This window comes from Shimia sp. R10_1 (genome assembly GCF_017744095.1).
Lineage (GTDB): Bacteria > Pseudomonadota > Alphaproteobacteria > Rhodobacterales > Rhodobacteraceae > Shimia.
Genome location: NZ_JAGHQX010000015.1, coordinates 1 through 44,934, shown reverse-complemented (window position 1 = coordinate 44,934; position 44,934 = coordinate 1). Strand labels below are relative to the sequence as shown.

Below are 44,934 nucleotides of genomic sequence, written 5' to 3'. Positions count from 1 at the left end.
GTCATCTCAACAGGAACACCACCAGGCGTCGGCATGGGACAAAACCCGCAAACATACCTCAAACCTGGCGATAAAATGAAACTCAGCATCCAGGGACTGGGAACGCAAACACAAAACGTTGTAGCAGCGAAATGACAAAGATTACCAGAATTCGAACACACGATCTGAGATTCCCCACGTCTGAAAGCCTTGATGGTTCAGATGCAATGAACCCAGACCCCGACTATTCAGCCGCATACATCGTGCTGGAAACAGACGGAGCACATGAAGGGCATGGTCTGACGTTCACAATCGGACGCGGCAATGAAATTTGTGTGACGGCTCTTAATTCGTTGGCACCTCTGGTCGAAGGACTGGAGTTAAACTGGATTATTGAAGATATGGGGCGTTTCTGGCGCCACATTACCGGCGACAGCCAGCTCAGATGGATCGGTCCAGACAAAGGCGCCATCCATATGGCCGCGGGCGCGGTTATCAATGCGGCATGGGATCTTTGGGCAAAGAACGCAGGCAAACCAGTTTGGCAACTCGTTTCAGAAATGAGCCCAGAAGAGATCGTACGGCTGATCGATTTTAGGTATCTCACGGACGCGCTCTCCCCAGAGGAAGCTCTCGATATCCTGCGCAAGGCTGAAGCAGGGAAACAGGACCGCATCGATAAGCTGCTTTCCGAGGGATACCCTTGCTATACGACGTCTGCAGGGTGGCTGGGCTATCCTGATGATAAACTGCGTCGCCTCTGCAGAGAAGCGAAAAACGCTGGATTTACCCATACCAAGTTTAAAGTTGGCCGGGATCTGGAAGACGATATTCGTCGCTTAAAAATCGCACGCGAAGAGCTGGGCGAAGAGATGAATATCATGATCGACGCCAATCAGGTATGGGATGTTGACCAAGCGATCGATTGGGTCAACACATTGGCCTTCGCTAAACCTCTGTTTATCGAAGAACCCACCAGCCCAGACGATGTTTTGGGGCATAAAGCGATCCGCGAAGGCGTTGCCCCCATCAAAGTAGCAACCGGCGAAATGTGCCAAAACCGCATCATGTTCAAGCAGCTGATTGTCTCTGGCGCAATCGACGTGGTGCAAATTGACAGCTGCCGCATGGGTGGACTGAACGAAGTGCTGGCTGTGATGTTGATCGCCCATAAGTATGGCCTGCCCGTGTGGCCGCATGCAGGTGGTGTTGGCCTTTGCGAATACGTGCAACATATGTCTATGATCGACTACGTCGCGATTTGCGGAGAGAAAGACGATCGGCGGATCGAATTCGTCGACCATCTTCACGAGCATTTCGTCGACCCTTGTGTTGTCAAAAACGGGGCCTACCTTGCCCCCTCATTGCCGGGCTTCTCGATTGAGATGAAACAAGACAGCATCAACTCATATGAGTTCCAGCCTGCATAAGGCGATGCAAGAATACAACTGGGAAGGCAGATCCATGCCTTCTCAGGGCCGGCAAGGCAACTTTGACCACCCTCACGAATCAGAAAAACGCGATTTTTGGTAGAGCAATTATGTGCCAGCCCAGAGACTGCACACGACCCCGAAACAATAAAGCCTCCCCGTTCTCCGAACCGACGCATATGGTCAAAAAACGACATCATCATGTCTGAAATTTGCGTGACTAATCTTTTATTTACAAATGTTTAGTTTGACGATAGCCGCACTAAGATGACGGATTTGGCACAAGAGGAACCGAAAACGACCTCACTCCTCACGGCCCAAATTCAAACAAACGCGGAATTCGACCTTTGAACGGCCAAAAATAGGGGAATAGCTATGTCTGGAGGAAGTGGCAGCGGAAGTGGCAGCGGAAGTGGCAGCGGTGGCGGTGGCGGTGGCAATTCGCTAGGCCCCTTAAAGCTTGGTCCAGACGGTGTCGTACGCGGCGGCAATGGCAACGACAATATTTTCCCCGGCTACAGAGATGGCGACGGAGATCGCGTTGATTCAAACGATGCACGCCTTCCAACCGAAGGTGGCAATGACGACATCATCTACGCCAATGGTGGCAATGACACCGTGAATGCCGGATCTGGCAACGACTACGTAGATGCTGGCAGCGGGAACGACGTCGTACAAGGTGGCTCTGGTCACGATGTTATTGCAGGCAACACAGGCAATGACACAGTTGATGCCGGAATAGGCAACGACACTGTATTCGGCGGCGGTGGCAATGACAGTATCCACGCTGGCGATGGCAATGACCGCATTTATGGCGACAATGATACCGGAAACACCGGCAACCTGCTCACCAATGGTAATTTCAACCAGGGTGGCGCAGGCTGGCAACGTATCGACGGCAACGGCGACGGCGTTGCTCCGCATATTGGTGGCGACGTAAGTTTCAACAACGGCGGTCGTGCTGCGGGCAATGATGCCATTCAGCAGACCTTTGCGACCAACATTGGCGCAGAGCATACAGTCTCGCTAGATCTCTATGAAAACAATACTGGCGCGGCCCATCACGGTTTCCGGATTGATGTACTAGACGCTGATGGCAATGTCATTTCCTCTGAGTCCGTTGCAGTTCAGAACAACACCACACAGAAGGTTAGCTTCACCTTCACCGCCACCACCTCCAACGCCACGCTGCGGATTGTAAACACCACAGCCAAAGGAGAACATCACAGCAGTGATGGGAAAATCGACAACGTTTCTGTTGTGGAAACGCCCGATGTGGCAGGCAATGACACCATTGATGCAGGGTCAGGTAATGACTTTGTCGATGGCGGCGCAGGCAACGACTCGATCTTAGGCGGCGACGGCAACGATGTACTCTATGGCGGCCAAAACAATGACACCGTAGATGGGGGTGTTGGCCACGACTACATTCAAGGTGACGAAGGCAACGATAGTCTATATGGTCATTGGGGCGCTGACACACTTAAAGGTGGCAGCGGTAGCGACACTGTGGATGGGGGTATGTCCACAGACCATATGGACGGTGGTGAAGGCATCGACACGGTCAGCTTCCAACGCGCCTTTGGATCAGCCAATGAAAACGTCAACCTTGATCTACAGGCCGGCACAGCGCGCCTAAGCGATGGTACCACAGAGACCGCGACGAACTTCGAAAATGCAATAGGCAGCGCCGGCAACGATACAATTGCGGGCACAGAAGGGAATAACCGGCTCGAAGGCGCAAGCGGCAACGATGTCGTATATGGCAGAGGAGGCCACGACACCTTATCCGGAGGTGGAGGCAACGACTCCATTGTCGCCGGCCTCGGCAACGACTCAGTGGAAGCTGGTGCCGACAACGACACCGTCTTTGGCAACGAAGGCAATGATACGGTGATGGCCGGGGACGGAGACGACTTCGTTGCTGGTGGCTTCGGCACGGATTCAATGGACGGGGGCGCCGGCAATGACACCGTTTCCTACGTGGATTCCTTTGGAACGGCATCAGAATTTGTAGAGCTGGATCTACAAGCTGGCACTGGTCGCCTGAATGGCGGCCCACTCGTCGAAACGGTACGTAATTTTGAGAACGCAATTGGCGCCCGGGGGAATGACAAGATTTCCGGCACCGAGGGTGGAAACGAACTCAAGGGTGAGGGTGGCAATGACACACTAGATGGACGTGGCGGCAACGACACCTTATTGGGTGGAGACGGAAATGACCTGGTCATCGGCGGTCAGGGCATTGACCATCAAGATGGCGGCGCAGGTAACGACACCGTCTCTTTTGACGGCGCGAACGGCAACGGTATTTCGCACGTACGTTTCGACATGAACACCAACTACGCGAAGTTGGTCAATCATAACAATGTCGTAGTCAACCACGAGTCTGTGACCAATTTCGAAAACGTTATCGGGTCAAGCGGCAATGACTGGATCACGGGCGATGGCGGGAACAACCGGATCGAAGGCCGCGATGGCAACGATCTGCTGCAAGGGGACGGTGGCAATGACACGCTCGAAGGGGATTATGGCAACGACTTTCTGATTGGTGGCAGCGGCGAGGACGTGATCGACGGCGGCGTGGGGCACGATCGGCTTTTTGGTCAAAGCGGTCAGGACACCTTTGTCAGCAGCGATGGCAATGACCAGATCGATGGCGGCACTGAGCGCGACACTTATGTCAGCGACGATCCCACCGACGAACATGTCCATGCCTTCATCGACAATGGCGGCAACGGTCATGTTGACAAGCTGGGCTCTGGGTATCGAGATTCCGTCAAATCTGTCGAACATTATGTAGCTGACGAAACCGCAAATGATGACAAGATCACTCTGACCACAAATATAACAGATGTGTCTACCATCACCGGTTTGGACAGCAGCGCCACGGGTGTATTCACATCTTCGAAAGGCCAAACGATCCAGTTCGGCGGACAGGGGCAACCAACTCTGCGCGACATCCTTGATGGAAATGTTCAAGGCGTTTTCCCCCGCGGCACTTATCAAATCACCTCCGGAGACGAGAGTGGTCAAATCGGAAACATCTCCTTTGAGAATTTTGAGGAGATCAATTTCACGGTTGTCTGTTTCACCGCAGGAACGCGCATACTGACACCAAATGGCGACGTCGAGATCGACGCACTAAGTGCTGGAGACCTGGTCTCAACCAAAGACAGAGGCGCTCAAGAAATTCGCTGGATCGGGTGCAGACATATTTCTGCTGAAGAGCTGGATATGCGCCCGCACCTAAAGCCTGTGCGTATTTGTACCGGAGCGCTTGGGGCAGGCCTGCCAAAACGAGATCTGATTGTTAGCCCACAACACAGAGTGTTCCTTTCTTCAAAAGTCGCAGAGCGCATGTTTGGGCAAAAGGAAGTTTTGGTTGCCGCCAAAAAACTAACCAAGTTTGATGGAATTGAAGTTCTCGAAGACAATCCTGATGGCGTGTCCTACTATCACTTCCTGTGCGAAAATCACGAACTCGTTTGGTCCGAAGGCGCGATTACCGAAACCCTCTTCACAGGCGCTGAAGCACTCAAATCGCTTTCCCCGGTCGCGCGTGATGAAATCTTCGAAATCTTCCCGGAACTTAAAACTGGGGACGAGAGCGGTATACCAACTCTTGCGCGCGCAACACCAAGAGGCGCCAAGCTGCGTTCGCTATTAGACCGCCTACAGCGTAACAAACAGCACTTGGTCAGCTCATCGCCGGATGCGCTCAAACCAAATGCTTCAGCAAGACAGATGCATTAATGGCCAATGCATTGCCAAAATTACAGGACTTAGAAACCGTTGCCGGGGTGAGTGTGTCAGAACTCATCACGGCGACGGAAACACACTTTGGTGTTCCTGTGATCCGAGCAAGCTGTCCAGGAGGGCGGGATCGCGCGATTTTTCGAGTACATCTAGAAGATCGAACACTCATCGCCTCCCGTCGGCGCAACACCAAAGGAGCGGCGCGAGAAAAGCGTATATTGGAATACGTCGCCCCTTGCACCGACCACTTTCCACAGCTGATTGGCGAGCAAAACGGATTCCTATTTCAGACCGATATGGGGTCTATAAGTTTAGCCAGTAAACTCAGCGCACTGAAACCTTCCGAAGCGCTGAAGATTTTTGATCAGGCAATCGTCTCTGTATTCAACTACCAATTGGAGATTGGTCGACCACTCCCAGAAGCTAAAGTCCCGGTCTTGTTCGCCAAGCCGGAAAAACGAAAGTACTTCTGCGATGGACCTATAAGAACGGCCGAAGTTTTTGGTGTGCCACTCTCTGGCTTCGAACCAGATAGCGTATCAAAAGAATTCAATCCAACGGACGCCAGCTTTCTAAAGTGGGACAACAGAGTCGCGAATGCTTCTGTAGCCACCGAGGGCACAATCGGGTGGTTTGACTTTGAAGACAGTTTTGTCGGCGCTGGCTTTGAAGACTTGGCATGGATTGCCGCCGACGAGTTTCATGCATTCGCTTTTTCCGATATTTATCCATTGTTTGCAAAACGCATCGAAGAATTTCATGGCCTTGCGGCGTCCGTGGTTCTCCGCCGTTTCAACCTTATGACGACACTTCTGATTGCCCTAAGAACCCGACGCATTGGTCGGCACCTTTTGAAACGCGGTAGATGGTATACGCGTCAGGAAATTGAACACTCCGACCGTGTGGGCGCACATCCAACTATGCTGAAAGCTCTGCTGTTACGTGGAATGCACTTTGCAGAACTGGAAAAAGAAACACTGCCCTTGGTGCAAATGTTTGACCGCATTCTAGATCAGCTTTCGGAAGCGCGCCTGAAAGACTAGAGGCCTACCGCCAAGTAGAATCGCTCCGCTAACGACGGTCCTCAAACAAGACTGCGTCAAACAGATAAAGCTTCTCTGTCAAAAGATGACAGCTAAATATCAACTTCAAACAGCAGAGCGCCCAAGCCACAGACCAAAGTCGGTAAATCGACGGCTGCACGTTAATGAACATGTCCACGTTGTGGAAAATATCGGCGCTTGGTGACCATGTCACCAAAGTCTCCGCGCGCCGCATGCGAATGTGGCTACGCAACGATTCGACCTGGAGACGAAAATGATGAAGAACATGGGAATGATCGACCGCGGCGGCCGTCTGATCATCGCGGCGGCGTTGGTGTATATGGCACTGGTTGCAGGCGTTATAGGCGGTGTCCTTTTCTGGATCGCCTTGGCTGTTGCCGCTGTGTTCACCCTGACGGCGTTTGTCGGGAATTGCCCGCTTTACCGCATCGTCGGTCTCAAAACCTGCCGCGACTGCTAATCCATACGCAGGCCAAGGGCGTTAGGGGCATCCCTTTTGAGACTGCCTTAAGTGCTCTGCACCGCACCAAGAGGCGTTTGGCTTTGGCAGGGAACTTGCCAGGGCTGCACGCCAGCGGTGCGGCGCCGAGGCGCGCCTTCAGTCAATACGCAATCACAGATGCGGTCACTGATTTGGAAGACCAAGGGCGCAGGCAGCGTCCTGAGGAGGAGAAAACTATGACTGATTATCCCGTCAACATCACTGTGAAACCTGAGGTTCAGGCGTTCTTTGACGAAGCGACCAACACCATCAGCTACATTGTCAAAGACCCGTCTTCAAAGAGCTGTGCGATCGTGGATTCGGTGATGGACATCGACTATGCCGCCGGGCGTATCACCTTTGATCACGCAGATGAGCTGATCCGCCAGATCGAGACACAGGGCCTTAAACTGGAGTGGATCATTGAGACCCACGTGCATGCCGACCACCTGAGCGCGGCGCCTTATCTGCAAGAGCGGTTGGGCGGGAAGATCGGGGTCGGCTCCAAGATCACCGTGGTGCAGAATGTGTTTGGCAAGGTGTTCAACGAGGGCACCGAATTTCAGCGCGACGGGTCGCAGTTTGATGCGCTGTTTGAGGATGGCGACATCTATATGGTCGGAAATATGCAGTGCTTTGCGATGTATACACCGGGGCACACACCTGCCTGCATGGTGCATGTGATGGGCGATGCGGCCTTTGTCGGGGATACGCTTTTTATGCCTGATGGCGGCTCTGCCCGCTGTGACTTTCCCGGCGGCTCGGCAGAAGAGCTTTATGAGAGCATTATGAAAGTGCTGGCGCTGCCGGACCAGACGCGGCTGTTTATGTGCCACGATTATGGCCCCGGCGGCCGTGCCATCGCCTGGGAAACCTCGGTGGCGGAGCAGAAAGCGGCCAATATTCACGTTGGCCAAGGCAAAACCAAGGAAGAGTTTGTCAGGTTCCGCACAGAGCGGGATGCGCAGCTCTCGATGCCAAAACTCATCATTCCATCGCTGCAGGTGAACATGCGCGCGGGCGAAGTGCCGACTGATAAAGACGGCAACCCGATGCTCAAGGTGCCGGTCAACGGCCTGTAAGCGGCGCTGCGCGCAGAGGCGTGCGATCCGCCAAAACCGCCCGGAGGAGGAGTTCACATGAACATCAAACGACTAACCGATCAGGTTTCGGTCAGCCCGCAGATTGTGGCCGACGATATTGCCGAGATTGCCGCGCAGGGCTTTCGCACCATTCTGTGCAATCGGCCCGATGGCGAGGGAGGCGATCAGCCCTCCTTTGAAGAGATAGAAGCCGCAGCCAAGGCCGCAGGGATTGAGGCGCGCTATGTGCCGGTGCAATCGGGCATGGTACGCGATGAGGATGTGGCCGCATTTGGCGCGGTTTTGGAAGAGGTCCAGCGCCCGGTTCTAGCCTATTGTCGGACCGGCACACGCTCGGCGACACTGTGGTCTTTCCATCAATCCAATTCGCGCCCGATGGCGGAGATTCTCGCGGCCACCAAAGCGGCAGGCTATGACATGAACGGCGTGGCGCGGCGTATTTCCAATGGAGGCAAAACCCCCACGGATACCGGAGACGCGCATTTTGAGGTGGTGATTGTTGGTGCAGGTGCCGGGGGCATCGCGGTTGCCGCCAGCCTGAAGGCACGGCAATCGGGCCTCAATATCGCGGTGATTGATCCTGCTGACATCCATTACTATCAGCCCGGCTGGACCATGGTGGGAGGTGGTGTGTTTGAGGCGCAAACCACCGCCAAGACCATGGGATCTCTCATCCCCAAAGGCGTGCATTGGATCAAATCCGCGGTGGCGGCATTTGAGCCGGAAAACAATGCGGTCATTCTAGATGGCTGCCGGGTGGTGAAATATGATCGGCTGGTGGTCTGTCCGGGCCTCAAACTGGATTGGGCAGCGGTCGAAGGCCTTGAAGAGACGCTGGGCCGCAATGGTGTGACCTCAAACTACCGCTATGATCTGGCGCCTTATACTTGGCAGTTGGTGCAGGAGTTGCAGGAGGGGTGTGCGCTATTCACCCAGCCGCCGATGCCGATCAAATGCGCGGGGGCACCGCAGAAGGCGATGTATCTTGCCGGAGATGCTTGGCACCGCAATGGGCGGCTGAAGCACATCGACATCCAATTCATGAACGCCGGCGGGGTGCTTTTCGGGGTGAAAGATTATGTCCCTGCGCTCTCGCAATATGTGGAGAAATACGACGCGACACTGAACTTCTTCCACAACCTCGTTGCGGTGGATGGGGCTGCTAAGACGGCCACGTTCAAAGTGGCCCAGCCAGACACCGATCCCGCGGAGGTCACGGTGGACTTTAACATGATGCATGTCTGCCCGCCGCAGGTGGCGCCAGATTTCATTCGGGTGTCGCCTTTGGCGGATGCTGCGGGCTGGGTCGATGTGGACCAGGCCACCTTGCGCCACAGGAGCTATGACAACATCTGGTCCCTTGGCGATGTGATGAACGCGCCAAACGCCAAGACCGCTGCGGCCGCGCGCAAACAGGCCCCAACTGTGGCCGACAATATCGTGGCGGATATTGCGGGGCGCTCGCCAACTTCGGCCTATGACGGATATGGTTCCTGCCCGCTGACGGTAGAGCGTGGCAAGATTGTGCTAGCAGAATTTGGCTATGGCGGCGTGCTCAAGCCCAGTTTCCCTACCTTCCTGCTGGATGGCACCAAACCCAGCCGGGCGGCGTGGTTTTTGAAGGAGACCATGCTGCCACCGATTTACTGGAAGGCCATGCTCAAGGGGAAGGAGTGGCTGGCAAAACCGGAGAAGATCAAAGTCGCTCCGAACTAAGGCGCATCCCGCCAGCGGCGCGCCTGCCTGTTCCTATTCGCGATGGACGGGCGTAGGCCTATGCGATGGGCAGAGGCCCGTGAAACTCAGATGACGGAAAACACAATGTCCCACCCCCTGCGGCGGCTTGTTCCCATTCTTGATTGGGGGCGCCGCTATGACCGGAACGCACTGTCAAATGACTTGATCGCTGCGGTGATCGTGACGATCATGCTGATCCCGCAGTCGCTGGCCTATGCGCTGTTGGCGGGGTTGCCGCCGGAGGCGGGCATTTATGCCTCGATCGCGCCGATCATCCTGTATGCGGTCTTTGGGACCAGCCGAGCCTTGGCGGTGGGGCCGGTGGCGGTGGTGTCGTTGCTGACCGCGGCAACCATAGGGCAGGTGGCAGAGCAGGGGACCGCTGGGTACGCGGTTGCAGCGCTCACGCTGGCGTTTCTTTCCGGCGTGTTTCTGGTGCTCTTGGGTGTCTTGCGGCTCGGGTTTCTGGCGAATTTCCTGAGCCATCCGGTGATTGCCGGTTTTATCACGGCCTCAGGCATCCTGATTGCCACCAGTCAGCTCAAACATATTCTGGGCGTCGGCGCCCATGGCCATACGCTGCCGGAGATACTGTTGTCGATTGCCCAGCATCTGAATGAGATCAACTGGATCACAGTGGTGATTGGCGTTCTGGCCGCGTGTTTTCTGTTTTGGGTGCGCGGCAACCTGAAGCCGCTTCTGAAAAAGCTTGGAACGGGGCCGCTTCTGACTGATCTTCTGGCTAAGGGGGGGCCGGTTTTTGCGGTGGTGGCGACCACGCTTGCGGTCTGGGGGCTGAATTTGGGGGAAAAGGGCGTGCGCATTGTTGGTGATGTGCCACAGAGCCTGCCGCCGCTGACCCTGCCGGGGCTGAGCAGTGATCTTATCGGCGCGCTTTTGCTGCCTGCTATCCTGATTTCGATCATTGGATTTGTGGAAAGTGTTTCGGTGGCGCAGACCCTTGCGGCCAAGAAACGCCAGCGCATTGATCCGGATCAGGAGTTGATTGGACTGGGGGCGGCCAATCTGGGGGCGGCGTTCACCGGGGGCTTTCCCGTCACCGGGGGCTTTTCCCGCTCGGTGGTCAATTTTGATGCCGGCGCACAAACCCCTGCAGCGGGGATCTTTACGGCAGTGGGGCTGGCGGTGGCGGCGGTTGCGCTGACCCCACTTGTGTATTTCCTGCCAAAAGCAACGCTGGCGGCGACAATCATTGTGGCAGTGCTGTCGCTGGTGGAGTTTTCGATCCTGCGAAAGACCTGGGCATACTCCCGCGCGGATTTCATCGCCGTGGCGGCCACGATCCTGCTGACGCTTGGGCTGGGTGTGGAGGTTGGCGTGGCCAGTGGTGTGGCCATTTCTGTGCTGCTGCATCTTTATAAGACCTCCAGACCCCATGTGGCGGAGGTGGGGCTGGTGCCGGGCACGCAGCACTTTCGCAATATCCACCGTCATGAGGTGGAGACCGTGCCCGCGCTGGTGACGCTGCGGGTGGATGAGAGCCTCTACTTCGTCAATGCGCGGTTCCTTGAGGATTTGATCCAAAGCCGTGTCACCGCCGGCTGTGAGGTGCGCGATGTGGTGTTGATGTTCTCAGCGGTGAATGAAGTGGATTATTCCGCCTTGGAAAGTCTGGAGGCCATTAACAACCGTCTGAAAGACATGGGAGTGGGCTTGCATCTTTCAGAGGTGAAAGGCCCGGTGATGGACCGGCTGCGGCGCTCGCATCTGATTGAGGCGCTCAACGGCGAGATTTTCCTGTCTCAATATGACGCCTGGCAGAAATTTGGAGCACCTATTGAAGTCTCAAGAAGTCGCCAAGCATAGTCTTTTTGTGAGACACTTGAACATGTCACGCGACACACTTCCCCACAAAGGATCTTACCCCCAAGTCAAAATGGCCAAAGCGCTAAGCCCAACCTCGAAATAACGAATACTGCTTAACGTTCAAACCCTTAGGCCGCATAAACTTAAGGCTTTCAGCATCATGGCAGATTGTAAAACGAGCTGCCTCAAAGGCGCCGTAGGATCTCGCACGCACAGTATCTATTGCAACGCAGCGGGTAATAGCCTCATGTGGGGTCAAGGTTAAATCCACATATCCATTATGCAACGGATTGTAGTAGCGCACGTCATCATTCTCGCGCGTCATCAGCAGCGCATAGCTTTCCGTCGCCGACCCCAAGAAACCTTTCAACGTTCCCGAGGTCACAGAGGTGGTACCAATCTCGACTCCCATCTTCGCTCCAGCATCATCGGTCAGGTCATTCAACCAGTATTCATGAGCGTCACCCGTCACGACGAGCATATCGCGCACACCTACGTCGGCAAGTTGGTCGTAGAGCCGTTTGCGGGCTGCTGGGTAGCCGTCCCAACGATCGGTATCGAAAGGAAGCCTAAATCCAGACAATTTGACAAAATCATCGATCCCCGCCCAAAGCGGACGTATCCGATCAATGGCTTCTTGTGTCACATGAGGATTCAAATCAGGTGTCTGCACCCGCCCCATCACCACTTGATTGGCCAACAGACGCCAAGGCTTGCCGGCAGACTTTGACGCCCCAAAGGTCTGCGCGACAAAATCTCGCTGGGCTTGCCCCAACATATCGCGTGCCGGGTCATTTAGCACCTTGTTGAACTTTTCAGCGCCATTTTCGCTATAGAGCATCTCGTAGTAGTCATCGATGATGATGGGCGCCTGGCGCCCGCCTAAGCGGGATTCGAGCGCAACAATAGTTGCAAGATCGCCCCATTCAAATGCCCGGAACTGATCAGTACGGGATTGACCCGTCACGGGTTCTCTCACTGGCAGCCATTCGAAATAGGCCTGCAAGGCAGCATCACGCCGAGCGAGCCACGCGCCTTCTTCAGGCTGATGGTTGTCAGCGCCAGCTACAAAACTGTCATTGGCGGTCTCATGATCGTCCCAGATGGCGATCAAGGGCATCGCCGATGTGACGCGTTGCAATGAAGGATCGCTGCGATATTGCGCCATCCGCGTGCGGTAATCGTCCAGTGTAATGATTTCATGCGCTGGATCGTGAAGTCGTATTGCGCCATCCTTTGGTTTGCCGGATTTCTCGCTTTGACCATATTCATAAATATAGTCACCCAGGTGAATCATCGCATCAAAGTGACCAGACCTTGCGATATGGTCGTACGCGTTAAAATAACCAAACTGCCAGTTGGAGCAGGACACAACCGCGAAGCGTGCCTGATCAACCCTACCTGCAGGTAGGGTGCGCGTTATACCCTGCTTTGAAACATATGTGCCAAATTGGAATTGATAGACGTATTTTCGGCCTGGTACGAGGCCCGCAACATCTACTTTGACTGTCCAATCTCGCGTCGCGTTGGTCGCAAACACGCCCTTCCAAACAGCAGATGTATCTGCTGCATCCCAGATTTCCCATTCAACCTCTGCGGTTTCATCAGGTACGCTCTCAGGGTCTAGGCGGGTCCAAATCACCACCCTGTCCTGCAAAGGATCGCCACTGGCGACTCCATGCGCGAAGGGCGCGTCTGCAACCACTTCACTTGCTTTGAATGTCTGAGTGGACGGTGCACTGAAAGCCCAAAGGCCCCCACCAACAGCCAATGCGCTGGTTCCAAGCAATGCAACAATCGCCTGTCGTCTGGTAAAACGAGTATCGCCCATAACTTGCCTCAGATCTTCTTATGCTTGTGTTCCTTCACTGTTTTCGAACAAGGATCGCGCGATGTTCCAGCACAGTGCCTCCCAATCAGGAGCAGATGCTATCAATTCCAACACGCGAAACAATCGTAATCGTTTTGATTGCCGCAACGTACACGGCCTGAATTTGGCCAGGCCGATCGATAGGCAGCATATCATCGTGTTTCACAATGCTCGCAAAGCTCCTTTGCTTCGCATCGTCAGCGCGCCCAAAAAATGTAAAGCGCCGCCCCAATTGGTGAGCGGCGCCATTTCCTATAAGCTTGAATTTGACCGTTCAGAGCTATTCTCCCGCCAGAGCACCCTCAGCCTCATGACGCTTGTTTCGCATTCCGTCACGATAAAGCGCTTTGACCAAAGACACGCACATCAAGCCCATAATCATCGTGAAGGGCAAAGCCCCGATGATCATTGCATTGCGCATTGCATCAAGCGGTTTGTTTTCCCCTGCTGCAAAAATCAAAGTACCGATTACGGCAGTCAGGATCAGCCCCCAGACAATTTTGTGCTTATTGCCGACCTCCTGGTCACCACCAGACATAATCGTGTTCATCACAAGAATCCCCGAGTCTGCCGAAGTCACAAGAAAGGTCAAAACCAAAACAACACACATCACCGTAACGCCCGTCAAAAGAGGGCCATTTATCATCTCGCCCAAAGTGACGAACAATTTCGCGGTGTTTGACGCACCAAGAATTGCCCCATTCGCACCACCTGTCAGTTCGAGATCAACAGCCGTCCCACCAAGGATAGCCATCCAAGCAAAACAGACCAACGATGGCGCAAGCACACAACCCAGAATGAACTCACGGATGGTTCTTCCCTTGGAAATACGCGCCAAGAAAAGACCAACAAATGGTGAAAAGGCGATCCACCACGCCCAGTAAAAGGTGGTCCAGCCGGCCTGCCAACCAAACTGTCGCTGCTGCTCTCCTGCAGCATATACTGCAGTCAATGTTGCTTCAGATAGTGCGGCGGCATCCGCTTCCAGACCAGATACAAAACCGTCAAAAGACCCCCAGGCATTTGTCGCTCCAGGGCGTAGAGCCTCAGCATATGGCACCGCGTCTGCAGGCAGCGCTGCAGTAAACTCTGCGACAGACTGAGGACTGTAGGCTCCAAAGCTGAGGTTCCAGAAGTTCATTACGTAGTCTACGAGCGACGCGATGTAAGTGTTCATCGCGAAAGCGAACGACCCAAAAATCACAAAAACCAAAAGCAGAATAAGGGACAAAACCAGATTTAGGTTGGACAGGTACTTCACGCCACGCCCAACGCCAGAAACGGCTGACAGGATGGACAACCCCATGATAACGCAAAGCCCCGCCAAAAGACCGACTGTGCTGGGCGTCGGTACATCAGCGTTCAAATTCATAATCCACTGGACACCCGTGATGGCATACAAACCATCAACAAACTGGCTGACCCCAAATCCGATGGTGACCGAAACGCCCAAGATCGTCGCGACGACCGCCAATACATCGATTACATGGCCGACGAACCCATTCAAGAGACGGCCAAAGAGCGGTGTGAGTGCGGAGCGTATCGTCAGTGGCATGCCGCGAGTATAGGCATAATAAGCAAGCGAAAGCCCTGTCACCACATAGGCTGCCCAGGCATGAAAACCGTAGTGCAAATAAGTGTAACGGAAGGCAGACCTTACTGCCTCTTCTGAGTTGGCTTCCACCGCACCTGAAAGCACAACGGGGTTGGATCCCCAAAGGCTCAAAGGTTCCGCAGTCGCAAAGACCATCAAACCAACCCCAAGCCCAGCGCCAAACATCATGGAGAACCATGAAAAGTTAGAGAACTCAGGTGCTGCGCCATCGCCCCCCAACCTCAACTTGCCGACACTCGGCCAAATCGCCAAAACTGCAAGAAACACCACAAAGGCACCAACAATGATCACATAAAAACTGTTGAAGGTTTCCAGTAGTTGCCAGTTGAGGCTCCCAAGAACGCCGCTCGCATTGGCTGGCCATATGAGCGCCCAGAGGACCAACCCGATCATAATCGATTTGCTAAGCACTGCGATTTCGATGGAGTGCCCTTCATAAAAGCCCTTTGAAGATCGATTGATCTCTAGGTCTGTAAATGGCGGTTTTATTGACATGATATTCCCTGTCTTTTTTGTTTTTCTTGTAAATTTAGCCGTCACAAATCGAGCACGAGCCGTTTGCTTTTGGCCCGCGATACGCATGTGCACATGTAGCTGTTTGTCGCCTGCTCTTCTGGGGTCAGAATGCCGTCGCGATGATCAACATCTCCGTCAAGGACATCGACCATGCAGGAACCGCACAGCCCTTCTGAACAGCCAAAGTCCACATGCACTCCGTTTGCTTGCAAGACTTCAAGGATGGTTTGCTCCGCTGAGACAGCGTACACGTCACCACTAGAACTTATTTCAATCTCGAAGCTTTCATTTTCACCATGATCGGCGTCTGTGATCGCGGCAAACCGTTCAAAATGAATTGTTCCACCGCGCAGCGCTGAACCTGCGTCAAGGACAGCATTTAGCATCGGCTCGGGTCCACAGGTGTAGATATCACTGTCGACTGGCAAGCTGCGCATCAAGGCAGGTAAATCAAAAACACCATCCGTGTCATCACAATGCAGTCGATACCATTCCTGCAAACCCAATGCCTTGAATTTACTGTCCATCGCAGCCAGGTCTTTTGTGCGCACCAAGTATACAACCTGAAAATCACGACCGGCATTCAGTAACTCGCGTGCCATAGCAACCAAAGGCGTTGCACCGATGCCGCCGGCGATCAGCGTGACATAACGATCAGCTGCTTGTAGCTTGAAATGATTGCGTGGTCCGCCAATTTGGACCTGCACACCTTCTTCCAAGGCGTGCATAGCTAAAGAACCGCCGCGGCCGTCATCTTCTCGCTTCACAGCAACGTTGAGCTGCCGCCCATCCAGACTCCAGCTCCAAATGGAATACTGACGGACCAGATCCTCGCCCAAGTGTATATCAACATGGGCACCAGCCTCTAGGCCTTGGAAACGCCCCTCGGCAATTTCGAAAGCAAAATCTGTGGTATCCGGGCTAAGTGCAGACTTCTTTATCAATCGCGCGTTGACCGTTTGCATAACGTTTCCTCTCTCGCTTTCATGGCAGAAAGCTGCTTCAGCACGCGCGAACTCACCCCTCAGAAAGGGCAAGCAAATACAGGGTACAATCCTGAGTAACCTGAATTGCGCGCGTGCATCCAAATGACTTACGAGGAAAAAATGTATTTGAAGGACTCGTTCAATTCGGAAAATACTCATACAAAGATGAACTGAACTCACCCATAGCCATTCCTACAGCCCGGATTCGCCATGTCTCGACGCCATTACGACCTCCCGCCATTCACGACCTTGGCCGCATTCGAAGCAGCCGCGCGCCACATGAGCTTCAAAAATGCGGCGCAAGAACTCTCCGTCACACCTGGTGCGGTGAGCCACCAAATAAAGGCTCTTGAGGAAGAACTCGGGCGCGCGTTATTTCTGCGCCAGCATCGAGGCGTTCAACTGACAGAAGACGGCAAAGCACTGTTTGAAACTCTAGGGGCCTCATTCCAAACTATTTCACAGCAACTTTCACGCATACGTCACCGAGGCACGAATGAAGCAGTCACTGTTGGGTCGACGACCGCGGTTGCTGCGCTCTGGCTGTCCCCGACAGTGATTGACTTCTGGCGTGAACACCCGGCAATCAATGTTCATCAAGTTACTCAAGATCGCCCATTCGAACACGTGAGAGACTTTGACTTTTTCATTTGTTACGGGCCCGCAGCAAATCCGACCGTGCACCAAACGCCTGTGTACCGTGATGAATTGGTTCCCGTTGCTTCCCCAGTTCTGGCCGCGCAAATGCAGGGCATAGACTTGGACGCATTGGCAAAACAAAGACTGATTCACCTGGATGCCGCCAGCCCCACTTGGACGCGTTGGTCAGAATGGTTCGCTGGGCTAGGCTACGAAGGTGAAATTGCGCAGGGTGCGCGCGTAAACAGCTATTCAATAGCGCTACAAATCGCCCAAAAGGGAGCCGGCATAGCCTTGGGATGGCGACGGCTAGTTACACCAATGCTTCAGAGCGGCAAGCTGGTTGGAATTGAACCTCACACCCTGCCCGCCCCCCATCGATTTTATCTCTGCGGGCAGAATGACGAAAAACTTACACCCAACGCACTGGCACTCAAAAACTGGATACTGAAGAACATCGCGGACCAGTGAGTTTAGATCAAATCAACCTTGAATGAACTTTTCCGATATTGAGCAAAATGTCTGATCACTTCCATTAGACGCCAAGCACGTATCGCCAAGGAGAGTTCGATGAACCAGCACGCCCCCCTCGCTTCGGTCCTCAGAGATGTGAACACAGCAAACGGTCTGCCTAACGCGCACTACATCGACCCAGAGGTCTTCAAGGAAGAGAGAGACTCTGTTCTCTTTGCCAACTGGTCCGGCATTGGTTTTGGAAAAGATGTTCCAACCGCCGGCGACGCCAAGCCCGTCGATTTTCTCGGAATGCCTCTCCTGATGGTGCGTGATCGCAACGGTGAAATCGGCGTCTTCCAGAACACATGCCGCCATCGCGGTATGATCTTGGTCGACAAACCTCAAAAAATCCGCGGCGCGATCCGCTGCCCCTATCACAGCTGGTGTTACGGCCTGAATGGCGAACTTCGCACCGCACCGCATGTCGGTGGGCCGGGCCAAAACACTCACGAAGATTTGGATTTTTCCAAACTCGGTTTGGTGCGCATTCGCTCTTACATATGGCGTGACGTGGTCTTTGTGAACATTGATGGCAACGCTCCGGAGTTTGAAGAGGTACACGCAGACCTAATGGAGCGCTGGAAAGATTTCGACCAGCCCATGTACCACGGCGGAGAAAGCGCATCGGTATATCTTGAGCTGGATTCGAACTGGAAACTGGCGGTGGAAAACTATTGCGAAAGCTATCACCTACCCTGGGTACATCCCGGCCTGAATAGCTATTCCCGTCTGGAAGATCACTATAACATCAACGAGTTGGGCAAATACTCAGGCCAAGGCACCTATGTATACCGCCAGTTCGAAGGTGAAAACGGCGAAAAGCTCAAGGACTTTGATAACCTTGACCCCAAGTGGAACGAAGGCGCAGAGTATATCGTGGTCTATCCGAACACTCTGCTGGGTGTGCAGCGCGACCATGGATTTGCCTTTCTGATTGACCCGATCAGCCACGACAAATCCCATGAGCGCATCGAGCTCTATTACGCACAAAAACCCGAAGACAGCCCCGAACACGAACCTCTGCGCGAGCAAAACGCAGCTCTGTGGAAAACCGTATTCCAAGAAGACGTCTTTGTTGTGGAAGGTATGCAAAAAGGCCGCCACGGTGTGAAATTTGATGGCGGACGCTTCTCCCCTGCCATGGATGGCCCGACCCATTGTTTCCACCATTGGGTCGCGTCTCAGATTGAGAAAGGCCGCACTGCAGCATGAGCGATTTTGTGAAAGACGGGCTGGCTAGGAACTTCCTGGCCGGCGAATGGGTTGAAGGGGACGCGGGGAACCGTATCGCGGTAGAAGATCCTGGAAACCAAGAGCACGTCGCAGATTGCGCTCAAGCAGGCGAGAAGTCTCTAGCTGCCGCGCTTGAAAGCGCGCGTACCTCGTTCGAACGCGGTGATCTGGCAGACATGCAGCCCTCTGAACGCGGTCGCCTCATGATCCGCATCGCACAAGAAATTCGCAACATCGCAGATGAAGGGGCGGTCCTACTGTGTCGTGAAAGTGGCAAAACCCTGGAGGCCGCCCGCGATGAATTCATAGAGGCCGCTCAGTATTTCGAGTACTACGGCGGCGTTGCCGACAAAATCGAAGGGAAATCCATACCACTTGGTCCGGACTACGCGGACTATACCGTGTTTGAACCCTTTGGCGTATCGGCACAGATCGTTCCGTGGAACTTCCCGGTGTCCATCGCTGGCAGGTCTTTGGCCCCTTCTATGGCAGCAGGCAACTCTACAATCATCAAATCGCCAGAACTCGATCCAATCGGTTTGGCGATGCTGGGCCTCGCGCTAGAACGCGCCGACGTGCCCACCGGCACGGTGTCGATCTTGAACGGCATAGGCTCCGATCTTGGCGCGCGCCTTGTGACAAGCCCAGAAGTGGATCAAATCGTCTTTACTGGATCGGTGCCAACCGGCCAGAACATCCTTAAATCTGCGGCTGACAACGTAGTGCCTGCACTAATGGAGTTAGGCGGCAAGTCCGCAGCCGTCGTATTTGACGACGCAGACTTGGATACATTGATTGCTAGCCTTCAAAGCGGCATTTTCTACAATGCGGGTCAGGTTTGCTCGGCCATGGCACGAGTGCTGGTGCATCGGTCCATATATGAAGAAGCCGTCGAACGCGCGGCGGGTCTCGCCAATGGGCTAAGCGTTGGACACGGCCTCAAAAACCCGGACCACACACCGGTGATCTCTGCCCGCCAGTTGGCGCAGGTCGAAGCGATCACGTCAACCGCAAGACAGGATGGCGCACGCGTGGCCGCCGGTGGTGTACGGCTGGAGCGTGATGGCTACTTCATGGCTCCGACCATTCTCGCCGATGTGGACCCGAGCAGCCGTGTTGCTCAAGAAGAGATCTTTGGCCCCGTCGCATGCTTTACCCCGTTTGATACCGAAGCGGAGGCCATCGGGATGGCCAATGGTACAGAGTTTGGCCTGGTTGCCGGGATTTTCACACGCGACCTAGCCCGTGCACATCGTGTCGCACGCAAACTGCGTGCCGGTCAGGTCTTTGTAAACGAATGGTTTGCCGGGGGCATATCAACACCATTCGGGGGTGTCGGAAAATCGGGGTTCGGGCGCGAAAAAGGGCTTGAAGCACTCTATAACTACGTACGCACAAAGAATATCGCCATCTCGTTGAAAGGCTAAGATCTTGGATCTTCAAGAACTCGACAGACAGCTGTTGCAGGCACATACCGACTACAATGTGCCTGCATTGATCAAGCTCTACCACGAAGCTTCCAAAATGTCTGAAGCGCGTCAGGACCATGACGCCGCGTGCTTTTACTTAACGCACGCCTTTGTGTTTGCGCTTGAATACGGCGCGCCAGAAGCTGACGAACTCAACCGAAAGCTCTATGAGCGCGGTCGCGCACATCGCCTGACATTCTGACCCCCGGTTTGCTTCTGCATGGGAGTCTTCCAGGAAGACCAAGGATGACACATTTCACATTTCTTTGTTTGGACGATTTCCCAGTAGCGGCGCTTTCGATGGCAATTGATCCGTTGCGTGCTGCCAATGAAATATCCAGCGAACAACGACTAAGCTGGAACGTCGTTTCTGAAGATGGGCAACCCGTAGTCGCCAGCTCTCAAATGAGCATAAACCCCGACAAGCCCTTGCCAGACATCGGTGCCACCGACGTGGTTATTGTTTTTGCAGGGGCTTCAGCACACTTTAAAGACCGACGCGCCACCGCAGGATCCCTAAGGCGTCTCTTGTCCCATGGTGCCAAGCTTGGCGCGGTCAGCGGCGCCCTGTTTGCCCTTGCGGAGGAACAGTTTTTTGACGGCTATGAGTGTAGTGCTCACTTTTGCTATACTGCAGCGTTACAGGAAAAATATGATCGCCTCATCTTGAATGACACATTGTTCACCGTTGATCGCAATCGTTTAACTTTTGCCGGCACTTCAGCGGTTTTTGAGTTTATGCTCGGGGTCATCGCAGAGGAAATTTCAGAGCCCGTCGCAGTGGAAACCGCGTGTTGGTTCCAATACGCAGGGCTTCGAGATGCCGATGCTCTGCAAATTCTGCCGACATATCAGAAAAACCATACGCGTGACGGTCTACCCGCGTCGATACGCACTGCAATTGAACTGTTTGCCGACAATATTGAGACCAAGATAAAAATCGAAGACGTTTCCCGAAAAGTTGGAATGTCCCTACGCCAATTGGAGCGTAACTTTAAGAAAGAAACTGGGGTTAGCCCTGGAACCTACTACCGCAAATTGCGACTAGATGCAGCGCGGCAAAAGTTGTTGTATACCGACAAAACACTTCAAGAAGTGGCGCTCTCCGTTGGGTATGACAGCACAAGCTCTTTCTCCCTGAACTATCGACGTGAATTTGGGCAATCACCGACCCAGGAGCGCAAAAACCTAAGCCGCGGCAGTCGACAAGCAGCACTTGCGGTACGCACACCAATCGCAAGCAACCTCGTTTTCTTCGACCAGCAGCGAGCAAGTTGAATCTACGCGCGAGTCAAAAAGCGCATTGCGCCTAGATGGCGCGGCAGAGGACTGCGTTCCTCCACGCAACTTTGCCTGCTTCCGACAACATCAAGTAAGTGGCCTGTTGCGAAACGTGTCTGTTTTGAATCTGGCGCCCGTCTCTTTGGTTTAGGCTGCCTCAACTGATCTTGAATTTTGTGGACATTGTCGATGCACCCTCGCATGTGAAAGAACCACAGCGACAGACAAATGCGCGAGATAGTAAAATGCGAACAGAAGCTCAGGCTGTGGTCATCGGCGGTGGTGTTATTGGGTGCTCCATCCTGTATCACTTAACAAAACTTGGCTGGTCAGATGTTGTCCTGCTGGAACGAGACGAATTGACGTCAGGCTCCACCTGGCACGCAGCGGCCAATATTCATGGACTGCATGACAGCACCAATATCAGCCGCATCCAACACTATACGATGAATCTATATAATGCGTTGGAGGAAGAAACCGGGCAAAGCTGCGGCGTTTTTCAGCCCGGTTCACTGTATCTGGCCCAAACCGAAGAACGTGAGCATCAGCTCAAGCTCCAGGCTGCAAAAGCCAAGCTCTATGGCATGAACTTCTACGAAATCAGCATCGAAGAAGCGCAAAAGCTGAACCCACTGGTGAACTACGATGGCATCCGCTGCGTGATGTTTGAACCAGATGGCGGCAATGTTGACCCTTCAGGTGTCACAAACGCCTATGCCGTTGGCGCCCGCCAGCGTGGCGCTCAGATCCACCGCTTCACACCCGTCACAGCGACCGAGCAGCAAGAGGATGGCACCTGGATCGTCAGAACGCCCAAAGGCGACATCAAGACGCCCTGGGTGGTGAATGCCGCAGGTCTTTGGGGCCGCGAAGTGGCGAAATTGGCTGGTATCGAGCTGCCTCTGCAGCCAACAGAACATCAGTACTTTGTGACCGAAACCATGACCGACGTGGAAAGCCACGGCACGCGTTTGCCATCGGTCTCGGATCGCGATGGCGAATACTACCTGCGCCAAGAGGGCAATGGGCTTCTGGTCGGCGCTTATGAAAAAGACATGAAGTTCTGGGCGGAAGAAGGCACACCGCTAGATTTTGCGCATGATCTCTTCCCTGACGATCTTGAGCGGATCGAAGACAACATGATGAACGCAATCGAACGGCTTCCCGCAGTCGGCGAGGCCGGCATCAAACGCGTCATCAATGGTCCGATGATCTGGTCCCCTGACTCAAACGTTCTGATGGGCCCAGTGCCAGAGGTCGAAGGATATTTCTGCTGCAATGGCATCATTCCCGGCTTCTCCCAGTCTGGTGGCATGGGGCTTATGGCGGCTCAATGGATCATCGAAGGTGAAACCGAATACGATATGTTTGCCTGGGACATGGCCCGATTTGACACTTGGGCCACCAAGGAATTCACCAAGGCACGCGTGGCTGACCAATATGGTCATCGGTTTGCGATCCACTTCCCGAACGAAGAGCGCAGCGCCGGTCGCCCAGCGCGCGTGCGCCCAATCTATGAAACGCAAAAAGAGATGGGTGCCGTATTTGGTCTTAACGTTGGCTGGGAGCACCCCCTCTGGTTTGCCGAACAGCCAGGCAGCGTCGACACCAACGGTTTCACCCGTCAAAATTGGTGGGGGCCCGTTGGCGAGGAGTGCAAAATGCTGCGCGACCGTGCTGGCATTATCGACATCTCTAACTTTGCCAAATACGTGTGCAAAGGCCCAGGAGCCGCCGACTATCTGAACGCTGTCTTTGCCAACAACATGCCGAAATCCGTGGGCCGCTCCTGCCTCACACCGCTGATCTCCAAACGCGGCGGTATTGCGGGCGACTTTACTGTAACGCGCGTCGCAGAGGATGAGTTTTGGATCATAGGTTCCGGCATGGCGGAACGCTATCATAAGCGCTTTTTCAAGCAGGTCGCGCTTCCAGAAGGCACAAGTTTCGAAAGCCATACCGAAGCGATGTGCGGCTTCAACGTGGCTGGTCCGAAGTCACGCGATATGCTGCAAAGCATGACAAACACCTCGCTTTCAAACGAGGATTTCCCCTTCATGCGCTCAGCGAAAATCGAGTTGGCTGGCGTCGAACTTCTCGCATTGCGCGTATCATTCACCGGCGACTTAGGCTGGGAACTGCATTGCAAAACAGAAGATCAGGCACGCCTCTACGACGCACTTTTGAAAGCAGGAGAAGCCTTTGGCGCGGGTCCCGTAGGCAGCCGCGCACTTATGTCCATGCGTGTTGAGAAAGGCTACGGCTCCTGGAGCCGCGAATACAGCCCTGAATATTGGCCGCATGAAGTGGGGCTGGACCGTCTTTGCAAATTTGACAAAGATTTCCTCAACAAAGAGGCCGCACAGAAGGTTCTGGAAACCCCTGCCCGTGAGCACCTTGTGCTGCTACATCTCGACGAGGCAGATGTCACCGCATCAAACGCAGACGCAACTGGTGGTGAGCCTATCTTCAAGGATGGCGAAGGTATCGGCAGAGTGACATCTGGCACCTACGGCTACACGGTCGGCATGTCTCTGGCGCTTGGCTATGTGAAAAATGCCAAACCCGGCGACCGCGTGGACGTCATGGTTCTAGGGCAACCACACAAGGCGACCATCCTTCATGAACCCCCCTTCGATCCTAAAGGTGAAGTGCTTCGAGGGTAAGATGGCTAAAGTCTTGAAACAGGGAGTCTGCTGACATGAGGATCAAGGAAGCACACATCTACGCCCATAGCCTTCCCGTTAAGAATGGCCCCTACACGATGGCAAGTGGGGCGGTTTGGTCATTGGACACGACTCTCGTAAAGCTCGTGTCTGAGAGTGGGCATGTCGGTTGGGGAGAGACTTGCCCAATCGGCCCAACCTACGCTGAAGCACATACAGACGGAGCGCGCGCCGCGCTCCGTCTGCTAGCAAGTGATTTAATCGGCACCGATGCGACCCCTGGGAAGTTGCGCCGTCATCTAGACGCCAAACTCAATGGGCATAACTATGCAAAGGCGGCAATCGACATTGCCGCCTATGACTTGATGGGCAAATCACTTGGGGTGAGCGTCGCGGACCTGCTGGGTGGGGCAGCGACCGATCGCGTACCGTCCTATTATGCAACCGGTGTCAGTGCCCCCGACGATATTGCGCGGCTGGCAAAAGAAAAGCGTGACGAAGGCTATCCGCGCCTTCAGGTGAAAGTCGGAGGCCGCCCTGTAGAAATCGACATAGAAACCATCGCAAAAGTATGGGAAGTCCTTCAAGGATCTCAAATGCGTCTCGCAGTCGATGGAAACCGTGGCTGGACCACAAGAGACGCACTCCGTGTAAGCAGAGAGCTGCCGCATGTGCCTTTCGTTATGGAGCAGCCTTGCAACTCTGTTCAGGAATTGGAGATGATCCGTCCGCAAGTCAACCACGCGATCTATATGGACGAAAACAGCGTTGATCTGAACACTGTGATTTCGGCTGCTGGCACTGGCTTGGTGGACGGGTTCGGAATGAAAGTGACACGCATTGGTGGCCTAACCCCAATGCGCACCTTCCGTGACATATGCGAAGCACGCAATCTGCCCCATACCTGCGATGACAGCTGGGGCGGAGACATCATAGCAGCGGCCTGTACCCAGATCGGAGCAACTGTGAAACCAGAACTATGCGAAGGCGTATGGCTTGCAGCGCCCTATATCGAAGGCCACTATGACCCAAGGAATGGCGTTAGGATCATAGACGGCCATATCGAACGTCCAACAGGCCCGGGTCTCGGCGTTGTGCCAGACGAAAGCCTTTTTGGTGAACCTATCGCATCCTTCGGAGGCTGAGATGATCCCGAAAAAAATGAAGGCAGTCCTGTTGACGGGACACGGAGGCATCGAGAAGCTTGACTATCGCGACGATGTTGCCGTGCCAGTTCCGGCTGCTGGAGAAGTGCTAATTGAAGTAAAAGCGGCAGGTGTAAACAACACCGATATCAACACACGAATCGGATGGTATTCCAAAGCTGTCACTGAAGATACAAATGCTGGAGGGGCCGAGGGCTACAACCGCATTGACGACAACGATGCCAGTTGGTCAGGCGTACCTCTCTCATTTCCGAGGATTCAAGGTGCGGATGTTTGCGGATACATCGTTGCCGTTGGCAATGGCGTAAATCCGAACCGTATTGGTGAACGCGTGATTGTTCGCAATATGCTGCGCACATACGTGGATTATCGCCCGTACGAGTGTTGGACCATCGGCAGCGAATGTGACGGAGGCTTTGCGCAGTATTGCAAAGCGCCCTCTCGCGAAACGCACGCTGTTGATTGCACGCTGTCCGATGCTGAGCTCGCCGCCATTCCCTGCGCCTACTCCACCGCTGAAGGTATGTTACATCGTGCAAATCTTGGTGCAGAAACTGTTCTAATCACTGGAGCGTCAGGTGGTGTTGGATCCGCAGCAATCCAGCTCGCCAAAAGGCGCGGGGCAAAGGTGATTGCGCTGTGCTCTTCCTCAAAGGCAGATACCGTTCGTGCATTGGGCGCGGACCATGTACTCGACCGAAATGCAGACATCGTCAGTGCACTCGGCATTGGGAGCCTCGACGTAGTGGTAGATTTGGTCGCCGGCCCCAACTGGCCGCAGCTACTAGAGGTACTGCGCCGTGGTGGACGTTATGCGACGGCAGGTGCCATCGCCGGGCCAATATGCGAAATAGATATTCGCACACTCTACCTAAAAGATCTTACGCTCTATGGCTGCACTTTTCAGGACGACATCGTTTTTGAAAATCTGGTCAAATACATAGAAGATAATGAAATTCGGCCACACGTCGCCAAAACTTACCCCTTGTCTGATATTGCGAAGGCTCAAGAAGACTTTCTGGCCAAACGCCACACTGGTCAGCTTGTGCTTCTGCCACCTGAGGTTTGAACATTGAAAATTCAGAAAATCGAACTGTTTGAAGTGCACCTGCCCTACACAGGTGGGAGCTACGAATTGTCAGGCGGACGATTGTACACGGGTTTTGACAGTGTTGTCGTATGCATAACGGCAGATGATGGCACAGAAGGATGGGGAGAAAGCACGCCTTTCGGTGCCACCTACATTGCGTCACATGCACGCGGCGCACGCGCTGGCATTGAAGAAATGGCTCCGCATCTCATCGGGCGTGACCCGCGCGATGTGGAACGTATCAACGATGCTATGGACGAGACTTTGGCAGGCCACAACCACGCCAAAAGTGCTATCGACCTGGCCTGCTGGGATCTGTTTGGAAAGTCGGTCAACTTGCCCGTCTACAAACTGTTGGGCGGAGGTACAGGCGGGCGCCTGCCGGTGATCAGTTCAATCTATGCAGGTACACCAGAGGATATGCGCACGCGCGTGGCAGAGCACCGCAAGATGGGGTACTTGGGGCACTCGATCAAGATTGGCGCACATGATCGCGAAGGCGGGCCGCGACTGGATGCAGAACGCATTGCCGCATCTCTCGCAGATCGCCAAACGGGAGAGTACTTTATTGTCGATGCAAACGGGGGTCTGATCCCGGAAACGGCTCTTCGCATGCTACGTGCACTACCGTCAGACTTGGATTTTGTGTTGGAGGCGCCATGCGCAACATGGCGCGAAACAGTCTCACTGCGCCAACGATGCGACGTGCCAATCATAATAGATGAGTTGGGCCAGCAGGATAGCGACATGGCGACAATCGTAGCGCATGACATCGCCGATGGCATTGGATTGAAAATATCAAAAGCAGGTGGCTTGACGCCAGCAAGACGCCACCGCGACATCTGTCGCGCAGCGGGTCTGACCATCAGCGTTCAAGACACGGTGGGCTCCACTCTTTCAGCGGCATCAATCTTTCATATGGGGGCAACCGTCCCAGACCGTCTGCTCAGATGTATATTGGACCCCCGCGACATGGTCACTGTTCAAACTGGCGCATTTGAAGCCCCAATCAAAGATGGTGGCGTTCTTCCACCTGATACGCCAGGACTTGGTGTGCGTGTTGACCGTCAGATTTTAGGAAGCGCGCTTCACTGCTGGGAAGCATAACGCACATACACTTCCGCCCCCCAAATAATATCTGCGTCGCGTCAAGACTGCGCGACGCAGTATATAGTAAGGCTCCCACCACTCTAAAACCGCAATCTATGCCGCGTTATCTCAGCCTACAGTCTCCAACGCGACCCGGGGTCGACCGCTCGCTTCGACCAAGACGGTGCACTCCACAAACATATCACGACCCTCGATCTTTGCTGAACGCGTGTCGTGCTCGACCAGCATGCTGATGTCCTCAGCGCCCGCTGCTTTTGCGGCGCTTTCTGCATCGAGTCTCAATGCGTCCTCCATCACCGTAATCGCCTGCTGTGCATTATCGAAATCCTGTGGGCCAGAGGGCAAATGTGCGCGAAACTGACCTTCAAACGGTGAAGTTACTGACCCTTGGCGACGGAATTTTACACCACCCACAACCGCGCCAACGGCATTTGCCACGTCAGCATGTTCAGGCAGCGACATTTTACACCCCAAACGTTCGCCAACCGATGGATAATAGCTCGCCGCCGAGGCACCGAGACCAACCACCTCTACATTCAAAGACACATCGACAGACAACAAACCACGGTGCCCAGAGAGCCCTCTCTGGGTCAAAATATGGCGCGCGAGCGTTTCGGGTTCCGCGCCAAATGCGCCTTCTTCTTCAGCAAAAGCTGTCTCTAGCAAAGTCAGAGCCGTTTGCTCGGTCATTTGTTCTAAAATGATTTGCGCAATCTCTTCCGAAGATTGGGCAAGCCTGGTTCCATCTCCTGTCCGCTTGCGCGAAAACAGCTCAAGCCCTTTGCGCGCAGCATCTGCGTCCCAAGCATCTAATCGACCAAGAACATGGCTCGCATCAGACGGAGTCACGCCAGACAGTTGAACAATTCCGCGGTTCACAAGTCGGGTTAGCGCGCTCTCTTCTAATCTGGTTCTCAAGATCTTGTTCAAAGGATGCACCCCATCCCCGATCCGATCCAGCACCATCTCTGAACGCGCATCTAGCCCTGCGGTCGGGACACCGATGACGCGTCTCACGAAACGGCAATCGTACTCACCAGGGACACCCTTGCGCAGTTGATCATCCAACGCCGCATGCACGACATCCCCCGCCTCCGCCGCAATCAACGACACCGGGAGGACCCTACGTGGCCCAAGAAAGACCCCTCCTCTTAACCCTTCCGTGACCGGCGTCACTTGACTATCACCTCCGAGTCCATGCGTGCGCATGCGCACGGCTTCTACCATTGTCCTGAACCCACCAACCTGAGCGCCAGCGGGATCAATCATGGGTTTGCGGTTCTTGATCAAAGCGATGTCAGTGGTGGTGCCTCCGATATCAGAGACCAAGCCATTTTCGACATTCGTCAACCAACTGGCGCCGACGATGGAAGCTGCAGGTCCGCTGAGAATGGTTTCAATTGGGCGTTCGCGCGCCTGTTCTGCACTCATCAATGCGCCATCGCCTCTGACAACCATCATCGGGGTCTCAATGCCGATGTCGTGCAGTGTGTCCTGCGCGCGGCCAATCAACCGATCAATCACGCCAATCAAGCGCGCATTCAGGACAGCCGTAATTGCGCGTTTGGGCCCATTGAGCTTCGAAGACAACTGGTGAGAGCACGTAACAGGCACTCCCGTTTCTTTTGCAATAATCCTAGCAACTTCGAGCTCATGCGCAGGATTGCGCGTCGCAAATTGCGCTGCAACCGCATACCCCGAAATGCCACGTTGGTTTTCTAAAAAGTCTCTGAGGGTATCGTGATCCAGCTGAGCGGCTTCACCTCCAGCATGATTATGTCCCCCGGGTATCACAAGAGCGGGATCCCCCTGCAAAGCGTCCAGCAAACCCTGCTTTGCAAGATCGCTTTCCCTAAAACCGACATAGATCAGGGCGACGCGGCCACCTTGACCTTCAACCAACGCGTTGGTCGCCAACGTCGTAGACAATGATGCAGCAGAAACGTCGGAGGGTTTTACACCCGTATCCTTGAGCACGGCCTGAATGGCTTTCCCAATCCCAATCGCCAGATCTGTTCGCGTGGTAAGAGATTTGGCGCTTGCAATGACCTCAGCTTCATCCCGGATTAAAACCGCATCCGTATACGTCCCGCCTGTATCCACACCCAAAGACAACACCATGCCGACTCCTCCTATAGTCCAGGATTAGACATATCGTCTCCGGCATCCAACACAATACATGCCTGTTAGCACCACGAGTCTTGTGGATAGAAAAAGGAGCATCAGCCACGCTGTAATTCTCGCCGCCTATCCAGTTCCGATCAGCAGTTAAAGAGTATCTGCTCCCGATCAGACGCATGCTTGAGCAACACGACAGCACAATGGAAACGACGAAACTTACGCGCGGTGCGTACCTGAGGCTCGCGCAAGGTGTTCCAGACCATCGGGGTCCAAGAGCTTTACCTCACCTCTTGATTGCTCAATCCACCCGCGTCTCTGAAACTCAGACAATATCCTAGAAATCACTTCACGAGCGGTCCCCAACTCACTCGCCAACACGACATGAGTCGCCCGTACAGTTTGCCTCGTGTCCGCAAGCTCCAAAAGGCGGGACGCCAGTCGTACATCCATTCTCTGAAAAACAATATCATCAATCAGCGTGAAAAGGTCTGTGATCCTGCGGGAATAAGCCGCGAACACAAATTCTCTGAACACGGGCGACTTGCCAACCAGATCATCAAAAATAGCACGCGGTATGGCAATGGCTTTCACATCTGTTTCTGCTGTCCCTTCTGCAGAGTAATCCTCAAATGCGAGCATGCAAGCCGTTGTTAAAACGCAACTTTCACCGGCATGCACGCGATACAGGAAAACCTCTCGCCCGCTTTCCGATTTTTGGATAACTTTCACCGTTCCCTCAAGCAACAACAGCAAATTATCGGCTGTCTGCCCAGGTGCAAAAATACAGGCGCCTTTGGGCGCGCGTACCACAACGCTTCCAGAGCGTAACAGTGCCTTCACATCCTCTGGCAAACGCCTGAGACCATTGAAGTTCTCGATCCAATTGTTTTGCAATTGCCTACCTCAACTTAAATTCTTGAGAGCAATTAGCATAATGCTGCATTGGGAGGCCAATGCAACTCTACGCAACTGCTTGGACAAAATGTTTCTTGCTCAGATTGCTTCCACCAGAGTCGTCATAAACGCGGAAAGCCGCCCGAGGGCGGCTTCGCTCCGCTTCAAGGCGAGATTATAGCAATGAGCACACACGCACATGATGTTCAAAGTGGAAAGTTTTTCTCTCACTTGCGCGCTTTGCACGAGCAGTTTGAAAACTCCCCCCAAACCCGAGAAGGAGAATGAGTTGCCCCCGGCTCAGACACCCCAATTCAAGCAGCACTAGAAGGGGGACCGGAAGTTTTCGAAACTTTCACGCGTATCAAGCCTGAAAGACTAGCTTGCCCCATCGGGCTAATAAGGAAGCTTGTTGCGGAATCCGCCTAAAGGCGGCTCCGCAGCCAAAATCAAAGAGGTGCTCGGCGGGAAGCGGAATTTCGTTGCGCATTGAGCCGAGGTCCGCTTTGCCCACGAAGACAGATCGATCTGTCTTCCCATTGGTTCAGAAATACAGGCGTTTTTCAAACGTACGAGAGCCGCCTGCGCCGGGACAGCGTCGAACGGCACATAGACGAAGCCTAAATTCGCGTCGGCGCGATATTAAGGAAATACTCTCGACATACTCGTTCAAACGCGCAGTAATGCCAAAGCATCCCGGCGCTTTCTGACAAGGTTAAGGGGCTGTTTTACCTCTCCGAATGTCGTGATCACGGAAAAGCAACGCGGCTACTAGCGGCCTGTAAAAGCGCCAATTCGGTTCTCGCCTCCAAACAATGCCAATAAACCGTCTGCCAAAGCACCGCGCCAAATAGCGTAGTCGTGTCCACCTTCATAGGTTTGGTACGTGACAGCATCGTGCCCGAGCTGTTGCAAGGTGGTTGCGAGGTGCTCGGAGCCTTCGAGGATGCCAAACTCATCGGCGAACCTGCTGCTTTCATAAGTTCCAGCAGATAGGAATGCTCTGATTGCTTTGGGGGAACGTTGTTTCGCCAACTGTGACACGAATACCTGATCCTTTGCTTCATGGCCTTCTGGCGCATACCAGTAAGAGCCGGACATAGAGACAAACGCGCCGATGTCTTCAGAATGGTTGAGTGCGATGCAGGCGGAGGACAATCCACCCAGGCTAGAGCCTGCGACCACGGTGCGATCCGGATTAGGTGGTAAGCCAAAATACTGCTGGGCGATTGGCAGAAGTTCAGAAGCGATGGCTTGCCCAAACTCAGCGTTGCAGGCCAACTCTTGCCAGCGGGTGTCCGGGTCCAGACTGTCTACAAAGACTGTAGGAACCGCCGGTAAGCGACCGTCTCTTTGCAAGTTGTGCAGAACCTGAGGCGTTTGAGCTCGGTTGATATAGCGTGCGCCATCAAAAACGATCAGTAGGACGTTGATTGGGTCGCCGGGCGTAAACTCTTGTGGTGTGTAGAACCAGACCCGACGTTGGTTGTCGAGAATAGCGCTTGCAAAAATTTGCTCGCGCAGCGGCAGGGTGGTTTGCGCATGTTCCACACCGGGCTGGATCGGTGCATTTGCAAGGGCGATATAGCTCTGCTGTTCAAAGCGATCCTGAGCGTTTGTGATAAACGGAAACCTGTTCAGCGGGTCTGCTTGCAACGTGGCCAGAAGGGCGGTGCGCTGTTCGCGGTGCGTGCCAGGTATCGACGGAATATCCGGTGCAATCTGATAGCTCATACGCAGATCAGCGCGCACGCGAAAAGATGCGAACCAGATATCGCTCTCCGCCAGTTTTTGCATCCAAACATGATCGTTGGCAGGCGCCCCTATGAGCCGCGCATTATGTTTGGCGCCACGCCATAAGAAAGTGACCAATCGCATGTCGGGATCTTGTTGCGGATCGTCTTCGATCAAAGGAGTTCCGTCGCGCTGCCGCTGGTCCCAAAAGGCGGACAGGCTGGCGTCGCTGATCCCCTCAGTCAAAAGCGCTTGCAAGGTGGGGCTAGTCGGATCAATGACGACGCTAGGCTGCGTGGGAGGGAGCTGTTCCTCTGGAGGCAAATTGCGCAAAAGGGTCACGCGGGCTGTGCCAGTCCCCCGCGGCGAAACCAGTTCAATTTCATAGCTGTCGGCGTCTGCCACAATGCGAAAAACGCCGCGTGTCACGACGTCTTGTAGAACTCTGCGTTTGGTCCCATCGGTCGAGGTAAGAATGACATTCACGGGAGCGCCGGATGCCTCCACAACGCCTTCCACATAGGAGCCGGGCACAGTAGCCAGCTGGGCTTTCGCGGTTTGGGTGCCAAGGGCAAAATCCAAGGCCAATTCCGGGGTGTCGTTTGATATCAACATTGTCTCTGCCGTTTGCGCATAGGCAATCGCCGCACTGTGCAAAGACAATACGGCGACAGCCAGATAGGTTGAGAGTTTACCAGTCATATGTCAGCTGGAAGCGCACTTCGCGTCCTTCGCCAAACCAGCAGTAGTCATCCCAAGCAGATACACATGACGACACGTAGGTTTCATCGGTCAGGTTCGTGATGGCGAGATTGGCTTGGATGCCGTCCAAATTGCTGTGCAGGAGTCCGAGGTTCGCATTCAATCCCAGATCATAAAGCGTATAGGAAGGCACAACGATGTTCTCTGCATAATCGCCAAAGGACGACCCATTGTAACGCACACCAAATGCGCCACTCAGCCCTTCGATAAACTCATAATTCAGCCATAGGGAGGCATTACTTTCAGGAATACGTTGGGCGGTGAAACCGGCGTATTGTCCTTCGGTCATTTCCGCATCGATCAAGCCGATACCTGCAATCACATCGAGACGCTCAGTGATTTGGCCCCGCGCTTCAAATTCAAAACCTTTGGAGCGACGCGTTCCGATGTTCGCGCGATGCGGCCAGCCGTTAACGGGATCACCTTCAACAATATTTGTCTGCTCAATATCAAAGTATGCCGCGCTCAACAGCAACTTGTCATTCGCAGAAGCCCATTTTGCACCAACCTCAAACTGGCGAGCCTCACTTGGGTCCAGCAAATCGCCATTCACGTCATAGTCGGTCGATGGCTGAAAGGACGTGGAATAGCTGGCATATGGCACAATTCCATTGTCGAACTCATAGCTCAGACCAATCCGCCCGCTGAACGCATTTGATTTGGCTGTTTCACTTCCACCGAAGCTCAGATTTTCGTTTTTTGTCGAGGTCCAGTCATATCTTCCGCCAAGCAGCAGGTTCAAACGACCGATCTCGATTTGGTCTTGCAAATAAAGTCCCGTCTGTTCGAAGTCTACCTGCTGTATGTTGTCTGGCCTTAGATACTGATCTGGATTGTCTGCTGACGTTATGAAGACTGGGTTCGACAGGTCAAACTGCAGCGGAGTAACCCAGTTGGTGCGGTTGTTGGAGCGATGCTCTTGCCGTTGATAATCCAGACCTACCAAAAATCTATGGTCTGACTGACCCACCGAAAATGTAGTTTCGACAGAGTTGTCGAAAGTGAACTGCTCATAGTTTTCTTTAATCCAAACAACGCCTAAATCCGCCACATCGTCGGCACCACCTACCGTGTCGATCTGGTCCACCAGCACATTGTTGTGAAACTGATCGATTTCCGTGTACCGTAAGGAAGATCGGAAGGTCATTCCATTTGCAAAATTGTGACGCAAGCGGGTTCCGAAGGAATAGGTTTCGCGGCTTAGCTGGTCATATTCTGGCGCGATGGAAACGAGATCGCGGTCGTAATAGTGCCCGCCGACAGTGGGCTCCAAAGTGCCTACGAGGGTGAAGAAATTCCGCTGCCCAGCTTCAGGATCGTCCTGATAGATCACATCGGCCTGTAGTTCCGTATCGGGTGTGATTTCCCAGCTGATTGACGGCGCAAGAGACAAGCGTCTTTGGCCGAAATCGTCGCCCTGTAGATCTTTGTCCCAACCGGTCACAGCCAGGCGATACTTCAGCGTCCCGTCTTCGTTCAGATCACCGCGAAGATCCGCTGACAGCTGTTTATAATTTTCAGAGCCCAAACCAAAAACAAGGCGATTTCCTGTATTTTCGTTCGGAGTCTTCAGCGACATATTCACGACGCCGCCGGGAATGGCACTGCCAAACACCACTGAGTTCGGTCCTTTCACGACTTCCACGCGATCCAGCAGAAATGGATCAAGCTGACCGAAACCTGCTGTGCCGAATTGTGAACCATTCAGGTACTTGGGCGCATATGTGAAACCGCGAATGAACGTCTCATCATAAATCGTTGATTCACCACGATAGTTTGTCAAAACGTTGGGTGTATAGCTCAACGCTTCAGCAACGGATTCCGCACCTTGGTCAAACATTTGATCTTCGGTGACAACATTCACTGTCACCGGCGTTTTAACGATTGAAGTCGTGATCTTTGTTGCGCTTGTGCTTTTGCCTGCCGCATATCCTTCAACTTCCGGGCTCTCAAAGCTTTGGAAGACGACGATATCTTCGAGTTCGAAGTCTTCTTCCGCCGCCGCCACAACCGGAACAAGCGCCGTCGTCGCCAGGCAGACAGCAATAATATGCCGACCTTTGAAATTCGTTTTTTTCACCGATGTGATCCTTTCGGGCCTCAGCGCCGTTCAGACGCCCGAGGACAGTCTTTGTTGAGTATTTTTATCTGACTTTATAAGAGGGGAACAAACCGGTCTATTGCGAAGGGGTTTGCTCAAGCGACAGTTTTGTTTGCGAGACAACCAACTCAGCTTGAAAGACCACTAGAATACGGGATCTCAAATGTCTGTCGATCTGTTCCCCGGTGACTTTCGTGTTGGCGTGTTAAATGAACCTATGTCAGGCGTCACAGATGACACCAATGCGCCCGTGAAGCCGAAGTTTCTCGTCTTGATACTATTGCACGGCGTGCAGAAGTTTTATGTCGAGGGTGAGCCTATCGAGCTCAATGCCGGCACAGGCGACACTGCGACTCCTGTGGCATTTGCATTGTTGATGCAGAAAACCTCCCATATTCAGTTTGCAGGCTCTTGGGGAGATCCTTTCCGAAAGCTCTCGATTGCCGGTCCTCCGGATTGGTTTGATCACATGGCGCATGGTATGCATGATCCAGAAGGGCTACCAAATTTTCCGCGTGAACACCTACAGCATAGAATTTGGGCACCTGGCAAAGAGATCCTAAGGCTTGCAAATCAGATTATTTTGTCGCCTCCAGAAAACAGCAAACAGCAGTTGGGCCTCTTTCGCATGTCACGCGCTTTGGAAATTTTGCGTCGCATTCCAGCAGAGATTAAGGCGACAGAAGATCATGCCGCTAAAACCTATCCTCAAGATAACGAGCTAAAGTCGCTTGAGCGCATTCGGCTGCACATTCTGGAAAACCTGTCTGAGAATCTCTCGTTGGAATATCTGGAGCAGACCTTTGGGCTAAATCGGCGTTCCATCCAGCGGAGATTTAAGCAGGCGTATGGGGTCAGCGTCTCACAGTTTGTCCGCAAATCCCGCCTGAAACGGGCCAATGAGGCGTTGCAAAAGGAAGGCCTGCCCTTGGCGAAAGCCGCGCATTTGGCGGGCTATTCCTCACCTGCGAATTTTGCAACGGCATTTCGTCGTGAGTTCGGGGTGGCTCCAAAAAGTGTACGAAACCGCGAGATCTGACGTGAGCAGGAGCCGTATCCGTTTCTTCTGTACTGACCGAACTCTTGAGTGCCGCTTGGTTATGGATCAGCAGTTTGCGTGGTGATGTTCAGGATCATCGCCCGACCAACAATAGTCGGTTTTCCATTACGAAAACACTCGAGCCAACCAGCCAAAAGACTAACCAACGCTAAGAGAACAGAAAGCAATACTTGAAACATAGCTATATCGTGGCTTCTATGGAATTACATGTCATCGCGGCCCTTCGAAGGAGACATTTTCTATAAATGCCTCAAGATGGCAAAAATAGAAGATGCGAACGCATATAATATTTTGGTAGCACTTTGAGTCCGACATTTGCCGTAAAAGCGAATAGGCAGCTACCGCAATGACCGTGTTAGTCTGTTGTTGGGGGTTGGGGACTTTGTTGCACAAATGGCCTGAGGGGCGGACTTCCCTTTTCTCCGGACCAACTTAACTCACAGGCTCTGTGACGGGTATGCCAAGAGCTGTGTAGCGGTTAAGGACGGCGATGCGAACTTGGACTGGCTCTGTTGTAAACTTGGATGCGGATTGCCATGTCCTGTGGGTCTGATCATGGAGACCGGCTATGAACGATTTCAAAGGGCGGCATTTCTCTGGTGAAGTCGTGCTCTGGGCTGTGCGATGATCTTGCCGGTATGGCCTCAGCTACCGTGATCTTGAGAGCATGATGGCAGAACGCGGCGTGCGTGTTGATCACTCGACCATCTATCGCTGGGTCCAGAAATACGCACCTGAAATGGAACGGCGCATGCGCTGGCAGTGGCGACGCCCGATGTCGAATAGCTGGCGCGTTGACGAGACCTATATCAAGGTGCGGGGCTAGTGGACGTATTTGTACCGGGCCATCGACAAATTGGGCAACACGGTCGATTTCTGCTTGTCTTCAACCCGCAATGCAAAGGCCGCGAAACGTTTCCTCGGCAAGGCTACCCTTCTCATTTGGGGCGCCCTTCACCCCGTACATCTGATTGGGAGTTGGCTATAGCGTAAGCGGTGCGCCGGTCACACGGATCCGGTGTAGTTCCAGGGCAGTAGTTCGTTGATGTTGGTTTGTTTGTGCCCGCCAGCAATTCTACCGCGAAGAAGGGTTAACCGTTCGTAAACGGGGCGGACGCAAGCGCGCGGTCGGCACCAGGACGCCCATGGTGATCCCGCAGGGACCAAACCAGAGATGGTCGCTCGACTTCATGTCGGACGCGCTGGAAGACGGGCGCAGGTTCCGCGTGCTGAATGTCATCGACGACTTCAGTCGGGAATGCTTGGCCGCCGTCGCGGACACATCTATCGGCGGTGCGCGTGTAGCCCGTGAGATGGATCGGATCGCCCAGCTGCGCGGGTATCCCTGCCTCGTGGTCAGCGACAACGGGACGGAGCTGACCTCGAACGCGTTGCTCAAATGGCAAGAGGATCGCAAGGTCGACTGGCACTACATCGCACCCGGAAAACCGATGCAAAACGGCCTGGTCGAGAGCTTCAATGGGCGAATGCGTGAGGAATGCCTCAACGAACACCTGTTCCCGTCTCTGCGCCATGCCTGCCGCATGATTGCGGCATGGCGCGCCGACTACAATCACCACCGCCCGCATTCGAGCCTCGACAGGATCACCCCGTGGGAGTATCACCAACGGTCAAGAGAGGACCAAACCCTGAACAGAGCTAACCTATTAACGCGGACTCTCGGGGGAGCAGGTCACCGCCTCCAATAGCCCCAATTGTGTGTGAATTTTACACCTTGGGCCAACAATGGTTTATACAGCGGCACATTAAGTTGACTCTTTTTGTCGCATTATCTAAGCGGCGCGTCAAGAAAGTTAACTTCTCTTTTAAACACTAAAAGAGCCGAGCAAGCGTGTTTCGCCAGCAATCCGGTATCTTCGGATCTAAGGACGAACCATGCACTCAAAACACAAGAATGGGCTGCTATTAAGCGCAGCCTCGACACTGGCTCTAGTCGTAGCCAGTACCCCCGTAATTGCTCAGAATATCGATGCCTCGGCAGATGAAGGTGAGTATCTGGGCGAGATCACACTTGGAACCAGCAAGCGCGAAGTTCAAGTTGATACAGCGGTACCTATCACCGAAATCAACCAAGAAGAAATTGATGATCGTCAGGCCTCTACGATTGCAGAGCTGGTAGACTCCGTTCCAGGCGTCACTTTGGTAAATGGTTCCACGCCACAGTCATCTGGTATCTCCATTCGCGGTTTTGGCGCAAATGCAACATATGGTACAAACCCACGTGTATTGGTGTTAGTGGACGGTGCCACGACGGGTGGCGAAGAAATCTATCGCATTGGTAATCAGCTTTTTACAGATCCAGCCCTGTATAAGAGTGTCTCGGTTCTTCGCGGCACAGTTGGATCATTTGAATACGGCTCCGGCGTGGTTGGTGGGGTTGTTCGCCTGGAAACCAAAGACGCCTCCGATTTCACCGGAGGTGAAATTGGCACAAGGTTCCGGCAGACTTTGCAGGGCCAGTCGAATGGAGCTGGCTGGGCAGCCTCCTCAATCTTAGCAATGCAACCAACCGAGGATACCGAATTCCTTTTCAGTCTGACGTATCGAGATCAAGACACTTACGATGATGGAAATGGTACAGAGACCGCAGGAACAGATTTCAGCGACTATTCCTATTTGCTGAAAGGGCGCCATACGTTTGGCAACAACAAAGAACATGCCATCTCAGCTTGGTACAATGCGACTCAGTCCAATGACAAAGATGTTCCATATGATATTTTGGGGGCCTCTACCGGTGGTGGCTTCTATTTCGGGAATGTCGACCGAAAGGTAGATAGCCGCGTTGTAGGTGTTCGCTATCAGTATGATCAAGCTGGCAATGATTTGATTCATTTTGACGCAAAGCTCACCTATGCCGAGCAGGACATCGACAGCACCTATGTTCCTGGAAGTTGTTTTGGTTTCCCTGGTTGCGACTTTGCAGTGGGTAGCTTGTTGAATGCCGATCACAACTACAAGACCACAAAGCTGAATCTTAAGAACACCAGCTACTTCAATACCGGAAATGCATCGCATGACCTGCGATATGGTATCGAGTTTGTAAACCGTGAGCGAGAAGACGCGAACTCTGCACCTGGTGGTACAGATCGTCGGATTGCTGTTTTTGCAGTTGACGATATTCGTATCGGAGATCGCTTCACCCTGAGTCCTGCGGTGCGCTATGAGCATCAAGATGTCGAGGGAACCGATGTTGTAGGTGCGGGTGCAACAGATCCGTACGACGATCAATTCTCCAACTCTGCTTTGATGGGCGGCGTATCTGCACGATATGAATTCGATTCCGGGTTTGGTGTATTTGCCAGCGCAGCTTATTCCGAAGGCTTCCCGATTATCGATAGTCTTGACAAGCCGTCGTTTGTTTGGGTGCCAGAAAAGAGCACGACTTATGAAGCTGGGTTCTCTTTCAACCGTGCTGATCTCTTCTCCTCTGGTGACAACTTCGCATTAAAAGTGAACTACTACGACACCAACGTTCGTGATGTGCGGGCAACAGGCAACGTGCTGGCGGTTGTTGATGTTGAAGGTATCGAAATTGAAGCGTCTTATGGTCACTCCAGTGGCTTCTATGTCGATCTGAACGGGACAGCCGCGAGCGGTGATCAGAGTTTCCCTGACGGCTCAGTATCAGACTGGCGCTTCGCACCTGTTTCTTCCGCGGCTCTGACCGTAGGTAAACGTTTTGATGAAGTTCTGGACCTTAGCTGGGAGCTTGTAGCCGCGCGTGGTACTGAAGCCATCAACAACACTGGTCCAATTGCCGGATACGGTGTGAACAACATTCGCGCTACCTACCGCCCTCAAAACGGAGCGTTGGAAGGCGTTGAGGTGCGGTTCGGTATCGAAAACGTTCTGGACAAACAGTATCAGACCCAATTGTCGACGCGTGCCTCAGCCGGTCGTAACTTCAAACTCAGCCTTGCAAAAACCTTCTGAGCGAGAAAGGAACTGAAATGGCAATGCCAATTGCGAAAGCACTCTGCGCTACTATAACGTCAGCAGCTTTGCTGGCCACCTCACCAACAGCAGGTATTGCAGAACAGCAAAGCAGTGCTGGGATTGCCATCGAATTGAGCGCCGCCGATGAAGTCGGCGGCGCTTGCCTGATGAGTTTTTTGGCGACGAACTCATATCCTGAGGACATAAAACATGCAGTTTATGAAGTTGTGCTATTTAACACTTCGGGAGGCGTCGAGCGCCTAACACTTCTTGATTTTCAAGATCTGCCATCAGCTCGGCCCCGCGTTCGCCAATTTAGATTTGATGAAATTAGCTGTGAGAATATCCCACGTGTACTCATAAATGGCGTCGACACCTGTGTTGCAGGCGACAACGTAAGTTGCCTGAATGGGATCACTCTGAGCACTCGTGTGAGAACGGAGCTGATTGGATGATCATGCTAAACAACCTACTTGAAAGCGTAAAAAGCGTTCTAGATACTGGTGGCCCGGTTGTGCTTTTGTTGATCGCAATTTCAATCTTAACCGTGACCATCATTCTCTACAAAATCTGGCAGTTTCAAGCTTCCGGTGTCGGGAGCCATAGTCGACTTAAGGAAGCAGTCGCTGCACTGGATGCCAGAGATAAAGCCACAGCATTGATGAAGCTGGAGCAGAGCAAAAGCTATCTTGTGCCTGCTATCCGTATCGCTATGTCCGGCGATGACGCACGCATTTCAGATCGCGCTGATGCGGAAGCAGAAGACTGTTTTGCTCGGTTGGAACGAGGCTTTAGTACACTTGATCTCATTGCCCAAATTGCGCCTCTCCTTGGGTTATTTGGCACTGTTTTGGGGATGATCGAAGCCTTTCAAAAATTGCAAACCGCCGGTAGCTCGGTCGACCCTTCTTTGCTCGCAGGTGGTATTTGGGTTGCACTTCTTACAACTGCGACAGGCCTTGCGGTGGCCATGCCCACTTCGCTTGCATTGAGTTGGCTTGAAGCTCGAATGCTTCGTGAACGCGTTTTTGCTAATAGCGCTTTGCGAACTGTTTTTGCACCCAAGACAGCGCTGGAGGTCTCAAAGGCCCCTTCAAATTACGATTTGGTTTCAGTTCATGGCGCTTAGCGTAGCTAAAAGAAAGAGGAATAGACTGTCTATGACATCGCTCATTGATGTCATCTTCTTATTGCTTCTGTTTTTTATGCTCACTTCTACTTTTTCGAAGTTTGGAGAAATCGAACTTTCTTCCGCAGGGCAAAGTGCTCTGGCTGTAAGTGAAAGTAAGCAGGTTTTTGTGAACTTGCGGTCAAATGAAATCCTGCTCAACGGCCAAACCATCACGCAGGTGCACCTTATCGAAAGATTGCGCGACGACCCCAGTCAAGAGAAGACCGTGCTCATTGCGATTGGTCAGGGTGCGACGTCGCAAGAGTTGGTCGACCTGCTTACGGCTTTGCGCAAGATACCTCAACTGAATACTAGGGTGCTCCAGTGATCCCTAAGAGCCCAAGCGCAACCAGCAAGAAAGAACCGACGATTGCCCTTATTAATATCGTCTTTCTAATGCTGATTTTCTTTATGATTGCCGGCACGCTGGCCCCGCCCTTGGATCAATCCGTGTCATTGGTACGGACAACGGAGCTGGAGGGGCGCGAACCCCCAGATACCCTTGTCATTCGTGCGGATGGGTCACTTTGGCTGCGTGGTGTACCCAAGGCTTCGATTGTCGACTTTCTCAGCACATTGGAGGAAGAGGCCAAATCTACGATACGCATCGTGCCAGATCGTGATCTGCCAGCCAAACAGTTGATGATACATACGCGAAACCTAAGGGAAAATGGCGCCCAAAGAGTTTTGATTGTCACTGAAAGGGCCCTTCAATGATCAAGACCTCAAAGACAATCGCGACGCTTACCTTTCTGACTGCGGTTGGCTTGCATAGCATCTACTTTTTTGGACGATACTCTACAGACGATGTGGACACAGCGGGCGGTGCCACTCAGGTAACGGCATCTCCTGGGAGTAGCTTCGCTGATCTAGCTACCGGCAATAAAGTTCCTCATCGACCTGATGTGAAGCATTCTGACGAGTTGGTTGATGAAGCGGAGGCTCCACGCCCAGAAACGTTAGAGAATAGCAAAAACGTCGATCGGATTGAGCCTCAGACTCAGCGCGTTGCGACACCTTCCAGCAATGTAACAGAAACTGAGCAGCCAGAGCTGTTGCCTACACATAGGCCAGTTGCAGACGCTTCCCCGTCACAAACAAAATCGACAATTGCGCCGGTACAGCTACCGACAAAGGAACCGGAAGCCTCGAGTGTCAGCCAGCCCAGCAAAAGCTCTCAGGCCATTGTTCCCCCAAAAGTCGTTGCCCTTAAGCCAATCGAGAGGGACGTTGCGGATCGAAGTCCTAAGAAGCCTACGGAAAAAAACAAACAGATAAAAAAGTCTGAGCAAAAGCGAGCTAATGTCGCTGCTGGGAACTCTTCAACAAATGCACGCAAGGGAACTCAGACGGGGAAAGAAAACCAAAAGGCTGCAACATCCTCGAAAGTAAAAGGAAAGTCACAGACTTCAGGTAATGCCGCGCTGTCCAATTACAAAGGGAAAGTGTATCGAAAGATTGCAAGAGCCAAACGTGGAAAATCAAATATTCGCGGAACAGCGCGTGTGTCGGTGTCCATTTCAGCAACTGGTCAGCTTGCGGGGTTAAGGATATCGAAAAGTTCCGGCTCAGCTAGACTAGATAATACGGCACTTTCGCAAGTAAAGCGCGCTGCACCTTTTCCTGCTCCACCAGATGGTCAGCCTAAGAGCTACGTCATCAGCATTAAGGGGTCTTAGTTGCGAGGTCAGGCGGATTTTTTGGGGTACCTTTAACGATCCAACCGATACATCTGCGATCGCTGAGTATGTCTCACCTGAACTTTATATCCAGCACAACCCAGGTGTTGCTGATGGCATCGATGCCTTCACCGCGCTGCTTGATGGCTTCGCTGCAAACGGCGAGGCGTTTGAAACGAAATACGCAAAAACCATCGCCATGGGCGACATGGTCCTGGTGCATTCATTGGTGACCAAGGTGCTGGCTTGGCGGATATCAAACACGCTGGGAGCTGATTTCTGCATCGAGGCGCTGAACGAGGCCATCGCCAGGTTCGGCTCGCCAGAAATCATTAATACCGATCAGGGCAGCCAGTTTACGTCCTTTGCCTGGACAGATCGGCTGCGCCAACACGGTTCCAAACGTGTTTGGGCTTGAGAGATTGATCTTCGAGACCAGCTTCACCGCGGTGCAGGTAACGGTCGTACCAGCGATAAAACGTTGTGCGGGGAATGCCGAGCTTGGCCAATGTTCGACGCGCTGACAGATGACTGTCTTCGACCAAACGAATGATCTCAATCTTCTCAGATGCAGGGTATCTCATTCTTGGTCGCCCCATCCCCGACTATGCTTTTTTTCAGAAACCGCAGTTCGAGCGTCTGCTCAGCAACCACTTCCTTGAGGTCCCGTGCCTCTCGGCGCAGATCCTTCACCTCGTCGGTGTTCGCAGCGCGGGCCGTGTCGCCGGCCAGACGCTTCTTCCCTGCTTCCATAAAGTCTTTGGACCACTTGTAATACAGGCCCTGGGATATGCCTTCACGACGGTACAGCTCTGCGATGCTGTCCTCGCCACGCAGCCCGTCCAGCACGATCCTGATTTTCTCTTCGCCGGAATCCGCCCAAAGACTGGGTCATTGAGGACGTCCCCCACTTGCGGATCGTAGATCAAGACCTGTGGGACGCAGTCAAAGCACGCCAAAAGGCGTCATGCAACGCCGTGATTGCGGACGGTCTCAACCGTCCAGAGCGCGCAAAGCACTTGTTTTCAGGTCTCTTGAAGTGCGGATGTTGCGGCGGCGGCTACGCCATTGTGGGCAAAGCCAACTACGGCTGCGCCAATACTCGGAACAAGGGCACCTGTGACAACCGCAAGACAATCAACCGCAATGAGCTTGAAGCGCGGGTGTTGGCCGGCCTCAAAGATCGACTGCTCCACCCTGACCTGATTGCAGAGTTCGTCAAAGCCTATCAGGAAGAACACAACCGCCTCACAGCCCTGAGTTCCGTTGATGAAGCCAAAACCAAACGGGACCTTGCACAGGTCACCCAGCAGATCGACCGCATCATTGACTCCATTACTGAGGGGATGTTTCACGAGAGCATGAAAGAGAAGATGGACAGCCTGGAAGCCCGTAAGGCGGAGCTAGAAGCCAATCTGTCCAATGCGGACCAATCGGCGCCAGTGTTGCTGCATCCCAATTTGTCCGATGTGTACCGCAGCAAGATCGCCAACCTAAGCGAAGCGCTGAACGATCCCGAGACCAAAGCAGAAGCCACAACGATCATCCGGTCCCTGCTGGAGGAGATCCGGCTGACCCCAGGCGCAGATGGCATGGACATTGAGCTTGTTGGTGAGCTGGCGGGTTTGCTTGAATTAGGGCAAACAAAAACGGCCTCGAAAGGTTTTGCTTCGGGCCGTTCTGTATCGTTGGTTGCGGGAGCACGCAACCGCCGATACAGAACCCTACTGCGCTGTAGCGTCTAAACACTTTCGTCACTTACGGCCTTAAGAAAAAGTACGAGGACTAGTCTGGACCTGTCACGTTTTTGTGCCGCCCCAAGAGCTCTTTTAGGCCACTTTTCTCTCGAAAGCGACGGGGCTTTTCCAACCCAATGCTGAGTGCCGTCGGCGCGGATTGTAGAAACCGTTGATGTATT

General features: G+C 53.5%; 32 protein-coding genes and 4 pseudogenes. 28 read left to right on the top strand and 8 right to left on the bottom strand.

Annotated features, from left to right (window positions below):
- The 8 genes from J7413_RS19265 to sulP form a co-directional block, all read left to right on the top strand.
- On the top strand, positions 1-135 hold a 135-nt coding region (locus J7413_RS19265; protein ID WP_209101289.1), incomplete at its 5' end, for a fumarylacetoacetate hydrolase family protein.
- On the top strand, positions 132-1,409 hold the full coding sequence (locus J7413_RS19260; RefSeq protein WP_209101273.1) for an L-fuconate dehydratase: 1,278 nt from the start codon (positions 132-134) through the stop codon (positions 1,407-1,409). The genes J7413_RS19265 and J7413_RS19260, both read left to right, overlap by 4 nt.
- 375 nt (positions 1,410-1,784) lie before the next feature.
- The gene (locus tag J7413_RS19255; protein ID WP_209101270.1) at positions 1,785-5,165 is read left to right on the top strand and encodes a Hint domain-containing protein; all 3,381 of its coding nucleotides are present in this window, start codon (positions 1,785-1,787) and stop codon (positions 5,163-5,165) included.
- The gene (locus J7413_RS19250; protein ID WP_209101267.1) at positions 5,165-6,211 is read left to right on the top strand and encodes a hypothetical protein; all 1,047 of its coding nucleotides are present in this window, start codon (positions 5,165-5,167) and stop codon (positions 6,209-6,211) included. Before J7413_RS19255 ends, J7413_RS19250 begins: the two co-directional genes overlap by 1 nt.
- A 274-nt stretch (positions 6,212-6,485) precedes the next feature.
- Complete coding sequence (locus J7413_RS19245; RefSeq protein ID WP_209101264.1) at positions 6,486-6,692, top strand: DUF2892 domain-containing protein; 207 nt, start codon at positions 6,486-6,488, stop codon at positions 6,690-6,692.
- Positions 6,693-6,910: 218 nt separating this feature from the next.
- Positions 6,911-7,795, top strand: coding sequence for an MBL fold metallo-hydrolase (locus tag J7413_RS19240; RefSeq protein ID WP_209101261.1), 885 nt, complete (start codon positions 6,911-6,913; stop codon positions 7,793-7,795).
- 57 nt (positions 7,796-7,852) lie between these two features.
- The gene (locus tag J7413_RS19235) at positions 7,853-9,532 is read left to right on the top strand and encodes a bifunctional protein tyrosine phosphatase family protein/NAD(P)/FAD-dependent oxidoreductase (RefSeq protein ID WP_209101259.1); all 1,680 of its coding nucleotides are present in this window, start codon (positions 7,853-7,855) and stop codon (positions 9,530-9,532) included.
- Positions 9,533-9,637: 105 nt separating this feature from the next.
- The gene (sulP, locus tag J7413_RS19230) at positions 9,638-11,380 is read left to right on the top strand and encodes a sulfate permease (protein WP_209101285.1); all 1,743 of its coding nucleotides are present in this window, start codon (positions 9,638-9,640) and stop codon (positions 11,378-11,380) included.
- Positions 11,381-11,462: 82 nt separating this feature from the next.
- On the opposite strand, the gene J7413_RS19225 is transcribed toward sulP, so the two are convergent.
- The 3 genes from J7413_RS19225 to J7413_RS19215 all read right to left on the bottom strand — a co-directional run bounded on the left by J7413_RS19225 (position 11,463) and on the right by J7413_RS19215 (position 16,346).
- Positions 11,463-13,211 carry an alkaline phosphatase D family protein gene (locus tag J7413_RS19225; RefSeq protein WP_209101251.1) on the bottom strand — a complete coding sequence of 583 codons (1,749 nt, stop codon included), beginning with the start codon at positions 13,209-13,211 and terminating at the stop codon, positions 11,463-11,465.
- Between the two features lie 319 nt (positions 13,212-13,530).
- A complete protein-coding gene (locus J7413_RS19220; RefSeq protein ID WP_209101282.1) occupies positions 13,531-15,360 on the bottom strand; it encodes a BCCT family transporter in 1,830 nt (609 codons plus the stop codon).
- A gap of 41 nt (positions 15,361-15,401) precedes the next feature.
- A complete protein-coding gene (locus J7413_RS19215; RefSeq protein ID WP_209101249.1) occupies positions 15,402-16,346 on the bottom strand; it encodes a PDR/VanB family oxidoreductase in 945 nt (314 codons plus the stop codon).
- Between the two features lie 231 nt (positions 16,347-16,577).
- Between J7413_RS19215 and J7413_RS19210 the strand changes: the two genes are divergently transcribed.
- The 9 genes from J7413_RS19210 to J7413_RS19170 all read left to right on the top strand — a co-directional run bounded on the left by J7413_RS19210 (position 16,578) and on the right by J7413_RS19170 (position 27,534).
- Positions 16,578-17,477 (top strand): LysR substrate-binding domain-containing protein, encoded by a 900-nt coding sequence (locus J7413_RS19210; RefSeq protein ID WP_209101247.1) that lies wholly within the window; start codon positions 16,578-16,580, stop codon positions 17,475-17,477.
- Positions 17,478-17,576: 99 nt separating this feature from the next.
- Complete coding sequence (locus J7413_RS19205) at positions 17,577-18,734, top strand: aromatic ring-hydroxylating dioxygenase subunit alpha (RefSeq protein ID WP_209101244.1); 1,158 nt, start codon at positions 17,577-17,579, stop codon at positions 18,732-18,734.
- Positions 18,731-20,182 (top strand): aldehyde dehydrogenase family protein, encoded by a 1,452-nt coding sequence (locus tag J7413_RS19200; protein WP_209101242.1) that lies wholly within the window; start codon positions 18,731-18,733, stop codon positions 20,180-20,182. The genes J7413_RS19205 and J7413_RS19200 overlap by 4 nt, the downstream gene beginning before the upstream one ends.
- 4 nt (positions 20,183-20,186) lie before the next feature.
- Positions 20,187-20,426 carry a hypothetical protein gene (locus tag J7413_RS19195; protein ID WP_209101239.1) on the top strand — a complete coding sequence of 80 codons (240 nt, stop codon included), beginning with the start codon at positions 20,187-20,189 and terminating at the stop codon, positions 20,424-20,426.
- A gap of 44 nt (positions 20,427-20,470) precedes the next feature.
- Positions 20,471-21,502 carry a helix-turn-helix domain-containing protein gene (locus tag J7413_RS19190; RefSeq protein ID WP_209101236.1) on the top strand — a complete coding sequence of 344 codons (1,032 nt, stop codon included), beginning with the start codon at positions 20,471-20,473 and terminating at the stop codon, positions 21,500-21,502.
- Between the two features lie 248 nt (positions 21,503-21,750).
- Positions 21,751-24,171, top strand: a complete 2,421-nt coding sequence (locus tag J7413_RS19185; protein ID WP_209101234.1) for an FAD-dependent oxidoreductase — start codon at positions 21,751-21,753, stop codon at positions 24,169-24,171.
- Between the two features lie 35 nt (positions 24,172-24,206).
- Positions 24,207-25,316, top strand: coding sequence for a mandelate racemase/muconate lactonizing enzyme family protein (locus J7413_RS19180; protein WP_209101222.1), 1,110 nt, complete (start codon positions 24,207-24,209; stop codon positions 25,314-25,316).
- Position 25,317: 1 nt separating this feature from the next.
- On the top strand, positions 25,318-26,406 hold the full coding sequence (locus tag J7413_RS19175) for an alcohol dehydrogenase family protein (RefSeq protein WP_247743639.1): 1,089 nt from the start codon (positions 25,318-25,320) through the stop codon (positions 26,404-26,406).
- Between the two features lie 3 nt (positions 26,407-26,409).
- Positions 26,410-27,534 (top strand): mandelate racemase/muconate lactonizing enzyme family protein, encoded by a 1,125-nt coding sequence (locus tag J7413_RS19170; RefSeq protein ID WP_209101220.1) that lies wholly within the window; start codon positions 26,410-26,412, stop codon positions 27,532-27,534.
- A gap of 111 nt (positions 27,535-27,645) precedes the next feature.
- Here the strand turns inward: J7413_RS19170 and J7413_RS19165 are convergent, their stop codons facing one another.
- The 4 genes from J7413_RS19165 to J7413_RS19150 all read right to left on the bottom strand — a co-directional run bounded on the left by J7413_RS19165 (position 27,646) and on the right by J7413_RS19150 (position 35,128).
- Positions 27,646-29,658: a hydantoinase/oxoprolinase family protein gene (locus J7413_RS19165; protein ID WP_209101218.1), complete on the bottom strand. Its 2,013-nt coding sequence runs from the start codon at positions 29,656-29,658 to the stop codon at positions 27,646-27,648.
- Positions 29,659-29,874: 216 nt separating this feature from the next.
- Complete coding sequence (locus tag J7413_RS19160; protein ID WP_209101216.1) at positions 29,875-30,552, bottom strand: Crp/Fnr family transcriptional regulator; 678 nt, start codon at positions 30,550-30,552, stop codon at positions 29,875-29,877.
- Between the two features lie 771 nt (positions 30,553-31,323).
- Positions 31,324-32,628, bottom strand: a complete 1,305-nt coding sequence (gene fes, locus J7413_RS19155) for an enterochelin esterase (RefSeq protein ID WP_209101213.1) — start codon at positions 32,626-32,628, stop codon at positions 31,324-31,326.
- Positions 32,629-32,977: 349 nt separating this feature from the next.
- Positions 32,978-35,128, bottom strand: coding sequence for a TonB-dependent siderophore receptor (locus J7413_RS19150; protein WP_209101210.1), 2,151 nt, complete (start codon positions 35,126-35,128; stop codon positions 32,978-32,980).
- 184 nt (positions 35,129-35,312) lie between these two features.
- Between J7413_RS19150 and J7413_RS19145 the strand changes: the two genes are divergently transcribed.
- From J7413_RS19145 to J7413_RS19100, 10 genes and pseudogenes are all read left to right on the top strand, one after another.
- Entirely contained in the window at positions 35,313-36,188 is an 876-nt protein-coding gene (locus tag J7413_RS19145) for an AraC family transcriptional regulator (RefSeq protein WP_209101207.1), read from the top strand.
- A 589-nt stretch (positions 36,189-36,777) separates the two neighbouring features.
- A pseudogene (locus tag J7413_RS19140) lies at positions 36,778-37,140 on the top strand (IS6 family transposase); the annotation flags it as partial.
- Between the two features lie 145 nt (positions 37,141-37,285).
- Positions 37,286-37,918 (top strand): annotated as a pseudogene (locus tag J7413_RS19135) (IS3 family transposase); the annotation flags it as partial.
- A 187-nt stretch (positions 37,919-38,105) separates the two neighbouring features.
- On the top strand, positions 38,106-40,163 hold the full coding sequence (locus J7413_RS19130) for a TonB-dependent receptor (protein ID WP_209101204.1): 2,058 nt from the start codon (positions 38,106-38,108) through the stop codon (positions 40,161-40,163).
- Positions 40,164-40,180: 17 nt separating this feature from the next.
- Positions 40,181-40,621, top strand: a complete 441-nt coding sequence (locus J7413_RS19125; protein WP_209101201.1) for a hypothetical protein — start codon at positions 40,181-40,183, stop codon at positions 40,619-40,621.
- A 2-nt stretch (positions 40,622-40,623) separates the two neighbouring features.
- Entirely contained in the window at positions 40,624-41,295 is a 672-nt protein-coding gene (locus tag J7413_RS19120; protein WP_209101276.1) for a MotA/TolQ/ExbB proton channel family protein, read from the top strand.
- The gene (locus J7413_RS19115; protein ID WP_209101198.1) at positions 41,285-41,665 is read left to right on the top strand and encodes a biopolymer transporter ExbD; all 381 of its coding nucleotides are present in this window, start codon (positions 41,285-41,287) and stop codon (positions 41,663-41,665) included. Before J7413_RS19120 ends, J7413_RS19115 begins: the two co-directional genes overlap by 11 nt.
- Positions 41,662-42,054: a biopolymer transporter ExbD gene (locus tag J7413_RS19110; protein ID WP_209101194.1), complete on the top strand. Its 393-nt coding sequence runs from the start codon at positions 41,662-41,664 to the stop codon at positions 42,052-42,054. Before J7413_RS19115 ends, J7413_RS19110 begins: the two co-directional genes overlap by 4 nt.
- Entirely contained in the window at positions 42,051-43,016 is a 966-nt protein-coding gene (locus J7413_RS19105; protein WP_209101191.1) for a TonB family protein, read from the top strand. Before J7413_RS19110 ends, J7413_RS19105 begins: the two co-directional genes overlap by 4 nt.
- Positions 43,017-43,251: 235 nt before the next feature.
- Positions 43,252-43,404, top strand: a pseudogene (locus J7413_RS19100) (DDE-type integrase/transposase/recombinase); the annotation flags it as partial.
- A 1-nt stretch (position 43,405) separates the two neighbouring features.
- Here J7413_RS19100 and J7413_RS19095 read toward each other — a convergent pair.
- Positions 43,406-43,883 (bottom strand): annotated as a pseudogene (locus J7413_RS19095) (helix-turn-helix domain-containing protein); the annotation flags it as partial.
- Between the two features lie 110 nt (positions 43,884-43,993).
- Here J7413_RS19095 and J7413_RS19090 point away from each other — a divergent pair.
- Positions 43,994-44,761 (top strand): zinc ribbon domain-containing protein, encoded by a 768-nt coding sequence (locus tag J7413_RS19090; protein ID WP_348538783.1) that lies wholly within the window; start codon positions 43,994-43,996, stop codon positions 44,759-44,761.
- Positions 44,762-44,934: the final 173 nt, after the last annotated feature.

Excerpts from the sequence above, each read along its gene's own strand:
- J7413_RS19260 (WP_209101273.1), top strand. The coding sequence starts at position 132 with ATGACAAAGATTACCAGAATTCGAACACACGATCTGAGATTCCCCACG.
- J7413_RS19255 (WP_209101270.1), top strand. The coding sequence starts at position 1,785 with ATGTCTGGAGGAAGTGGCAGCGGAAGTGGCAGCGGAAGTGGCAGCGGT.
- J7413_RS19250 (WP_209101267.1), top strand. The coding sequence starts at position 5,165 with ATGGCCAATGCATTGCCAAAATTACAGGACTTAGAAACCGTTGCCGGG.
- J7413_RS19245 (WP_209101264.1), top strand. The coding sequence starts at position 6,486 with ATGATGAAGAACATGGGAATGATCGACCGCGGCGGCCGTCTGATCATC.
- J7413_RS19240 (WP_209101261.1), top strand. The coding sequence starts at position 6,911 with ATGACTGATTATCCCGTCAACATCACTGTGAAACCTGAGGTTCAGGCG.
- J7413_RS19235 (WP_209101259.1), top strand. The coding sequence starts at position 7,853 with ATGAACATCAAACGACTAACCGATCAGGTTTCGGTCAGCCCGCAGATT.
- sulP (WP_209101285.1), top strand. The coding sequence starts at position 9,638 with ATGTCCCACCCCCTGCGGCGGCTTGTTCCCATTCTTGATTGGGGGCGC.
- J7413_RS19225 (WP_209101251.1), bottom strand. The coding sequence starts at position 13,211 with ATGGGCGATACTCGTTTTACCAGACGACAGGCGATTGTTGCATTGCTT.
- J7413_RS19220 (WP_209101282.1), bottom strand. The coding sequence starts at position 15,360 with ATGTCAATAAAACCGCCATTTACAGACCTAGAGATCAATCGATCTTCA.
- J7413_RS19215 (WP_209101249.1), bottom strand. The coding sequence starts at position 16,346 with ATGCAAACGGTCAACGCGCGATTGATAAAGAAGTCTGCACTTAGCCCG.
- J7413_RS19210 (WP_209101247.1), top strand. The coding sequence starts at position 16,578 with ATGTCTCGACGCCATTACGACCTCCCGCCATTCACGACCTTGGCCGCA.
- J7413_RS19205 (WP_209101244.1), top strand. The coding sequence starts at position 17,577 with ATGAACCAGCACGCCCCCCTCGCTTCGGTCCTCAGAGATGTGAACACA.
- J7413_RS19200 (WP_209101242.1), top strand. The coding sequence starts at position 18,731 with ATGAGCGATTTTGTGAAAGACGGGCTGGCTAGGAACTTCCTGGCCGGC.
- J7413_RS19190 (WP_209101236.1), top strand. The coding sequence starts at position 20,471 with ATGACACATTTCACATTTCTTTGTTTGGACGATTTCCCAGTAGCGGCG.
- J7413_RS19185 (WP_209101234.1), top strand. The coding sequence starts at position 21,751 with ATGCGAACAGAAGCTCAGGCTGTGGTCATCGGCGGTGGTGTTATTGGG.
- J7413_RS19180 (WP_209101222.1), top strand. The coding sequence starts at position 24,207 with ATGAGGATCAAGGAAGCACACATCTACGCCCATAGCCTTCCCGTTAAG.
- J7413_RS19175 (WP_247743639.1), top strand. The coding sequence starts at position 25,318 with ATGATCCCGAAAAAAATGAAGGCAGTCCTGTTGACGGGACACGGAGGC.
- J7413_RS19165 (WP_209101218.1), bottom strand. The coding sequence starts at position 29,658 with ATGGTGTTGTCTTTGGGTGTGGATACAGGCGGGACGTATACGGATGCG.
- J7413_RS19145 (WP_209101207.1), top strand. The coding sequence starts at position 35,313 with ATGTCTGTCGATCTGTTCCCCGGTGACTTTCGTGTTGGCGTGTTAAAT.
- J7413_RS19130 (WP_209101204.1), top strand. The coding sequence starts at position 38,106 with ATGCACTCAAAACACAAGAATGGGCTGCTATTAAGCGCAGCCTCGACA.
- J7413_RS19125 (WP_209101201.1), top strand. The coding sequence starts at position 40,181 with ATGGCAATGCCAATTGCGAAAGCACTCTGCGCTACTATAACGTCAGCA.
- J7413_RS19120 (WP_209101276.1), top strand. The coding sequence starts at position 40,624 with ATGCTAAACAACCTACTTGAAAGCGTAAAAAGCGTTCTAGATACTGGT.
- J7413_RS19115 (WP_209101198.1), top strand. The coding sequence starts at position 41,285 with ATGGCGCTTAGCGTAGCTAAAAGAAAGAGGAATAGACTGTCTATGACA.
- J7413_RS19105 (WP_209101191.1), top strand. The coding sequence starts at position 42,051 with ATGATCAAGACCTCAAAGACAATCGCGACGCTTACCTTTCTGACTGCG.